This window comes from uncultured Campylobacter sp., from assembly GCF_938039245.1.
GTDB lineage: Bacteria > Campylobacterota > Campylobacteria > Campylobacterales > Campylobacteraceae > Campylobacter_A.
The window spans coordinates 1-43,503 of sequence record NZ_CALHVN010000003.1; the positions used below are offsets into that span (position 1 = coordinate 1).

General features: G+C 44.8%; 43 protein-coding genes and 1 pseudogene. 34 read left to right on the forward strand and 10 right to left on the reverse strand.

The window, feature by feature from the left end; translation table 11 throughout:
* Nucleotides 1–10: 10 nt before the first annotated feature.
* Complete coding sequence (locus Q0218_RS00910) at nucleotides 11–604, reverse strand: TonB-dependent receptor plug domain-containing protein (RefSeq protein ID WP_297965408.1); 594 nt, start codon at nucleotides 602–604, stop codon at nucleotides 11–13.
* Nucleotides 605–1,173: 569 nt separating this feature from the next.
* Here Q0218_RS00910 and napA point away from each other — a divergent pair.
* The 12 genes from napA (at nucleotide 1,174) to Q0218_RS00970 (ending at nucleotide 12,549) form a co-directional block, all read left to right on the forward strand.
* On the forward strand, nucleotides 1,174–3,960 hold the full coding sequence (gene napA, locus Q0218_RS00915; protein ID WP_297965409.1) for a nitrate reductase catalytic subunit NapA: 2,787 nt from the start codon (nucleotides 1,174–1,176) through the stop codon (nucleotides 3,958–3,960).
* Between the two features lie 2 nt (nucleotides 3,961–3,962).
* Nucleotides 3,963–4,727, forward strand: coding sequence for a ferredoxin-type protein NapG (gene napG / locus Q0218_RS00920; RefSeq protein ID WP_297965411.1), 765 nt, complete (start codon nucleotides 3,963–3,965; stop codon nucleotides 4,725–4,727).
* Entirely contained in the window at nucleotides 4,724–5,521 is a 798-nt protein-coding gene (gene napH, locus Q0218_RS00925; protein ID WP_297965412.1) for a quinol dehydrogenase ferredoxin subunit NapH, read from the forward strand. Before napG ends, napH begins: the two co-directional genes overlap by 4 nt.
* Complete coding sequence (locus Q0218_RS00930; RefSeq protein WP_297965414.1) at nucleotides 5,518–6,138, forward strand: nitrate reductase cytochrome c-type subunit; 621 nt, start codon at nucleotides 5,518–5,520, stop codon at nucleotides 6,136–6,138. The genes napH and Q0218_RS00930 overlap by 4 nt, the downstream gene beginning before the upstream one ends.
* A complete protein-coding gene (locus Q0218_RS00935; RefSeq protein ID WP_297965417.1) occupies nucleotides 6,138–6,614 on the forward strand; it encodes a 4Fe-4S ferredoxin in 477 nt (158 codons plus the stop codon). The genes Q0218_RS00930 and Q0218_RS00935 overlap by 1 nt, the downstream gene beginning before the upstream one ends.
* Nucleotides 6,611–7,579: a hypothetical protein gene (locus Q0218_RS00940; protein ID WP_297965419.1), complete on the forward strand. Its 969-nt coding sequence runs from the start codon at nucleotides 6,611–6,613 to the stop codon at nucleotides 7,577–7,579. Before Q0218_RS00935 ends, Q0218_RS00940 begins: the two co-directional genes overlap by 4 nt.
* The gene (locus Q0218_RS00945; RefSeq protein WP_297965421.1) at nucleotides 7,576–7,923 is read left to right on the forward strand and encodes a chaperone NapD; all 348 of its coding nucleotides are present in this window, start codon (nucleotides 7,576–7,578) and stop codon (nucleotides 7,921–7,923) included. Before Q0218_RS00940 ends, Q0218_RS00945 begins: the two co-directional genes overlap by 4 nt.
* A 68-nt stretch (nucleotides 7,924–7,991) precedes the next feature.
* Nucleotides 7,992–8,606: a hydrogenase-4 component G gene (locus tag Q0218_RS00950; protein ID WP_297965423.1), complete on the forward strand. Its 615-nt coding sequence runs from the start codon at nucleotides 7,992–7,994 to the stop codon at nucleotides 8,604–8,606.
* Nucleotides 8,593–9,051, forward strand: coding sequence for a hypothetical protein (locus Q0218_RS00955; protein ID WP_297965425.1), 459 nt, complete (start codon nucleotides 8,593–8,595; stop codon nucleotides 9,049–9,051). Before Q0218_RS00950 ends, Q0218_RS00955 begins: the two co-directional genes overlap by 14 nt.
* A gap of 292 nt (nucleotides 9,052–9,343) precedes the next feature.
* Nucleotides 9,344–10,531, forward strand: coding sequence for a major outer membrane protein (locus tag Q0218_RS00960; protein ID WP_297965427.1), 1,188 nt, complete (start codon nucleotides 9,344–9,346; stop codon nucleotides 10,529–10,531).
* Between the two features lie 83 nt (nucleotides 10,532–10,614).
* Nucleotides 10,615–11,175, forward strand: a complete 561-nt coding sequence (locus Q0218_RS00965; protein WP_297965429.1) for a cytochrome c — start codon at nucleotides 10,615–10,617, stop codon at nucleotides 11,173–11,175.
* A gap of 183 nt (nucleotides 11,176–11,358) precedes the next feature.
* On the forward strand, nucleotides 11,359–12,549 hold the full coding sequence (locus tag Q0218_RS00970) for a major outer membrane protein (protein ID WP_297965431.1): 1,191 nt from the start codon (nucleotides 11,359–11,361) through the stop codon (nucleotides 12,547–12,549).
* A gap of 1,674 nt (nucleotides 12,550–14,223) precedes the next feature.
* On the opposite strand, the gene Q0218_RS00975 is transcribed toward Q0218_RS00970, so the two are convergent.
* Nucleotides 14,224–14,661: a DNA starvation/stationary phase protection protein gene (locus Q0218_RS00975; RefSeq protein WP_297965433.1), complete on the reverse strand. Its 438-nt coding sequence runs from the start codon at nucleotides 14,659–14,661 to the stop codon at nucleotides 14,224–14,226.
* A gap of 495 nt (nucleotides 14,662–15,156) precedes the next feature.
* Between Q0218_RS00975 and Q0218_RS00980 the strand changes: the two genes are divergently transcribed.
* The 4 genes from Q0218_RS00980 (at nucleotide 15,157) to Q0218_RS00995 (ending at nucleotide 18,735) form a co-directional block, all read left to right on the forward strand.
* Nucleotides 15,157–15,747: a hypothetical protein gene (locus Q0218_RS00980; RefSeq protein WP_297965435.1), complete on the forward strand. Its 591-nt coding sequence runs from the start codon at nucleotides 15,157–15,159 to the stop codon at nucleotides 15,745–15,747.
* A complete protein-coding gene (locus Q0218_RS00985; protein ID WP_297965437.1) occupies nucleotides 15,744–16,433 on the forward strand; it encodes a tetratricopeptide repeat protein in 690 nt (229 codons plus the stop codon). Before Q0218_RS00980 ends, Q0218_RS00985 begins: the two co-directional genes overlap by 4 nt.
* A gap of 499 nt (nucleotides 16,434–16,932) precedes the next feature.
* On the forward strand, nucleotides 16,933–17,463 hold the full coding sequence (locus Q0218_RS00990) for a hypothetical protein (protein ID WP_297965438.1): 531 nt from the start codon (nucleotides 16,933–16,935) through the stop codon (nucleotides 17,461–17,463).
* A gap of 318 nt (nucleotides 17,464–17,781) precedes the next feature.
* Nucleotides 17,782–18,735 carry a DUF4299 family protein gene (locus tag Q0218_RS00995; RefSeq protein ID WP_297965440.1) on the forward strand — a complete coding sequence of 318 codons (954 nt, stop codon included), beginning with the start codon at nucleotides 17,782–17,784 and terminating at the stop codon, nucleotides 18,733–18,735.
* Between the two features lie 533 nt (nucleotides 18,736–19,268).
* Here Q0218_RS00995 and Q0218_RS01000 read toward each other — a convergent pair.
* The 4 genes from Q0218_RS01000 to Q0218_RS01015 form a co-directional block, all read right to left on the reverse strand.
* Nucleotides 19,269–20,000 carry a hypothetical protein gene (locus Q0218_RS01000; protein WP_297965442.1) on the reverse strand — a complete coding sequence of 244 codons (732 nt, stop codon included), beginning with the start codon at nucleotides 19,998–20,000 and terminating at the stop codon, nucleotides 19,269–19,271.
* 15 nt (nucleotides 20,001–20,015) lie between these two features.
* Nucleotides 20,016–20,885, reverse strand: a complete 870-nt coding sequence (gene sppA, locus Q0218_RS01005; RefSeq protein WP_297965444.1) for a signal peptide peptidase SppA — start codon at nucleotides 20,883–20,885, stop codon at nucleotides 20,016–20,018.
* A gap of 379 nt (nucleotides 20,886–21,264) precedes the next feature.
* A complete protein-coding gene (locus Q0218_RS01010) occupies nucleotides 21,265–22,725 on the reverse strand; it encodes a hypothetical protein (protein ID WP_297965445.1) in 1,461 nt (486 codons plus the stop codon).
* Nucleotides 22,726–22,786: 61 nt separating this feature from the next.
* Nucleotides 22,787–24,016, reverse strand: a complete 1,230-nt coding sequence (locus Q0218_RS01015; RefSeq protein WP_297965447.1) for a metal-dependent hydrolase — start codon at nucleotides 24,014–24,016, stop codon at nucleotides 22,787–22,789.
* Nucleotides 24,017–24,106: 90 nt separating this feature from the next.
* Here Q0218_RS01015 and aroQ point away from each other — a divergent pair, with 90 nt between their 5' ends.
* The 10 genes from aroQ to Q0218_RS01065 all read left to right on the forward strand — a co-directional run bounded on the left by aroQ (nucleotide 24,107) and on the right by Q0218_RS01065 (nucleotide 32,732).
* The gene (aroQ, locus tag Q0218_RS01020) at nucleotides 24,107–24,595 is read left to right on the forward strand and encodes a type II 3-dehydroquinate dehydratase (protein ID WP_295143131.1); all 489 of its coding nucleotides are present in this window, start codon (nucleotides 24,107–24,109) and stop codon (nucleotides 24,593–24,595) included.
* A gap of 13 nt (nucleotides 24,596–24,608) precedes the next feature.
* Nucleotides 24,609–25,634 (forward strand): M24 family metallopeptidase, encoded by a 1,026-nt coding sequence (locus Q0218_RS01025; RefSeq protein ID WP_297965449.1) that lies wholly within the window; start codon nucleotides 24,609–24,611, stop codon nucleotides 25,632–25,634.
* Entirely contained in the window at nucleotides 25,631–26,134 is a 504-nt protein-coding gene (gene folK, locus Q0218_RS01030) for a 2-amino-4-hydroxy-6-hydroxymethyldihydropteridine diphosphokinase (protein WP_297965451.1), read from the forward strand. The genes Q0218_RS01025 and folK overlap by 4 nt, the downstream gene beginning before the upstream one ends.
* Nucleotides 26,135–26,523: 389 nt before the next feature.
* Nucleotides 26,524–27,906: a flagellar biosynthesis protein FlhF gene (gene flhF / locus Q0218_RS01035; RefSeq protein ID WP_297965453.1), complete on the forward strand. Its 1,383-nt coding sequence runs from the start codon at nucleotides 26,524–26,526 to the stop codon at nucleotides 27,904–27,906.
* Nucleotides 27,903–28,769, forward strand: coding sequence for a P-loop NTPase (locus tag Q0218_RS01040; protein ID WP_297965455.1), 867 nt, complete (start codon nucleotides 27,903–27,905; stop codon nucleotides 28,767–28,769). The genes flhF and Q0218_RS01040 overlap by 4 nt, the downstream gene beginning before the upstream one ends.
* A gap of 16 nt (nucleotides 28,770–28,785) precedes the next feature.
* Entirely contained in the window at nucleotides 28,786–29,133 is a 348-nt protein-coding gene (locus tag Q0218_RS01045) for a hypothetical protein (RefSeq protein WP_295143146.1), read from the forward strand.
* A complete protein-coding gene (locus Q0218_RS01050; RefSeq protein ID WP_297965457.1) occupies nucleotides 29,117–29,812 on the forward strand; it encodes an RNA polymerase sigma factor FliA in 696 nt (231 codons plus the stop codon). The genes Q0218_RS01045 and Q0218_RS01050 overlap by 17 nt, the downstream gene beginning before the upstream one ends.
* Nucleotides 29,812–30,912 carry a flagellar motor switch protein FliM gene (gene fliM, locus Q0218_RS01055; RefSeq protein WP_295143153.1) on the forward strand — a complete coding sequence of 367 codons (1,101 nt, stop codon included), beginning with the start codon at nucleotides 29,812–29,814 and terminating at the stop codon, nucleotides 30,910–30,912. The genes Q0218_RS01050 and fliM overlap by 1 nt, the downstream gene beginning before the upstream one ends.
* Complete coding sequence (gene fliY / locus Q0218_RS01060) at nucleotides 30,905–31,744, forward strand: flagellar motor switch protein FliY (protein WP_297965459.1); 840 nt, start codon at nucleotides 30,905–30,907, stop codon at nucleotides 31,742–31,744. The genes fliM and fliY overlap by 8 nt, the downstream gene beginning before the upstream one ends.
* A 391-nt stretch (nucleotides 31,745–32,135) precedes the next feature.
* Nucleotides 32,136–32,732 carry a TIGR00730 family Rossman fold protein gene (locus tag Q0218_RS01065; RefSeq protein WP_297965461.1) on the forward strand — a complete coding sequence of 199 codons (597 nt, stop codon included), beginning with the start codon at nucleotides 32,136–32,138 and terminating at the stop codon, nucleotides 32,730–32,732.
* A 17-nt stretch (nucleotides 32,733–32,749) separates the two neighbouring features.
* Here Q0218_RS01065 and Q0218_RS01070 read toward each other — a convergent pair whose 3' ends face one another.
* On the reverse strand, nucleotides 32,750–32,893 hold the full coding sequence (locus Q0218_RS01070) for a hypothetical protein (protein ID WP_297965463.1): 144 nt from the start codon (nucleotides 32,891–32,893) through the stop codon (nucleotides 32,750–32,752).
* 125 nt (nucleotides 32,894–33,018) lie between these two features.
* The gene (locus tag Q0218_RS01075; RefSeq protein ID WP_297965465.1) at nucleotides 33,019–33,210 is read right to left on the reverse strand and encodes a hypothetical protein; all 192 of its coding nucleotides are present in this window, start codon (nucleotides 33,208–33,210) and stop codon (nucleotides 33,019–33,021) included.
* Nucleotides 33,211–33,483: 273 nt separating this feature from the next.
* Between Q0218_RS01075 and mnmA the strand changes: the two genes are divergently transcribed.
* Nucleotides 33,484–34,500: a tRNA 2-thiouridine(34) synthase MnmA gene (mnmA, locus tag Q0218_RS01080; RefSeq protein WP_297965467.1), complete on the forward strand. Its 1,017-nt coding sequence runs from the start codon at nucleotides 33,484–33,486 to the stop codon at nucleotides 34,498–34,500.
* 659 nt (nucleotides 34,501–35,159) lie between these two features.
* Nucleotides 35,160–36,227 (forward strand): YedE family putative selenium transporter, encoded by a 1,068-nt coding sequence (yedE, locus tag Q0218_RS01085; RefSeq protein ID WP_297965469.1) that lies wholly within the window; start codon nucleotides 35,160–35,162, stop codon nucleotides 36,225–36,227.
* A 370-nt stretch (nucleotides 36,228–36,597) separates the two neighbouring features.
* On the opposite strand, the gene Q0218_RS01090 is transcribed toward yedE, so the two are convergent.
* Together Q0218_RS01090 and Q0218_RS01095 are read right to left on the reverse strand one after the other, a co-directional pair.
* Entirely contained in the window at nucleotides 36,598–37,032 is a 435-nt protein-coding gene (locus Q0218_RS01090; RefSeq protein ID WP_297965471.1) for a molybdenum cofactor biosynthesis protein MoaE, read from the reverse strand.
* A 1-nt stretch (nucleotide 37,033) separates the two neighbouring features.
* Nucleotides 37,034–37,255 (reverse strand): MoaD/ThiS family protein, encoded by a 222-nt coding sequence (locus Q0218_RS01095; protein WP_297965473.1) that lies wholly within the window; start codon nucleotides 37,253–37,255, stop codon nucleotides 37,034–37,036.
* Between the two features lie 91 nt (nucleotides 37,256–37,346).
* Between Q0218_RS01095 and nspC the strand changes: the two genes are divergently transcribed.
* The 6 genes and pseudogenes from nspC to Q0218_RS01125 form a co-directional block, all read left to right on the forward strand.
* On the forward strand, nucleotides 37,347–38,486 hold the full coding sequence (gene nspC / locus Q0218_RS01100) for a carboxynorspermidine decarboxylase (protein WP_297965475.1): 1,140 nt from the start codon (nucleotides 37,347–37,349) through the stop codon (nucleotides 38,484–38,486).
* Nucleotides 38,487–38,934: 448 nt separating this feature from the next.
* Nucleotides 38,935–39,882, forward strand: a complete 948-nt coding sequence (locus tag Q0218_RS01105) for a formate dehydrogenase subunit gamma (RefSeq protein WP_297965477.1) — start codon at nucleotides 38,935–38,937, stop codon at nucleotides 39,880–39,882.
* Between the two features lie 140 nt (nucleotides 39,883–40,022).
* A complete protein-coding gene (gene yedF / locus Q0218_RS01110) occupies nucleotides 40,023–40,619 on the forward strand; it encodes a sulfurtransferase-like selenium metabolism protein YedF (protein WP_297965479.1) in 597 nt (198 codons plus the stop codon).
* Nucleotides 40,619–41,638 carry a selenide, water dikinase SelD gene (gene selD, locus Q0218_RS01115; protein ID WP_297965482.1) on the forward strand — a complete coding sequence of 340 codons (1,020 nt, stop codon included), beginning with the start codon at nucleotides 40,619–40,621 and terminating at the stop codon, nucleotides 41,636–41,638. Before yedF ends, selD begins: the two co-directional genes overlap by 1 nt.
* A gap of 457 nt (nucleotides 41,639–42,095) precedes the next feature.
* Entirely contained in the window at nucleotides 42,096–42,725 is a 630-nt protein-coding gene (locus Q0218_RS01120; protein WP_297965480.1) for an NAD(P)H-dependent oxidoreductase, read from the forward strand.
* A gap of 22 nt (nucleotides 42,726–42,747) precedes the next feature.
* Nucleotides 42,748–42,867, forward strand: a pseudogene (locus Q0218_RS01125) (DUF711 domain-containing protein); the annotation flags it as partial.
* Nucleotides 42,868–43,503 lie beyond the last annotated feature (636 nt).

The following is a 43,503-nucleotide window of genomic DNA, read 5'->3' on the forward strand; positions in this document are numbered from 1 at the left end:
GATCTGATAGCTAAACATGGCTGAACAGAGTCATAGTTACGTCCGCGCCAAGCCCCCATCTACTCCAGCTGCCGTATCTGCCAGAAACCTTATAAACAGGGGTAAAATTTGCTTTTTTGCTGACTAAATTTACGACCGCGCCGCCGTCGCTCCTGCCGTATAGGATAGAAGCTGGTCCTTTTAAAATCTCGACGCGCTCGACGTTTGCGGTGCTGCGCCTGATCTGACCCGAGTCTCTCACGCCGTCTCTATATATGTCTCCGCCGTCTACGCTAAAGCCTCTTATTTTTATACTCTCGCCGCGCATATCGTAGCCTGCGTCGATGCCCGCGTTTCCTTCTAGGATACTAGAGAGATCATTCGTGCCGTAGTTGCGATTTTTTTGGATATCGATAGTTTCGATGGTTTGAGGCGTTTGCTTGTTGCTAAGTCCGTTTCTGTTTACTTCCGCGCTATCGTATGCGACGTAGCCTTTTAGGTTATCTTGCTCGGAAATGCCTTCGACTTCTACGCTTGGAAGCATCACCGAGTAGCCGTCCGTCTTTGCATCTGCGGCAGCAAAAGTAGCCAAAATAGCGACTGAAGCAAAAATACTAAGTCTCATTATTCTCCCTTGATTTTAAAATAAAAATGAGATTATATATCGTATTTGCTTTATAAATCGTTAAAGGTAGATTTGATATATCGGTCGTGCTTAACGGTCATTAAATACGAAGCGGTGCTAAATTTATGAGATTTTCGTGCGACGTCGTCTTGAAAATTTATGATTTTCGTTTCTAACTTAAATTTATCTCAAGTAGGGCGTTTAATTATTTGCAAATTTATAAAACATCGCTTCGTGTCATAATTTTTTTCAAAAATCAAAATTTTTTATGATACTGTGTTACTATTTTACTCATTTTTTTTATATATTTGTCGGCACGACCTAAAAATTTATGCGTTCGGTTATCAAAACGTGTCTTTAAATTTAGTCGTATAGAAAAATATATTTTCGCGTTTGAATCAGTTCCTAGCCCTAAAAATAAGGATAATAAAGATATTTTTTGTCTCAATTTAAATAACAAATATTGCAAAAAAACTAATTAATTTTCATCAACCCAAATTCAGCTTTTAACAGCTAATATCGCCGTAATTTTTAAGAACTATCTTAAAAAATAACTAGGAGAAAACACAATGGATCGACGAGATTTTATAAAAAGCGCCGCCGCAACCGCTGCGTGCGCAAGCGCCGGTATAGCGCTTCCTTCAAGCCTTAGCGCTGCGGGTAACGAGGCGGAAAAGGGCTGGCGCTGGGATAAGGCGGCATGTAGGTTTTGCGGAACGGGTTGCGGTATAATGATCGCAACCAAAGAGGGCAAAATCGTAGCCGTCAAAGGCGACCCGGAAGCGCCGGTAAACCGCGGCTTAAACTGCATCAAGGGTTATTTTAACGCTAAAATCATGTACGGCTCAGACCGTATCACTCAGCCTCTTCTTCGCGTAAACGAAAAAGGCGAATTTGACAAAAAGGGTAAATTTAAACCGATCAGCTGGGAAAAAGCCTTTGATATCATGGCTGAAAAATATAAAGAAACCATGGCTAAAAACGGCGTGCATTCAGCCTGCGTTTTCGGCTCTGGTCAATACACTATTTTAGAGGGTTATGCGGCGGTTAAGCTATGGAAAGCCGGCATCAGAAGCAACTCCATAGACCCGAATGCTCGCCACTGCATGGCTAGCGCGGTTACGGGATTTATGCAGACGTTCGGTATAGACGAGCCTGCGGGCTGCTACGACGACATAGAGCTAACCGATACTATCGTACCGTGGGGCGCGAATATGGCGGAGATGCACCCGATACTTTGGGCGCGTATAAGCGATAGGAAGTTAAGCGATCCCGAACGCGTAAAAATCGTAAATATCTCTACTTATTCGACTAGAACCTCAAACATCGCCGATATGGAAATTTTATTCGCTCCTTCGTCAGACGTCGCTATCTGGAACTACATCGCTCACGAGATCGTTTATAATCATCCAGAAGCCATCGACTGGGACTACGTAAATAGCCACTGCGTATTTGCGACGGGACCTGCCGATATCGGTTACGGGCTTAGAAATAATCCAAATCATCCTAACTACTCAAACGAAAAAGACGTCGTAGAGACGGAGCTTCATAAGAAACTAAGCAAAAACGAAGGCGTAACTCTGGGCTATCTAGGCTATAAAGAGGGCGACGTGATGGAAAATAAAAATACGGCTACCGCGGGCAAGCATTGGCAAATCACGTTTGAGGAATTTAAAGAAGCGCTTAAACCTTATACGCTTGATTTCTCCGCTCCGCTAATAAAAGGCGATCCAAACGAGGATTTGGAAGAATTTAAGAAAAAACTAAAGCAACTAGTCGACTGGTATATCGAAAAGGGCAGAAAAGTAGTTAGCTTTTGGACGATGGGCTTTAACCAGCACCAACGCGGCACTTGGGTAAACGAGCAAGCCTATATGGTACATATGCTACTTGGCAAACACGCAAAACCGGGCGAGGGCGCTTTCTCGCTAACGGGACAACCAAGCGCATGCGGAACGGCACGCGAGGTCGGTACTTTCGTTCATCGCTTGCCTGCGGATATGGTCGTAGATAACGCCGAACACCGCGAAATAAGCGAGAAAATTTGGAAACTTCCTAAAAACACGCTAAATCCGAAAGTCGCCTCCCACTACGTAAAAATGATGCGCGATATGGAAGACGGAAAGATGAAATGGGCGTGGGTGCAGGTAAATAACCCGTGGCAAAATACCGCAAACGCAAACCACTGGATAAAAGCCGCTCGCGAGATGGATAACTTTATCATCGTTTCAGATCCGTATCCTGGCATCTCGGCTAAGGTTGCCGACCTGATCCTACCTACTGCGATGATTTACGAAAAATGGGGCGCGTACGGTAATGCTGAGCGCCGAACGCAGCACTGGAGACAACAAGTCCTTCCGGTAGGCGAAGCGATGAGCGACACGTGGCAAATGCTGGAATTTGCTAAGCGCTTTAAGCTAAAAGAGGTTTGGGGCGAACAAAAAGTGGACGATAAGCTAACGCTTCCAAGCGTGCTAGACGAGGCAAAAGCCATGGGTTATAGCGAAGAAGATACGCTATTTGACGTGCTTTTCGCAAACGAAGAGGCTAAGAGCTATCCTGCAAAAGACGCTATAATGGAAGATTTCGATAACTCCGAAGTTTTCGGCGATAGCAGAAAAGTAGTCGGCTCAGACGGAAAGGTATTTGAGGGATACGGATTTTTCATCCAAAAATACCTTTGGGAAGACTACCGCAAATTTGGCTCCGGTCACGGACACGATCTAGCCGACTTTGATACTTATCACAAAGTGCGCGGACTAAGGTGGCCCGTCGTAGACGGTAAAGAAACTCAGTGGAGATTTAACGCCAAATACGATCCGTATGCCAAAAAATATGCCGAAGACGGCAAGCAGTTTGCATTCTACGGAAATAAAAAAGCCAAGTTGCAAAAAGGCGATCTAGCAAAAGTAACTAGCGGCGACGAGAAATTTTCGATCGCCAATAAAGCCAAAATTTTCTTCCGTCCTTATATGGATCCGTGCGAGATGCCTGATACTACGTATCCTTTCTGGCTATGTACGGGCCGCGTCTTGGAGCACTGGCACACAGGCACTATGACTATGCGCGTTCCTGAGCTTTACCGTGCTGTTCCAGAGGCGCTTTGCTATATGCACGAGGGCGATGCGCAAAAGCTAAATTTACAACATAACGACGTAGTTTGGGTTGAGTCTCGCCGCGGCAAGGTAAAAGCAAGAATTGATCTTCGCGGACGAAACAAAACCCCTTCGGGCCTAGTGTACGTGCCGTTTTTCGATGAAAACGTATATATCAACAAAGTCTGCTTAGATGCGACTTGCCCGATCTCAAAAGAGACCGACTATAAAAAATGTGCGGTTAAAATTTACAAGGCTTAATAATGCAAAATAGAAGAGAGGCTTTAAAATTCGGGTTAAAAGCGATTAGTTTGGTTCTCGCGGGCGGTTTCATCTGGAGTACGCAAACGACGGCTAAAGCCCAAACTCTACTCATCAGACCGCCCGGCGCGCTAAAAGAGAAAAATTTTCTTAGCGAGTGCATACGTTGCGGGCTGTGCGTAGAAGCCTGTCCTTGGGATACGCTTATGCTTGCGGATTTAGACGACGGATTGCCTTACGGCACTCCGTTTTTTACGCCGCGTAAAATTCCGTGCTATATGTGTCCGGACATCCCGTGCACGGTCGCCTGTCCGACGGGTGCGTTAGACGTGAAGCTGGTAAGCGAAGATAACGGCAAGCTAAATATAAATAAGTCTAAAATGGGTATAGCGGTGCTAGATCCTAATTTTTGCATCGCTTACGAAGGACTTCGCTGCGACGCTTGCTACCGCGCTTGCCCTTTGATAGACAAGGCGTTAAAGCTTGAATACGTTCGCAACGAACGAACGCAAAAGCATGCGTTTTTTAAACCGGTCGTAGATGCCGATTACTGCACGGGCTGCGGTATGTGCGAGCAAGTTTGCGTGACGCCTAAGGCTTCTATTTTCGTGCTTCCACGCGAAATAGGGCTGGGATCTAGTAATGAACAATACGTCGAAGGCTGGATCGAAGGGCAAGACAAAAAGCTAAAAGACGTAACGCCGAAAGATTTTAAAGGCGATGATAAAAAGCTAAACGACTATCTAAACGGCGGAGATTTGCTATGAAATATTTGATTTTAAGAAGAATAAGTCAAATTTTGATTTTGGCTCTATTTTTTGCGAGTAACTATTATGGAGTTAAAATTTTACAAGGCAATCTCAGCTCGTCTTTGCTATTTGGAGTCGTTCCGCTTAGCGATCCGTTTGCGGTTTTGCAGCTGTTTTTAGCGGGTTTTTCTATCGGCTCTACCGCCGTTTTAGGAGCGGGGATAATACTAGCTTTTTATGCTTTTATCGCTCCTAGAGCCTTTTGTAGCTGGATTTGCCCCGTAAATATCATCACCGAAACTGCTCGCTGGTTTAGGGTAAAGCTAGGCTACGACAAAGATAAAAAATTCGTAAATTTTACGAGAGACGCTAGATATTATATCCTCGCGTTTACGCTTTTTTTATCGTTAGTTACGGGCGCGCCGGCATTTGAGGGCGTTAGTTACATAGGTATCGTGCAGCGCGGCATTATCTACGGCGGTACGCTTTGGCTATTCGTTGCTTTTGGGTTGTTTGCTATAGACGCATTTTTGGGCGATAGACTCGTTTGTTCAAAGCTCTGCCCTCTGGGCGCTTTTTACGCGGTCGTCGGCAAATTTTCGCTTTTACGCATAGAACATAACGCGAGCAATTGCACCAACTGCATGAAATGTAAGCTTATTTGCCCCGAAAATCAAGTGCTGGGCATTATCGGCAAGCAAAGCGGGTTTATAAAATCTAGCGAGTGCATTAGCTGCGGACGCTGTATCGACGTTTGCGGCGACGATGCTTTAAAATTTAACATTAGAAATTTAAAGGAGAAAAATCAATGAAGGCGAGAATTTTGGCGGGATTGGCATGCGCCGTCCTCATATTTTCGGGCTGTGCCGAAGCTAAAGAAGAGCAAAAATCATCTAGCTCCGCGCAAACTCAAAAAACGGAGCAGATAAAAACTAATTCCGATAAAAAAGAAAAAGTAAAGCTAAAAGACGGTAAAGACGCCAAAGACTTAAATATCTTGCGCGCCGCTAACGACGTTATCGACGAAGACGATATAAAACTAGCCGATATTAACTGGACCAAACCGGCCGCGGGCGAATCAAAAAGATACGACCGCTCTTTTGAAAACGCTCCGCCGCTAATCCCTCATGATTTAGAAGGACTCATTCCTATCACGGCGGATAATAATATGTGCGTTAGCTGCCATATGCCCGAAGTCGCAAAAGACGTCGGCGCGACTCCGATCCCTAAATCGCACCTTTATAGCATAAGGAATAAAAAAGACCTTGAGGGCAAGCTTAGCGACGACCGCTTTAACTGCACTACGTGCCACGTACCGCAGGCTAACGTAGAGGCTAAATTTAAAAATAACTTTAAGCCTGAGTATCGCGACGCAAACTCGACAAGTCGCTCAAACCTTCTTGACGTGCTAAACGAGGGCGTCAGATAATGACGGCGGACGCTTCGAGGCGTAAAATTTTTTCTAAAATTTTGGGCGGTAAACCCGCTCAAAATTTCATCGCACCGCCTTATTTTTGCGGCGAATTTGATTGTGCGGGCTGCGACGCGCCTTGCGTTAGCGCCTGCGAAAAAGAGCTTTTAAGCTTTGAAAACGAGAGAGTAAATTTTAAATTTAAATCCTTTGGCTGCGATTTTTGCGAAAAATGCGCGCTAGCTTGCGAGGATGCGGGACGAGAGGTTTTAAATTTAAAATTTTCTTCTAAAATCCAAGCTAAATTTTCCATCGACGTAAATGCCTGCCTTGCTTGGAACGGCACGATTTGCTGCAGTTGTCAAGATATTTGCAAATTTAGGGCGATTGACTTTTTCGGAGTTTTTCGTCCGAGTATAAATCAAAAATGCGCCGGCTGCGCGCAGTGTATGGAGGTTTGCTTCGTGAATTCTATCAAAATGGAGGCATTATGAAAAAAGTTATTTTATTTTTTACGGCTTTTTTTTGTTTAAATTTTACGAATTTATCGGCCATGCCGCTTGAAATCTCGCAGCCAGATAAATCGATAAAAGCGGGTGCAAACGTTATAAGCTCGAATTTGATAGATGAAATTTTATATCTAGGCACGGACGGCGGCGAGCTTGATATTTACGACATAAAAGCGGGCGAATTTTTAGAACCGATTAAATTTCGTACGGTAAAAACGCATTTTAGCGACGCGGAACCGGCTAAAATTTTTAGCATCGACCGCCTAGGCGACGCGCTTTTGGTTTTAGCCGAGATGGATTATAACGAGAGGTATTTGTACGTTTTTAAAAAAGAAGGCGCTGGCTGGAGTGAGGCTAGCAATATGCGTTTAGAAAATAAATCCGCCAAAAAAGCCTTTTTTATCGACGCGAAAACCGCCGTCGTATCGGATTTTGGCAACGAAATTTATCTCATCGACCTAGATAGCAAAAAGGCCGTCTTTAAACATAAATTTTCAATCGCTCTCTACGTGGATTTTGAAATAAACGAAACCCGCGATAAAATCGCCATCGGAGCCGAAAGCGGCGTGATTTATATCTATAATCTAAAAACGCGCCAGACGGAGCAGACGCTAAATTTCTTTAAAGACAATATGTACGACATCGACTATAAAAACGGCGTCGTTTCGGTCGGAAGTATCGACAAGCAAGCCGGCGTTTATAACGGCGAGACGAGTTATTTTAAGGCGGATTTTATTGTTTATGCGACCGCGCTTAGCCCCAGCGGCAAAAGTCTAGCGTTTATGAACGGCGAGCAAAGCGACGTGTCCGTTTACGACGTAGCGAGCAAGAAAAAACTCGCTATCGTAAAGACGGGGCAGCAAATTTTAAACGGACTTTATCTCTCAAACGGAGGCAGGCTAATTAGCGTCGCATACGAAAAAGAAGTTAAATTTTGGAGCGTAAAATGAATATATCAAGCCTAGTCGTCTATAAAAAAGACGGCGCAAGCGAGCAAGAAATAATCTCGCAAATAGAGCAAGTAAAGGGCTGCGAGGTCGTCGCCGCGCAGGAAGGCAAGATAGTGGTCGTGATGAGCGTGGAAAATTTAGACGAGGAGATAAACCGCTTTAAAACGCTTGAAAGACTTGAGGGCGTTAGTGGCGCGGCGATGATTTACAGCTATCAAGAAGACCTCGCCGCCGATATAGAAAGCGTTAAAAAAAGCGGCAAGATAAGCGATATACTACTCGATGAAAACATTGATGCGAAGGATATCGTCTACAACGGTCACGTCGGCGATAGGGTAAAATAAATTTTGCCCCTTAACTTTATTCTAATTTTGACGATATATAATGCATAGTAAAATTTAAAGGATAACATATGCAAACTAGTGTAAACGCCCTACGCCAAAATCCATATACTCCGCAAGTTCAAGGTAGCAAGGAAGCAGTAAATTCGGATCAAAAAAATATACGGGAAGCCTACGCAAATATCGACGTAAAGCAGCTGACAAATAGCTATTTGGCTCATTTTCAAGATATTGCAAGCTCAAATTCGAACTCAAATCTTTTATCTCAAGTTTGGACGTTTAGCGGCTCGGCAAATTTTAGCGATGTATCCGGCACTCAAAGTAAAAGCATAAATTCTCTCGAAGATATCTTATCGGCCGTTGATTTTAAGACGATCGGCTACGAGGGCAAACCTATATGGCAACTAAGCCAGAGCGAAGCTAGCGATTTAGTTAGCGAGAATGGATTTTTCGGTATCGCAAATACTGCGGATAGGATTTCAAATTTTATTATTAACGCCGCCGGAGACGATCTGGAAAAATTGCAAGCGGGAAAAGAAGGCATGCAAAGAGGCTTTAAAGAGGCAGAAAAAATTTGGGGCGGCAAGCTGCCTGAAATTTCGCAAAAAACTATAGAAAAGGCCACACAAAGTGTAAATAAAAGAATAGCCGAACTCGGCGGGAACGTCCTTAGTGTTCAAGCTTAAATTTATAACTCTAGCGGCAATTTCGCTCGCGGTAAGCGGATGTTCGTGGTCGTCTGGCAACGCGCCCGCGCCAAAAAAAATAAATCAAAAACCACCCGTTCAAAAGCCGGCTCTAAACGGTTCTTTGCGCGGCGTAATACTAGACGTAGCCTATCAAGACGGTAAATATTGCTACAATATCAGCTCTATAGACGCCTCAAACGGTAAACTGCCAAGCGGTAAATATTGCGGCGGTAGGTTGTATTTCTCAGCCGGCGATACGGTTTACGTCAGAGTATCAAATAACTATATCGCCGATATGATACTCATAAAAAACGGCGATAGTCGCAAAAGCGCGGTACGTAAATCTAAGCAAAAAGTAGCCACAAAAAACACGCAAAAGCAAGAACCGACTAAAAAAATTGTAATCGACGTGCCTAAAAGCGAAAATATCAGCTTTGATTAGCCGTTGATTTACCGAAATATTTTATAATTCCGGCAAGCAATCAAAGTTAGAACTCCTTTTAGAAAGGGGATGTGTATCCCCTTTTTTATTTTTAAAAATCCTTTTTTCATTTATCGTTTTTAAGTTTTATCCCTAATTTATATATATTAATAATATCTAGTATCAATAATATCGTACTAAATGCCCTATTTTCGCCTAAATTTACTCTAGGTATATAAAATTTTATTATTAAGCTTGTAATGCCAGGTTTTGTGCTAAAATTACGCTAATCAACTTTTACGAAGGAGATATTATGAAACTCGCTAAAATTTCTTTAGCTGCTTTGGTTGCGCTAGGCGCTTTTTCTACTTTAAATGCTACTCCGCTTGAGGAAGCTATTAAAAACGTAGATTTTTCAGGATTTGCAAGATACAGATATACTAGCGATAAGGTAAAGCTTAACGATGCTAAAACAACTAACGCTAATCATAGATTTAGATTTGTAGGTACTTTTAAAGCTGCTCTTGACGATAATTTCTTCGGCGTACTCGGCCTAAGATACGATTCAAAGGACGGTTCTGGATTTAACACCGACACCACTGATACTCAAAGCGCTCTAGCAGTTAGAGAATTTTACCTTGGCTATACTGTAGGCAACACTACTATTACGGCCGGTAAACAGTTTGTGGGAACATATTTTGACGATGACTTAGCCGGTACGGGCTTAAGAGTAGTTAATACTGATATATCGGGTCTTACTCTAGTAGGTATCGCATTTGATGCTCTTGAGACCAGCGGTATTCGCGATTACGACGGTAAGTTGTTGCCAAGCCTAAACGCGGGCGGTAAAACTAATAGCCTTAACCTTTATGGCTTAGGAGCTATGGGAAGTTATGATATCGTAAATTTCAAAGCTTGGTGGGCATATCTTGAAGATACTGCAAATCTTTTTGCGGCTGATGCTGCCTTGAAATTAGATTTTGATGCCGTAAAAGTAGGCGTTCAAGGTCAATACGTTCACAATGAATCTGACGATAACGACTTCGGCGATGCAAATTTCTTTGCTACTAAGGGTGACGTAGGATTTTTTGGAGTCGGTTTAAATGCAGGTTATATCTACTTTAAAGCCGACGATAATAAAAAATCGTTTGTAACTATCGAAGATAACGGTAAGCTAATCAACCCTGCTAAGATTATTAACTCTGTGATGACGGGTAGCGCTCAATACTACAACAATATCAAAGACAAGAATGATTATTGGTTTATCGGAGCTTCGTATAAATTTGACAAATTCGGCGTTTTTGCTAACTATATAGACGGCAAAGGATATAGCTGGCAATATGCAAAAAGAGTTGATAGAGATGAGTGGAACATCGGCGGTAACTACGCTTACAGCAAAAAACTTAACTTCTCTACATTCTATGCGGCAGCTAAAGAGAAAAACGGAGACTTTAGACACAAACAAGATCGTATAAGATTTGAAGCAAAATATAGCTTCTAATAAAAACAGATCTCTTTTATGCTATAATCCCAAGCAAAATTCCATTTGCTTGGGATTTTTAAATTTATCCACAAAGGTTTTTTATGAAATTTACTAAATTTTCGCTTTTGGCATGTCTTTGCATTTTTTCTTTTGCAGCCGACGAGCCTAGTTATATATTTGAGGCAAAGGGCGAATTTGCAAAAGAGTTAAAAAGTTTGGTAGAAAAATATTCTAAAGACGAAAACATAAGTATAAACGTTTATGAAAAAGCTCCCGAAACGGATAGCGGAGGTAAATTTTTAAATATCGGAGTAGATAGCAAAAGAAGATATAGCGTAGAAAAAGGTCGAGAACTATACGCTAAAAACTGCGCCTCTTGTCATGGTGAAGATGGTAGTAAAAGAGCTTACGGCTCATCGGAAAAGCTAACTAATATAAGCGCTGAGGCTATCGAAGCTGCTTTTTCAGGCTATCTAAACGACTCGGAATACGGCGGAAATATGAGAAATCTAATGAAAACCGTAGCAGCAAAGACGACCTATAATGATTTAGGTGCTATAATAGCTTTTTTAAAGGGTAAGGATGCACTACTATCTAGCGACTCTTCTACTGAAAATTCTGATGTTTCAACTACTCCAACCCAGGGAAGCTACCTAAAATAATTAAATTTGCCGAGTTTTGTAAACTCGGCTATCTCCAGTTTTTTCTTACTTTATGCCAGTTTCTATATTATATTTCGGTAAATGTTTGGTAATTTTTAATGAAAATATTTGGATTTTAAGCTTATTAAAGGTTATTTTATGCTAATATTCCAAAATATTTAATTTTATTTTAGGAGAATATAAATGAAGATTGCTAAAATTTCATTGGCAGCTTTGGTTGCACTAGGTGCTTTTTCAACTGTAGCAAGTGCTACGCCTCTTGAGGAAGCTATTAAAAACGTAGACCTTTCAGGATATGCTAGATATAGATATAACAATGTAGCAGTCAAAAACGCTAACGGCGTAAAAAATAATACGATTGCACATCATCAGTTTAAATCAGAATTTTCTTTTAAAGCTGCGCTTGATGATAATTTCTTTGGTGTTTTAACGCTTAGATACAATTCATCTGATAGTTCTGCTTTTGGTGCTGACAATAGAACTGACAACACTGATACTTCAAGCCCATTTAATGTTAAAGAATTTTACTTAGGATATAAAGTAGGTGCTACTACTATAACTGCAGGTAAACAAACTATAGGTTCATTCTTTACCGATGATGCAGTAGGTACCGGCGTAAGAGTAGAAAATCAAGATATTACCGGCTTGACTCTAACCGCATTTGCATTTGATGCTCTAGAGAACAACAACGAGAGCGACGGTGCTATTTACACTAATGCTCCTGGTATTTTCAATAATAACCTATATGCAGTAGCTGCTATCGGTTCTTATGATCCGGTAAGTTTTCAACTATGGTATGCATCTTTAGTTGATTCAGTTAATCTTATCATAGGTGACGTAAACTTAAGCCTTGATATTACCGATAGCGTTAATGTCGGAGCAAGAGCGCAATATGCTCACGCGGATATAGACAATGATGTAGGCGCAAATTTTAAAGATACTGATTTTTACGCTACTGAGCTTGGTACTAAACTATTTGGTGCTGATGTAGCTGCCGGTTATATCGGATATAAAGTTCATGATAAAGCTAACGGTTTTGTAAGTCTAGAGGATCAAGGTTCATTTATAGAGGTTGGCGAGATAAAATCAGCTCTTGATTATACTGCTCTTCAAGGTAGAGGTAACTTCTGGTTCTTAAAAGGCGGATATACTTTTGCTGATAAATTTAGACTAGGCGGCGAATACTCTAATGGTAAAGTTAGAGATGCTGCAAACGTAAAAGAGAAGTATCAAGAGTATGTAGCTAGACTATCTTATGATTACAGCGCTAAGCTTCAGTTCTCAAGCTTCTACGCTTATGAAATCAATAAACACCAAGATAGCTCGAAAGATAAGACTAAATTCTTAAGATTCCAAGCTAAATACTCATTCTAATTTAAGACCTCGGGCTTAGTTCCGAGGTTTATTTTTACTATTTTAATTTTCTTACCGATGGTTATATAAATTACTTAATTTTTCTATTTATCTTCAGTATCGCCAGTTTTACTCTATCTTATCTGTATTTATAGTTATATAAAGTCGACAAAATCATTGCTAACTTAAAAACAAGTGCGTCAGATCAAGCTACCGATTGGATTAAAGGGCTCAAATAGTCCAAATCAACCTTTTTAAAGTGTATATTGACGGCTAGTGCTGTGAATTTATTATGTCGTCGGTAAAGTAACTTTTGGACTTTAAAATATATCGTTATGCTGATAAAGGGCCTTTACCCTTGTAAGAAGAGGAAGTAAATTTAAAGAAGTAGGTTTAGAATAAGTTGTGAAGCCCTCTATTATTTTTTTATAAAAGTATTCCGTTCTATGCCACCCAAATTTTAGCTAATTATGACAGATGTGAAAATATTCGTAGTTACACCCCAAAAACCTGAAAGACAAAATTTAAAGCGCCTTTATAAAAAATAAAATTTCTAAAATGTCTTATTTGGCTAAATTTAAAATCAGCTACATGTAAAATTTTTACGTAAAGAATGTCTGAACATACATTTTGCAACATAGCTGGCATGGCGAATCAAATATGCGTATTTATTAGCAAGGCCTTAAGTAGCTTTTTTTAAAGAAAATGCTACTACTCACGCAATAAGGCATTATCCAAACTAAATCAAAGCCGGCTTATTTGTCTATTGATGTAACGATCTGTGTTATTTTATGATAGTTCGTATTATGCCCTGTCCATTTTGCGGAAATTTTATTCTACAAGCCGTTACATCTTTTTGGCGTTTGAAAGATCCTTGTTGCTAACTAAATCCAAAACGGTAGCGGTATCATTAATGGACGACGCATTAAAGCCTAGTAAAATTATTAACATAAGCCTGGTTTAGATGCTTATTTTTCGCTTACATAAATCCGCTAGAAACGCGAGCGTTTAAATTTATCGCACTACGGTTATTTTTGATTCAGGCTAATCTTAGCTTGGGTTGTCTTGCAAAAAACTACTTTGTATATAGTTTTTTACGTTTAATGCTTAATAGCCTACCTATGCGGCAAAATTTCGTTAAATTTGATTTTGCAATTTGGACTTAAATCATTTGCCTAAATTTACTCGTTTTATAAAGTTACAAAAAACAAGTTATCAGTGCAAATCATAAAAATTGTAGCCAAATTTACTATCGTGGCGGTAAAATATCCAAATTTATCTTCTTTGTCTTTATGGCGGTAGCAAAAGGTATCGACGGCGCGAGTGTCGTTACATAAATAAAATTTGAGCTGCGCCCCCCGCTTTACTACCGCTAGTACGCGTATAGCCGATGAAATATATCAAAGACATAAAGTAAGTCGGCGAAAATTTAAGGGGGGATAAAAATTACTACGGCATAAATATAAATCAAATCAATAAACTACTCGAGCAAACTCCATATTTCTTAATGCGGTAACGACGCGTTTTTATGAGTAAATTTAGTACCTCGTTCCAAGTCTAAATTTAACCTGCTTAAAAAGATACGGTTTGCTAAATTTAACTAAATCAAGGCGCGAATTACATTTGCGAGACAAAAAGGCGTAAAGAGAGAGGGGGGTATAACTGCGAGTAGGGAGGGGGCTTTCGCCCCGCAAATTATGCCAAAGTAGCTTTTAGCATCCAGATAGCTTTTTCGTATTTGGCGATTTGATCTTGCGCCATATTTACGGTCGTGCTGTCTTTTGCTTCCTCAGCGACTTCTTCTAGCTTTTTAAATTCGCCCAGCAAGTGCTCATACTCGGCCAAAACGCCTTTTAAAACCTCGGTTGGAGTGTAGCTATCTTTGTTATCTGTTTTTGGATGAGCTAGCTTGTTTAGCTCTTCTATTTTGGTGATAGCTCTACCGCCTAGTTGTATAGCGCGCTCAGCGACATCGTCGAATATCTCCGCCATATCTTCATAAGCTTTTTCGGTGTATTCGTGAACGCTAAAGAACTGAATGCCTTTTACATACCAGTGATAGTCGTGAAATTTAACGAATAACGCATGAGCGTCGGCCTGAATCTGATTTAATTGAGTAACAACTTTTGACATTTCGTCTCCTTTGATGTGATTTATGAGTGGAATTATAGCACAAAAATCTTAAAGAAAAATATATTAGCTAATAAAAATTATCATCTGATATTTTTTAAGATCATAGCTATATTTTAAAAGTGTTGATTTAAGGGTCCAAGCCTTAGCGTAGCAAACGATTTCCCGTAATATAAAATTTGATTTGCGTAATTTGGACAATATTGGGCGCAAAAGCCTGCGACGTGATACGATTTGCGTAGCCTCTTGCCTTAAAACGCCCTAAAGGCCGCAAGTCGGAACTAAAACGTAAATTTAAAATACGACTGAAATTTGCTTTTAGGGTTTGATTTTAGCTAAAGGCGCTTTTAGCGGGAAATTTATGCTTCGTAGTATTTTGTTTGCCGTAAAACTCGCTCGCATTTGCCGCAAATTTTATCCGTAGCGCCCAAATTGCTACGCCTTAAATTTCTAACGTTTTTCGCTATAATCACGCGTTAAAATTTAAAAAGGATACGAATGAAAAAGTTTTTATTTGCCGCCGTTATGCTTTTTAACGCGGCGTTTGCGACTGACTTGCAAAGCGAAAATTTAGCTAGCCTAAAAGCTCAGTGCCAAAGCGGCGATGCGGCAAAATGCGCGGTTTTGGGCGATGCGTATTATGAAGAATACATCGCTTCGGGCAACGAAGAGGCGCGCAAGCTATCAGCCGCAGCTTTTAAAGAGGCGTGCGATAAAGGAGACGGCGAAGGCTGCGCGGGACTAGGGCTTTCTTATATCGACGAGGGCGACGCGGCCGCGAGCGAAAAGCTACTCGAAAAAACCTGCGATGAGCTAAAAACCGCTACCGCGTGCTACAATCTCGGCTTTTTTAAAATCGACGGACACGGGGGCTTTAAACAAGACGTAAAAGGGGCGATGAAATACTACGAAAAGGCTTGCGACCTTGGCTACGCGGTCGGTTGCGAAGAGCTAGGCGGCATCTACAACGTAGGCGAAGCGGACGTAAAAGCGGATGAAAATCAGGCTCTAAAATACTACGAAAAATCATGCGCCTTAGGTGGTAAAGACGGTTGCGATGCGGTAAAACTGATAAAAGGCGGTAAATGAAAATCTTATTATTTGCGCTACTTGCGGCGATAAATTTATTCGCTAGCGAGCCTAGCCTTTCGCCATTGCTGGCCGCAGATACGCTAGAAAAGCTCAAAAAATGCAAAAATCCCGACCTAAACGCTACCAAAGAGTGCGTACAGGCGGGTATGGTAGCGGCGAACTTAAAGCAAGACTACGGCGCGGCGGAGGGGCTATTTAGCCTAGCCTGCGCCAAAGGAGACGGCGAGGGCTGCTTTTATCTGGGCGAACTTTATAAAAACAACCTAGTAAAAGCCGCGGATAAGAGCGAGCGCGAGACCAAGATTAGCGCGTATTACAAGGCTAGCTGCGTCCTTTACGAGTATTTGCCCGGTTGCTTGGCGCTAGCTAATTTCATGCAAGAAGAGCTAGGCGACGAGGTGCAGTCGTTTGCGATAAACAATACTCTATGCAACAAAAAATACGCTCCCGGATGCTACAACGTGGGCTGGATGATAGAGCGAACGGGAGGCGATATAGGCGAGATGATGGAGTATTACGAGCGCTCGTGTAAGCTAGGCTACACAGGCGGCTGCGAGAGGGCGGCGTGGCTGTATGAGGGAAATTTCAACGAAAACAGATACGAACAAGTAAAAAAAGACGCGAAAAAGGCAAAGCAAATGCGAAAAAAGGCGTGCGAGCTAGGCAATAAGCAAAGCTGCTAGGCGGCGCGTCTTGCCCCTTGCTTAGATTTTTTGCTTGCGGCTAAGAGTCTGCGACGCTAAATTTTGCCTTACCTTGCAAAATTTAGCAAAGCGATTTAGATTTCGCGTCGCCTTTGGTTTTATTTCGCCGCAGCAATAGAACTAGCCCACGACCGCAAGCTAATTTCTTAGTTCTTGCCGAAATACGGCTTTGCTACCGTAAGCGCGGCACGGCAAGCGCGCGGCGGAGTAAAAGCGGTTTTATACGGCGGCTTGCGTAGAGGGCGTATTTGAAAAAGCGCAAATTTTAACTCCGTAAGCAAAGGCCTTATTTGCGCCAAATTTACGTTGTTTGCACCGCGCATTGCAGCTTTTGATGAGAGGCGGCCGAAGCCCGGCGAGCAAACTTGCGTTGCGGAGTTTGATAAATTATGCTAGGCGGCAGTCTCTTGCCGCAAATTTTGTGCTAAAATTTATCCGAATTTAGCGCAAAAGTAACGAATAAATTTAAAGGAGAAAAATGAAAAAATTATGTTCCGCATTTGCAGCCTCGCTGATAGCAGGCGCGGTAGCCTCGGCGCAAGACGCCGCACCATACGAGCTAGATTTAACGACCACCACCACATCGACGGTCTACGGAGACTACTGGGACCGCCGTATAGGCTCGCACGATACGAGATTTTTGATATTTAGGGCGCTAGAAGACGGCGTGGAGCTTTGGGGTATGGAGATAAACAGGGGCAGATGCTCTGCGCGGTGGAACGATTTTATAGGCTTGGGATATGATGCGAAAGCGACGATCCGCGTGGGTAAAAGGGACGAAAATTTCGTGGATATAGAGCAGAAGACGCCAAACAAGGACGATCCCGAGGATTTTGACTGGAAGTCGGTTCAAAAAATACCTCTAAAAGACGTGCGAGCGCGGCTGGGTAAGGGTTTTGAGCTAAATTTTAGCGAAGAGATCAAATTTACTCTAGATGAGGAATGCGGCAAGATAATCGAGGTCAAAGTCGATACGAATCTGGGAAGCTGGGTCACTAGATTTAACTAAATTTAGGCGTTTTAACGCAAGCAAACGCCGCAAAACGCGCGCAAAAGCTTTGCCTAAATTTAGTCGTTTGCTTAAATCTTCACGCCAAATTTCCATCGCGCCCAAACGGGCGCTAAATTTACCCGCGTCGCAAACTTTACGCGCCTAAATTCCCGCCGTTTTTGCAAATTTGCCGTCTGATTTGGCTCCGCTTTTCATCCGCTTAATTTATCAAATCAAAACCCGCGCCTTGCTCTTAAATTTAACCCTAAATCGCGCCGAATTTTGCTTCCCCTTTTTTCCCGCATCTGCTATAATCGCGGTTTAAAAGGAGAAACGATGAGCGTAGAGTTTAGCGTCAAAAATAAAAAGCGGCCGCTATTTTTGGGATATTTTAGCGTAATGAGCGTAGGCAAGACTACGGAGCTGATACCTGATTTGGCGGTGTTTGGCATAGACGAGAATGCCGAAAATTTTGATAAAGAGGCGTTTTTAGGCTCGCTTTTAGGCGAATGCGAGGGCATAGTTTTAGGCATTTGGGGCAAGAGCGGGCGGGGATTTGAGCTTAGCTACGACGGCGAAGAGGAAAGCTACAAAGTGCGCGTAAATACGCCCGCGACGGTATTTGACTGGGTTTTGGCTATCTCGTATCTGCAAATTTTATCGCAAAGACTAGGAAGCGACATCAAGGGCGAGGACGGAAAAATTTATACGCGAGAAACGATAGAAAAATTTGACTACGAGCGCGATATAAACTCGGGTTTGCGGGCGATAAAAGGGCATTTAGAGGGCGGCGCGACCGTAAATCACTGCTACGGCGTCGTTAGGCCTTTTGCCCTAAATCGCGCGATCATAGACGAAATTTTAGCCGCGCAAAGCCCCGCAAAGGAGTTTAGCGAGCGCCTAACCGAGGTGCAATACCTTGACGCTTACGGCGCAAACCAGCGCTTTTACCGTGCAAACGGCGAAGGCGATATCATCGGCTCGTACGCGCTTACGCAGGGCGTGCCGACTATTTTGCCTTACGAGCCTTTCGTGGAGTGGCAAAATTTGGACTTGGTTAAGCCAAAAGACGTCGCGCGCTGGGAAATTACGCTAGTAGGCGGCGAAGGATGCGACGACGGCAACGAGAGCGATGAGGACGACGAGGCCTCCCGCTACCGCGTGCTAGCCGAGCTAGACTACTCAGAGTTTATCTCGCGTTTGCCGCGCGAGAGTTACCGCTTTATCGATGCTAGCTATATTTTTGTGGAGGGGCTGGGTTACGAGCGATTAAGGGCGCTGGCGGAGTAAATTTTAAAACTCGGCCTGCGCGCTGGAGGCTAGCGCCGCAAATTTAGTCGCCGATTTGTTGCAAGCGCTACGCTTTATTTGCCGTAATCTATCTCGCAAATAAGACCGAGCCGTTAGCTAGATTTACTAGCCGTGCGACTTTGCCGGTAGGCTGCGCCGCGTTTATTTTGATTGCCGCTTTGCGCCTTAGAAAACGATAAATTTTCATCGCCTTAAAGCGTCGATAAAATCAGGTCGCGTCGAAACGGATGCCTTAAATTTGCAGTTTAAAACCAGCGATAGCGCGATTTTATGTTTTAAATTTGCGGCAAATTTTATCGTTTCGCGGCTTTTGCGTTTGAAATCGGTATTTTAAATTTGCGTTTTTATCGGCGCAAAGGGCGCGGTTAAATTTATCAGCATTTAAAAAGTGCGGCGTAGTCGCTTAAATTTATTAACGTCCTAAAATCCAAAAACGAATCGTATTTTGCGCCGAGCTCATCTCTTAAAACGGCGCGCGGGAGGGAAGGATAAAAGCGATTTAGGCTAAGGCGTTATTTCATCTTCGGACGAAACGAACGCTTTACGTCAAAGCCTTTGCTAGCGATTTTTACCTCGTTTGGCACCGCGCCTACGGGAGCCTCTGCGTCTTTTTTCGCGGATAAAAACTCTACCAAGCTTTGCCAGACGAAATCGGCGTCCAGATAAAGCCCCATCGCGCTAATCTGCGGATTTATCGCTACGAAGTCGGTAGTTTGCGTCCTTTTAAAAAGCACGATTGGCGCGCTTAAATTTTCCTTCTCGCTAGCCCTATCGGCGCTGCTAAGAGCCGCCGGATCGCTTGCTCTAAGCGCGGCAAAGCGTAAAATATCGCTCTCAAACCGCGAGGCGATATAAGCGCAAAATCCGTCTTTAAACGCCAAAATATCGCCGTTAAAATACATCTCCTCTCGCTCGTTTTCTGCAAGGTCGAAATCGGTGTAAATTTTGCCCTCGGCGGCGAAAATATGAACCAAGTTTTTGCCGATAAAAATCACGGAGTGAAGCAGTCTAGGCAAACCCTCGCCCGCATAAAAATCAGTGCTAAGCTTGCCGTCCCTGCCTACGCGCACTTTGTAGCGCGAACCAGCGTTTTCTAAAAACGGCTTATCGGCCTCGCTAAGCCTCCATAGCTCATCTGCGCCGACTGGAGTCGAGTTTCTACGGTCATAGACTAGCGTCTCGTCAAGGCCGTATTTTGATACCATAAAGTCGTAGTTGTCTTTAAATTTCGAGATTATTTTCATGGCATGCCTTTAAATTTACCTCGCCTTAGCCTCAAAAAACGCCGAGATCAGCGAGTTTGCGCCTTGATTTATAAATTTTTGCATCGCTTTTTCGTAGACGGACGGCTTTGCCCAGACGGGCTCGGCTACGCCGCTTAGCTTTTCTAGCTCGGCGCGCGCGGAATAATAATCGCTCACCTCGTCGATGAGCCCTAGTTTTGCGGCATCGCCGGCGAGAAATACCCGCGCGTTGGCCCACTCTTTGCTTTTGTTTGCATCCAGATTTCTATCGGCCGCCACGTCGCTTACGAACATCTCGTAGCTGGCGTTTACGAGCTCTTGCAGCTGTTCGCGCTCGATCTTGCTCCACTGGCGCAGAAACGTCCCCGCCTCTTTATACTCGCCCGCTTTTACGACTTGCTGCGAGACGCCGATTTTAGCAGCTAGCTCGCTGGCGTCCGCGCCTTGCATTATCACGCCGATCGATCCGATAAATGCGCCAGGATTTGCCAAAATCTTGTTTGCGCCCGCACCCGCGTAGTAGCTACCGCTCGTCATCGACCCGCCCGCATACGCGACCACTGGCTTTGCGGCGCGTAGATTTTTGACCGCGAGGTGCAGCTCGACGCTAGGCGCCAGTGCGCCGCCGGGGCTATCGATATAAAGCAGCACGCCCTTGATGTCGCCGTTCTTGCGTGCGGCCTCGATCTTTTCTAGCGCCTCGCCCGCGTCCATGATCGCGCCTGAGAGATTGATCTGGGTTAGGTTGGGCGGATTTACGTTTTCGCCCTTGCCGCTAAAAAATATCAAAAAGACGATGAGTAAAAACAGCATCGCCTTAAAATAGGTGTTTATAAACCTAAAAATCGCCGCGATCGGCGAGAAAATAAACCTTAAAAATCCCATTTTTTTCCTTTAATACATTTAAAATCGGGGCGCATTTTACCATTTAAATTTATAAATTTAGCTAGCGCGCGTTTTACGGCAAATTTTTTGTCGGTTTTAGATGGCATTTGGGCGGAGATTTGAGGGCGCGAATTTGCAGATTAAAAGCGAGGAATTTTCGTGCCGAATTTGAAAAAAGGCGGTTAAATTCGGCGCTTTGGTTTTTGCGGACTTGAAATTTTTAATCAAATTTGGCGGCAAAATCTATCTTTAAAACCCAAATCCTAAAGCTTGAGTTTGCTAAATTTAAGGCCTAGGCATTAAGGTCGGTTTAACTAGTCGCTTAAATTTAGCTTGCAGCTTTAGCCTTTGCGGGCTTAGTTTTCAAAGCAAGCGAAAATCAAAACTCTGCGTTTGTTTCCCAGATTTTTTCTCGGTCTTTTTCGCTTACCGAGGCTAGCTCGCAAAGCTTGCAAAACGCCTCCCAGACCTCCTCGCGCTCCATGGTGTCGATGCCCCGCCCCGCGCCTACCGCGTTAAAAACGGTGATAAATTCTTTTAAAACTTTAGCCCGCGCCGCCGCGCTATCTGCGCTAGCTGTATCAAATTTACCCGTTCTCGCCGCCTTTTTGCTCGCCGTTTCCAGCTCTTTTTTAAGCGCGCTTAGCATTTTGTGCGCGCTTTCGTAGGCTTTCATCGCCTTTTTGGACGCCGCCGCGCTTACGCCATCTCTGCCGTCCCAGCCGCGTAGCGGATTGTTTAAATTCGCCTCTAGCCACTGATCGCTCCGAGGCTGTTTGATTTCAATGTCCTCTATGTCTTTAAACTGCCTTTTTGCCGCCTCGCAGACCGTTTTTGGAACCGACCGGAGCCAAAGGCGCTTTAGGTGTGGCAGCTGTGCCCTGGCCGGAAAGCTATCAAATCCGTAAACGTCTCTTAGCCGGACGGTTTGGAGTCGTTTTAGCTTAGCAAGCGCATCGATATTTTTTAGCATGCCGCCCTGCGCGTTTATGAAAATTTCGCGTAAATTCGGAAAACTCGCCGCAACATCCGCTAGATCTACATACTCGCCGCGCTGTGAAAATATCCGTAGTTCGCGCAGTTTTTCAAGCCCGCTAACGCAAAATCCGCCGCCCTTTAGCTCTAGCTGGATGCCTAAAAGTTCGCCTTCAAAGGGGCAGCGCACGCTTTTTAGCCGCGAGGCATCGCCCTTTAGCGTGAGCCTATACAGCGAGTCGTTTAGCAAAATTTCCTGCGTGCCGCTAGTATCTAGGGTTAGTTCTTGTAAGTACGTGCGCGAGATATCTAGGCTTTTTGCGGCGCAGCTTAGCTTTATATTCGTTATCATCGGCGTTGATTCTAAAAAATCTTTTAAATTTTCATCCCAAATTTCGCTTTTTATCTCGTAGCAAAACGGATTTTGCCGCGCAAACTCGGCATAAAATTCGCGGTCTTGCGGTTGCCTTATTTCAAGCTTTTGCTTGTGCGCGGACTTAAATTTATCCCTGATATCCTTCGGTAGCTCGTTCCACGCAAGCTGCATGCAAATTTGCTCCGTATTTTGCGGGCTTGCTTGCTGGGGCGGCTTGCAAATGGGCGCGGCGTTGCCGATAAAAACGGGCTCGGCGTCCGAAATTTCATCCGTACTTAGATAAAATTCCTCGCGCTCCCAAAAGTGATGATCGAAGTAAAACGGCTTTAGCTTTGCCGCTTCTTTTAGGCCGGGCGGCTCTTTCGTAAATGAGTCTAAAACGACCGCGAAACGTCCCGCCCCATCGTTGCCGCTAAGAATCTGCGCGACGAAATAAACGCCCTTTCTTTTTAATCTTACGGCAAAGATATCGCCGATTTTAGTTTCCATTTTTCTCCTTTAAATTTACTTTGCGGCGCGTCTTTAGCCTGGCGGCTAGTTTAAATCGCTACTAAATTTGCTTTAAATTTACCTCCGCACCGCCGACAAATAGCCGCTCGCAGCCTTTGGCGTGTAAAATGAGCATGAGCGGTAGCTGCGCCGCGCCAGCGTCTGCAAAACCGCCGTAGAGAGTTAGGTCGGCTAGCTTGCCCGTTTTTATCTCGCCTGCGCCTAAATTTAGCGCCTTTGCCGCGTTTTTTGTCGATGCTAGTAGTAAGATTTTAGCAAGATCTAGCGGATCAAAATCCGCGTGAATGAGCAAATTTGCCCGTAGCTCGTCAAGGAAATTTAGGCTCATATTTGAGCTAAGCCCGTCCGTGCCGATGTTTATGTTTGCTCCCGCGTCCAGAGCGGCACGTAAATTTAGCGTGCGTTTGCTAAGCAGCCTGTTTGAAACCGCGCAGTGCGTGAGGCTGTGAAGCTCCGGGTCAAAGCTCGAAAAATCATCCGTCCAAACGCAGTGCGTAAAGAGCGTGCGAATGCCAGCAAACATCGCTACAAACGAGCTTGGCGTATAAAGCGGGCGCGCGGCTGGGTTAAATTTGCCCAGCCACTCTTTAAAGCCGCCCGAGCCGCCTTCTAGCCAGTTTTTTTCGTGCCGGCTCTCCATAAAATGCGTCGAGACGACCAGCTCCCGCTCGCGGGCTAAATTTAGCGCCGCAGCGGCTAAATCAGGGTGCGTGGAGTAGGGCGAATGCACCGAAACCGCGGGCGTAAAAAGCGGGCTTTTGCGCTCTAGCGACGCTTCAAAGCGGGCGGTGAAATTTGCCAAATTTTGCTCCAGTGCGGCTTCATTCGTGCCTAAAATTTCGTTAAAAAACACGACTCTGCCGCCGCAGTTCGCGCACGCATCTAAATCTCCGCCGAAGCTCGACACCGCTCCGAAGCTCGCCACTCCGCTACGCTGCATGGTTTTTATCGCAGAGGCGATGAGGTCATCGTTTGCCGCCTGCGAGAGCGCGCCGCGAGAGGCGATAACGGAGTTAAGCCACTCTAAAAAATCGCCGTAAACGAGGCTGGTTTTGTTCGCGCTAAACTCCAGATGTATGTGTGGATTGATAAAAGCCGGCGCCAAAACGGCGTCAGGATACTCGAAAAACTGCGCGTTAGGGTATCTTTTGCGCAGCTCCTCGGCCTCGCCCACGGCCTTGATACGCTCATCAAAGGCGACCGCCGCGTCCTCTAAAAGTGTAAAATTTTCGTCGCACAGCATTGTAAATTTCGGTTTAACGATGATCATTTTAAGCTCCTATTTTTCGTGATTGTAGCGAAAATTTAGCTTAAAAAATGTATAATCAAGGCTAAATTTAAATCTTTTAAAAGGCTAAAAATGGAAACAAAATCTAAACTAATGGTCATCCAAGGCCCGAATATCAACATGCTAGGCACGCGCGAGACCGATGTCTACGGCTCGATGAAGATGGAGGATATCCACGGGCAGATGAAGCTTTTTGCCGAGCAAAACGATATAGAGATCGAGTTTTTTCAGAGCAATTTCGAGGGCGAGCTGGTGGATAAGATCCAAGAGTGCTTCGGCGAATTTGACGGCATCATCATAAATCCAGCCGCCTACACGCACACATCTATCGCGATCCGCGACGCTATCGCAGCCGTCGGACTTCCGGTCATCGAGGTGCATATCAGCAACATCCATCGCCGCGAAGAATTCCGCCAAAAAAGCCTCATAGCGCCGGTAACCGCGGGACAAATCGTTGGCTTTGGGCCTGTGGGCTACCACCTGGCCATGATCGCGATGCTGCAAATTTTCGAGCAGATAAAAGCCATGAAAGCCGCAAGAGCGGGCGAAAAAGCGGAGTAAAACGAGGCAAAATTTGAAAAATTTTATCCTAAAGGACGAAAACGCCGTATTTTACGAGTGCGGATACAGCTGCGACAACGCGATATTTTTGAGCCTTGCGGGGCGCAAATTTTTCCTCACCGATGCGCGTTATAGCATCGAGGCGCGCGAGCTTTGCAAAGATACCGAAGTGATCGAGGTCGAGCGAAATTTGATAAAAGACGCGCGGCTGTTTTTGCGAAAGGCGGGCGCTCGTGAGCTTAGCTACAACCCGTACGATTTTAGCGCGGGCGAGTGGGAAGCGCTAAGTAAGGGGCTTGGGATAAGATTTAAGGCGCGGGCGAATTTTTCGCAAATTTCGCGCATAGTAAAATCAGAAGACGAGATAAAAATTTTAAAGCAAGCGGCGCAGCTAGGTGCGGAAAGATTTGACGAATTTGCTGCGTTCGTGCGCGCTAACGGCGAAGGGATGAGCGAAGAGGAGCTGTTTTTTAACGCCGAGCTCATCTTTAAGAAAAAGGGCGAACTCGGGCTTAGCTTTTCGCCTATCGTCGCGATCAACGAAAACGCCGCCAAGGCGCACGCTCTGCCTAGTAAAAAGCGGCTGAGAGAGGGCGACTTGCTCCTGCTTGACGCGGGGGTTAAATTTAATCGCTATTGCTCCGATAGGACACGCACGGCGTGCTTTGACGAAAATTTTAACTTTGGCAAAGAGCAAAATTTTAAAAATGCCAAACGGCAAGAAATTTACGAGATCGTAAAAGAGGCGCAAGCTCTGGCGATCGCGGCGGTTATGCCTGGCAAAAAAGCGCGCGAGATCGATGCGGCGGCTAGGGATTTTATCGCTGCTCAGGGCCTTGGCGAAGCGTTTTTTCACAGCACCGGACACGGTGTGGGAGTCGATATCCACGAGCTTCCCTTTATCTCAAAGCGCGGAGATACCGTGCTAAAAGAGGGCATGGTCTTTAGCGTGGAGCCTGGGATTTACTTACCCGGCGAGTTTGGCGTGCGCATCGAGGACGTCGTGGTCGTGCGCGAAAACGGGGCTGAAATTTTATGAGAGTAGCGGGGGCAAGGCGCTTTAGCAAACGCCTCTTTTTCCCGAAGGTTTTTGATTTTAAACCGGGCTTTAAAAATAGCGTTATTTTGGGGCTCGGCGGCAATATCGGCGACGTGAAAAAGCGTTTTAATCGGCTGCATTTTAAACTCAGCCGAGATAGCAGGTTTCACGTCGTCGAAAACTCGGCGCTCCTCATAAACGAGGCGTTTGGGTTTAAGGAGCAGGCTGATTTCACAAACGCCGTAACGCTTGTGCAAACGAGCCTTGCCGCGAGGCAAATTTTAAAAATAACGGCAAATTTGGAGAGGCGTTTGGGGCGCGTGCGAAGCTTTAAAAACGCGCCTAGAACGCTTGATATAGATATTTTGTATTTTAGCGGACGAAACAGAAACGACGCGCGGCTTAGATTGCCCCATACCGGCGCGCAAAGCAGAGCTAGCGTGATTTTGCCGCTTGGGACGATGAAGCGCGTTTATGCTTGCGGAATTAGAATTTGCTAAATTCGGGATTTTAATCTTTACGTTTGCGGGCCCTGTTTTGAGCGAATTTATAAACTAAGCGAGATTTGGCCGCCCTTTTTAGCGATAAAAATAAATCGGCGAATTTTCGTTTAAATTTTTATCGGCAAAATAGCGGCGACGTCAAATACGAGCTAAGTTAAGTTTAGCTGCAAAGCATGAAAACAGGCGAAACCTCGGAACGAAAACTGCTTGTGCGTAGGCGTTAAAATTTAGGGTTTTGAGGTTTAGCGAATTATAAGTTAGGTTTGGCTTTGCGGATAAATTTAAAAAAGCTAATAAGTGTAAAGTAAAGCCGCGAAAGCTAAGATGAAATTAGTCCGAAAAAGGCGGCTCGGACGATAAAACGTAACTGGGACGAAGGAGAGAAATTGGCGACTAAATTTTACACGTTTACCGGCGAGAGCAGTATGGAGGCTCTCAAAAAGGCGCAAGACGAGTGCGGCGAAAGAGCGATTTTGGTAACCACAAAGCAAATTCAGCCAAAGACGATAAACAAAAAGCCGCTTTACGAAATTTTAGTAAGCGTCGAAGAAGACCCTGCGGCAGAACCTAAAAAACGCCAGTCTCAAAAACAAAATTTAAAGGCCTACGAGGAGTTTTTGGATGCGCAAAAACCGCCCAAAAAAGCGCAAAAAGTAGCCTCCGGCGAAGAGTTTTTTTTGTCGCAAACTCCGCCTGCGGCTAAACCGGTTAGTATCCAGCCCGCTAAGATAGAGCCTAGCGACACTCCTCAAAGCGGCGAAGATATACTACTAAATATATCAAGAGCGGCCAAAGAAATAAGCCAAATCGCAAACCTAGACTCGCCGCCCGCGCGCCAGGAGCAAAACTACGACAAAAAAATAGACGAAGTCTCTAAGCAAGTAAGCGCGCTAAGCGAAAAGATAAATTTGATCGCAAATATGTTTTGGGAGGAGAAAACCGCAGCTAGAAACCATATCGCCATACCGCCTGAGTTTGCCGAGATTTATAAAGAAGCTAAAAATAGCGGGATGAAGGACGAGCATCTAGAGCAGATAATGAAAATAACCGTAGAAAACGTCCCGCCTCAGATGAAGGCCAGTCCGACTGCGGTAAAAAGGTATTTTAGCTCGCTGCTACGAAAGATGCTGCCTTGCAGGAGCGACGAATTTGACGGTAAACAAAAGATAATGATGCTAGTAGGCCCGACCGGAGTGGGTAAAACTACGACGCTAGCAAAGCTTGCCGCGCGTTTTGCCTACGGCGAGGGCAAGAGGGCAAAAACCGGCATAATAACGCTTGATACGTATCGTATCGGGGCGGTCGAGCAGCTGTTTCAATACGCTAAAATGATGAAGCTGCCGATACTTGACGTTATAGAGGCCGATGATTTTAAAAATGCGCTAAAGCAGCTAAATCACTGCGACGTGATCTTGATAGACACCACCGGCAGCTCGCAATACGATAAGGAAAAGCTGGCTAGACTAGAGACTTTTTTAAAGCGTAGCGACGCGGAAATAGACGTAAATTTAGTGCTTTCGGCCGGATCTAAGGTCGAGGATTTGCTAGAGGTTTATAATAGCTTTAGCTTCCTTGACGTGGATACTTTTATTTTTACCAAATTTGACGAAACGAAGATTTTCGGTAACGTATTTTCGCTAGTTTACGAAACGGGTAAGCCCGTTAGCTTTTTGTGCCTAGGTCAAGAGGTGCCCGACGATATAATGGCCGCTAGGAGTGAATTTTTGGTCGATTGCGTATTGCAGGGCTTTAATAAGGACAAAAAATGAATAACCAAGCCCAAAAGCTACAAGATATGGTGAGCGCCCGAACTAGGGCTAAAAATACTAAATTTATAGCCGTAACGAGCGGAAAGGGCGGGGTGGGTAAAAGCACGATAAGCGCAAATTTAGGCAACGTCCTAGCTAAAAGCGGCTACAAGGTCGCGCTTTTTGACGCAGATATCGGCCTGGCTAACCTTGACGTTATCTTAAACGTGCGCGCGGGTAAAAATTTGTTGCACGTATTAAAAGGCGAGTGTTACCTAAAAGATATTTTGATCGAGATAAAGCCGAATTTAACGCTTATTCCTGGCGAAAACGGCGCAGATATACTTAAATTTAACAATCAATTTTTATACGAACGGTTTTTTGACGAGTCGCGCAGTCTGGACGAGCTTGACTTCGTAATCATAGATACGGGAGCCGGTATCGGCAAAAATAACGACTTTTTCCTAGAAGCCGCCGATGAGATAATAGTAGTTACGATGCCAGATCCCGCAGCTATAACCGATGCTTACGCCGTGATTAAAATGACGGCTAAGCAAAAAGACGATTTTTTAATGGTTTTTAATATGGTAAGAAACGAAAAAGAGGCTGCTAGAATTTTCGAGCATATAAGAAAGGTAGCGCAAGCAAATATCAAAGATGCTCCGAGGCTCGAATTTTTAGGCTACATCAGCGAGGATAAGGACGTATCTAGGAGTATAAAATACCGCACGCTTTTTACCGACGATAACGAGACGGGTCCTGCTAGCGAGCAGATGAAACAGATAGCATCAAGGCTTCTTAAAAAATTGGAACAAAAAGTGCTTGATACGGGTACGATAAGCAGTTTTAGCGCGTTTTCTAGGCGTTTGCTGGAACAAATTTAAATTTTAGGATTTGATTTTGAGAGCTGAAAATTTTATAGCGTTTTTTACGGTTTGCGGATTTTTTGCCGGCGTGGTTTTCTCGGCGCTAAAGCTTAACGAGCCTTTGGAGATGATTATGTATACTTTCGCTATCACGCTTTTTTTTCATCTTTTGATCCATATCATTATCATAAACTATGTCGATATCACGCTTAAAAAGCCTTTTGATAAGGACGAATACGAAAAGCGCTCCGATTATCTAGTCTCGGAGCTCGGGCTTAGAGAAAAGCGTATGGATACTATTTTGGGTCAGCTTGGCAGCGAACGCGTCCTAATAAAGCAGACCTTGGGTAGGGGCGACGAAAGCAATGCAAAAGCAGCCTAATCCCTACGCTCAAACGATAAAAAAAGAACAAGACGATATCGTACTAGCTTATACGCCGGCGCTTAGAGCTATGGCGTTTAGATTAAAGGAGCGACTGCCGGCTCATATCGACGTTAGCGATCTAATGGGAGCCGGGCTTGAGGAGATGGTTAGGCTATCTCGTAAATACGACAAAGAGCGAAACGACTCGTTTTGGGGATATGCGCAAAAACGAGTTTACGGCGCTATGCTTGATTTTTTACGCGGGCTTGACGTGGTTAGTCGCGCAGATCGTACTTTGGTTAAAAATATCGACGCATTGGTAAACGAATACTTTAATAAATTCGAGCGCGAGCCCGAGGACGAGTATCTAGCCGCTATGCTTGAAGAAAGCGTGGAAAAGATAAGAGAGGCTAGGAACGTAAGCGCCGTCGTCGGCGTGCTTAGCATCGACGATCAGATGGAGCTTATGAGCGAGGAAAATACGTTTGAGAGAGTTGAGAGAGAAGATCTGATAGAAAAGATAACTCAAATTTTAAACGAGTTCGAGGAGCGCGACCAGCTCATCGTTCAGCTTTATTATTATGAGGAGCTGAGTCTAAAAGAGATCGGCGAGATCTTGCAGATATCAGAGGGGCGCATCTCTCAGATACATAAGCGTTTAATGGAAAAAATAAGAAAGAAACTCGAAGGTAAATAATGGCGGATATTTTAAGTCAAGAAGAGATCGACGCACTACTCGAAGTCGTAGACGACGAGGAGGCGAGCGAGTCTATAGGCGAAGGCGGCAAAGAAGAACAGCGTCAAGTAATAATCTATGATTTCAAGCGCCCAAATCGCGTCAGTAAAGAGCAACTACGCGCGATAAAGGGCATTCACGACAAGCTAGCGCGAAATTTAGCCTCTCAAATCTCAAGCGTTATGCGTAGCATCGTAGAAATTCGTCTGCACAGCGTAGATCAGATGACTTACGGCGAGTTTTTGATGAGTTTGCCAAGTCCTACTAGCTTTAACGTTTTTTCTATCAAGCCGCTTGACGGCAACTGCGTTTTGGAAATAAACCCAAGCATCGCATTTCCTATGATAGATCGCTTGCTAGGCGGCAACGGCGAGGGCTTTGAGACTAGCAGGGAGCTAACCGATATAGAGATAAATTTACTCGATGCGATCCTAAGGATGATAATGCAACGCCTAAAGGAAAGCTGGGCTACGGTGACTGATATGTATCCAAATGTAGAGGCGAAAGAAAGCAGTCCAAACGTCGTGCAAATCGTCAGCCAAAACGAGATCGTGATAATGGTCGTGATGGAGATCATAGTCGGTAACTCAAGCGGTATGATAAATATCTGCTATCCGGTTATCTACCTAGAGCCGATTTTAAGCCGCCTAGCCAACCGCGATATAATGCTAGGCGAAACGAGTGCGAAAAAGAGCAGAAACAAAGAGCTAAAAACACTAATCGGACGCGCAGAGGTGTTATACGAGGCTATACTAGGCGAAAGCATCGTGAGCGTGAATGAATTTTTAAATTTAAAAGAGGGCGATATATTGCGCCTTGACCGCTCCGCAAACGATAAAGCTATCGTCACGATAGATAAAAAAGAGGTATTTTTAGCCGAGGTCGGACTGCATAGATTTAGAAAATCTATCCGCATAGAAGAGCTCATCAGAAGCGATAAAGATGAGATCAAAAATATCTTGGAAAAATACGAAGAAGAGCGTAAGGCTAAGCTCATGAGCTACGACCAAGACGACGAAAACGAAGAAAATATACTAGACGAGGACGAACGAGATGAATGAATTTTTTAAAATTTTCGCAAACGAGATAAAAGCTACGATCGAAGGACTGACCGGCAAGACGCCCGGAGTGGGCGAGAGAAACGAATACGACGCCCCGGGGCAAGAGGGTATCAAGCCTCCTCTAGCCGTGGCTAACGTTAGCGTAAGCGGCGACATAAACGCAAAGATAATGTTAGCGGTTACGCCCGTGCTAGTAAGCGCGGTAAGCGAGTGGATGCTCGGCGAGGAGGAGATATCTCGCAACGAAAATTTAAGCGAAGATGAGCTAGATGCGGCAAAAGAGGTGTTCTCAAATATCCTGGGCGCGTTTTCTACGAGTCTTGGCGCGCAAAAAGGCATGCCAAAGCTCAGTTTTGAAATCGCAAAAGTAAATTTTCTCGACGAAAATGCGATTTTAGACCTTAGCGCGTATGAAAAGGTATATATCTATCCGGTTAAAATCGCCGATTTAGACGAGCAAATCGCGATGATAGCGGACTTTTCGTTCGTTAAATTTTTTAGCAAAGACCAAAAAGAAGCGGCCGCCGCCTCTCCTTCTCACACGCCAAAAAGCGAGCTAAGTGCGGACGAGATGCGAAATATCGGTCTGATTATGGACGTTCGTTTGCCTATTCGCGTGCGTATCGGCTCAAAAAAGATGTTGCTAAAAGACGTATTAACGATGGATATAGGCTCGGTCATCGAGCTAAATCAGCTAGCAAACGACCCGCTTGAAATTTTAATCAGCGACAAAGTCATAGCTCTTGGGGAAGTGGTCATCGTAGACGGCAACTTCGGTATCCAGATCACTCAAATCGGTACTAAAAAAGAGCGCTTAGAGCAGCTGCGTTAGGGTTAAATTTGAGCAGTTTTTCTAAAGGCGTTTAAAATCAAGCCGCGGCCTAGCCGAATTTAGAGCAAAATCGCGGCATAGGCTGAATTTACAAGCGAGCCTATTTTTAGAAACCTGAGAATAAATTTACGCGCTAAAAACCAAGGCGGCGGTTTTGCGGGTTTTGGCGGATTTTGCGCCGTTTGATACCAAAACCTTTGGTAAATTCGGCTAAATTTAAACCGTCTTAGTGATTTTACAAATTTAAAATGTACTTAAATTTATCTCAAATTTAATCGCGCGTCATCTATTTTTAAATCCGTTTTAGCTATCATCGCTTTTATGCTTGCGCGGTAAATTCGGTAGCGGTTTACGGCTTTAGCGCGTAAATTTAAACTAAAAAAGAGAGACGATGGATGAAATCTTAAACGATCTGGCTAAATTTAGGGATTTTATGACATACAAAAACCCGAGCGTTACGTTTTTCGGCTCGGCTAGATTTGACGAAAATAGCAAATACTGCAAAATGGCTTTTAGCCTCGCAAAAGAGCTTGCTGACGGCGGTTTTGCCGTGATTAGCGGCGGAGGACCCGGCGTGATGGAGGCGGTGAACAAGGGCGCGTACGAGAGCGGCAAAAGTCCGTCCGTGGGGCTAAATATCGTGCTTCCGTTTGAGCAAGTGACGAACAAATACGCCACGACGAGCTTTATTTTTTCCAACCTATCCGCGCGCAAATTCGCTCTTATCGAGCGCTCGAGCGCGTTTTTGGTGTTTCCGGGCGGTTTTGGGACGCTTGACGAGCTATTTGAGATCCTGGTACTCGCGCAAATCGGCGCTAAAAAAGCTAAAATTTTTCTCATCGGTAGAGAGTTTTGGAGCAAGCTTGACGATTTCATCAAAACCACGCTTATACGCGAAAAAGCCGTCAGCAAGGAGGATTTGTCGCTTTATACGATCAGCGACGATTTGGACGCCGTAAGGGATGAAATTTTGGGGATATTAAACTAAATTAGCGTGCTAAAATTTTACGAAATTTGAGGATTTGGCGATGCCTGACGGGATGCGAGAAGGGCTGCTATTGCGCTTTTTGTCTCGTTTTTACCTTGATTTGCGGCTATGTCGCTCCCAAATTTGACGCCGCGCGTGTCCATGACGATTTTAACTGCCACTATTTTTGCCGCAACGACGGCGCGTGCGGTACGCGAAAATTTAAAACTCTAAAATACCGCAAGGCTTGAGGGTTAGTTAAATTCGGTCAGTGAATCTGCCGGTTGCATTTATCTAGCGCGCGGCGTTAAATTTTGATTTTTGTAAATTTGTTCGCGCGGTTTGGTTTGTGTTTTTGAGCGGATTTGTTGGTATGCTTGTCTTTTGCGTCAAATTCTGTAAATTTGACCGCGTCACTGTCTTTTGCAAATTCTGCATTAACGCCTAGGCGGATAAAATCTAGAGCCGAGCAAGACGCGAAAGCCAAATGCCCTGCCATCCTTGGCTCGCAAATTTATAGCGTATTAAGCTATTTTTTATATAATCGCGTCAAATTTATACGAAATTGTCTTATTGTGGGGCTAAGGCGAGATTTGTAAATTTAAAAGCTAAATTTAAAATACAAAACTTTAGGGTGCGGTATTTTTAGATGATTTTTGCGGTTGTGCGGTAAATTTTCGGCGTAGATAGAACATATAGTTCATCGAGCCGAAAATTTACAAACTCCGTAAAAAGCACTAAAAAGACAAGCCCTCGCAATAGGAAAGAAAAAATGAAAATTTTAATGGCCATGAGCGGCGGCGTCGACTCCACCATGAGCGCCAAAATGCTGCTAGAAGCGGGTCACGAGGTCGTGGGCTGCTATATGAAACTACACAAAAAGCCCGGATATCATGAAAAAAATATCGATAAAGTCGCCCGCGCGTGCGGGTATCTGGGCATCCCTTATCACGTGCTTGATTTGCAAGAGCAGTTTGACAGATACGTCTATACGCCGTTTGTTAGCTCCTACAAAGAGGGCAAGACACCAAATCCCTGCGCGCTTTGCAACCACTTTATAAAATTCGGCGAGCTGCTAAAATTTGCCAAAAGTATCGGCTGCGAAAAGCTCGCTACCGGCCACTATATCCGCGTGCAAGACGGCTTTATCAGAGTTGCCGCCGATCCTAGCAAAGACCAGAGCTACTTCGTAGCGCAGGTGCCAAAAGAGATAATCGCCGATATGATTTTCCCGCTCGGGGATAAATTTAAAAAAGATATAAAAGAACTGGCAAAATCTCTGCCGAACTTTCGCGAATACGGCGAGCAGGCCGAGAGCAGCGAGATTTGCTTCGTCGAGGACACATATATTGAGGTGCTAAACAAGCACTACGAGACGGATCTGCCCGGCGACGTGGTCGATAGCTCTGGGCGCGTGATCGGGCGACACAACGGCTACATGCGCTACACGATCGGCAAGAGGCGCGGATTTGAGGTATTTGGGGCGCACGAGCCGCATTTCGTGCTCGCTATCGACGCGGCAAATAACCGCATCGTCGTGGGCAGCAAAGAGGAGCTTGAGCGCGGTAAGATAGCGGTAAATAGCCTAAATTTATTCATAGACGAGAGCGAGTTTGACTGCGACGTGAAGGTTCGCTACCGCAGCATCGGGCTAAATGCGCACGTAAAAGTGCTGGGTGGCGGCACGGCCGAGGTCGAGCTAAAACAGAGCGCGTTTGGCGTGGCTAGCGGTCAGCTCGCGGTATTTTATAGAGGCGAGCTAGTTATCGGCAGCGGATTTATCCTATAAACGATACGTAAACCGACTAGTTTATGCAAGAGCGGGTATAAATTTGGTTTTTGCGCGCTTTTGCAAATTTGGCCGCTAAATTTAATCAGACCCCATTTGCTTATAAAATATCCGCGAGTCAGGGTAAATTTTGCGTCCTTAAAAAACCGTCGTCGCAATTTGGGTAACGTAAGTCGTAAAAATAAAAAGGCAGGCATCTTTGCTTTGCCTATTTGCGGCTTTTGCGAGATTGTCAGATTGTAAATGTCCGCGGCAGCAGAGGTACGTGGCTACGCAGACATTAAAACAAGCTCATTTTGCTACAAAAAGCTAGAAAAATAAATCGTCGTCGGCAAATCGTTTTTAATCCTAACGGCAAATTTCTTTGTTAAATCTGATATTTAAAATTTAGTTATAATTATTTATCAAGGTAATCTTGCGGCTATAAATTTAGCGGTTTATTATCTTAAAAGCTTCCTTGGATATAAATTTGGCAGCGCTGCCTTTTGATTAATTTTTATCAAATTTAAATCTATATGCGTGCATCTTATGATCTAGGATTTTAAAAATTTCGCCAAATTTGATTAAATCCTTGCTAAGTTTTATTAATTCTTTATTTTAAGATAAGTAAAATACGACTTAAGAAATCGGGTCGATTTTACCTTTTTAAAGGATACTTCATGAATTTTTCAAATTCAAAATGGTTTATCGTTTCAGGTGCGGCGCTCGGCGCTTTAGGCGCGCTACTTGTGTATTTTGGCAACCCCGGCAACATGGGCGTTTGCGCGGCTTGCTTTTTACGCGATACGGCGGGAGCTCTGGGCTTTCATCGCGCAGGAGTCGTGCAGTACGTGCGCCCGGAGATCATCGGGCTTATTTTGGGCGGCTTTTTGTCTAGCGTGCTTTGGACGAAGGAGTTTAGCGCGACCACGGGCTCATCACCTTTTGTGCGCTTTTTTCTCGGATTTTTCGCGATGATCGGCTGCCTCGTGTTTTTGGGCTGCCCGTGGAGGGCGTTTTTGCGTTTGGGCGGCGGCGATATGACGGCGATTGCGGGAGTCGTCGGTATTTTTGCGGGCGTGTGCGCGGGCGTATTTTTCAAAAAGCTCGGCTACGGCCTCACGCACGAGACTAAAACTCAGGCCGCGATAGGCGTTTTGCCGACGGTTATGGGTATTTTGCTGCTTGCCGCGCTTGCGTTTGGACTAAAGCTCGGCGAAAACGGCGCGCTTTTTAGCTCCGCAAAAGGCCCGGGCTCCATGCACGCTCCGATCCTGATCTCGCTTGGTTTTAGCGTCGCCCTGGGCGCGCTAATGCACAAAAGCAAATTTTGCAGCGTCGGGGCGTTTGGCAGGCTTTTCAAAAAGGATTTTTCAATGTTTACGGGGATCATCAGCATCGTGGTCTTTGCCAGCATCGTAAATTTAGCTCTCGGGCAGTATAAATTCGGCTTTGAAGGCCAGCCTATCGCGCACAACGACGTGCTTTGGAACTTCCTTAGCATGACGCTAGCAGGGCTTTGCTTTAGCCTCGGCGAAGGCTGCCCGGGCAAGCATCTCGTGCAAATGGGCACTGGCAATCTAAGCTCGGTAATCTTCGTCATCGGTATGGCAGCAGGCGCGGCCGTAGCGCATAACTTCTTGCTCGCCAGCTCGCCAAGCGGCATAACGGCGGCGGCTCCGTGGGCGGTGGCGATAGGGTTTGTTTTTGCGGTTTATGTGGGATTTTTTCACAAAAAATCCGCTTGATTCCCCATAAACGACGGATTTTAGAGTAATTTTTTCTATACCCGCTTTGGTTACGGACGACGAGTCCGCGCCCTTGCGGGTAAGAAAAAATTATTTAAACTACGCCTATCGCGTCTTGAATATTTGCCTTGCATCTTGCTAAATTTGTAAATTTGACATTTTCGCGGTGCGGGTCTGGGCGAGCAAATGACGAAATGCCGAATTTTCAAATTTGATTTATATAAAAAGCGAGCCGGAATTTGCAAAATTTGATAGCAATCGGGAGTAAAAGCGGGCTAAACATCATGGTCTAGCCCGCAAGAAATAAAGCTTTTATCTAAAAAGCCGTCAAATTTGCTCGGCGCGTATATCAAAGCCGAGCCGAGTAAATTTAGCCTAAAAGTCCGGCGCCTTTGATCGCTTGACTGCGCTCTTTTGCGTAGATGCGCTCGCCTCCTATGACGTCGTATTTCCAGATCGGCGCGTTAGCCTTAAAGTCCTCGACGAACTCGTTTATCAGGCGCAAGGCGACCTTTCTTTGCGGACTCACGACGCCTGCGACGTAGGAGCTCTCGTGCACCGGCACGTCGCCTCGCGAATGCGCAAAAAGCACGTATGCGCCCAGATCCTTCGCCTTTTGCTCCCAGTCAGTTAGCCATTTGCGCAGGATCGGCTCGTAGATATCAAAGCTAAGAGCGCTTATGCCGCCTTCCTTGCGCACGATGCCCGTAAACGTGATGAGCGCGCCGCAGTTTTTGTCTTTAAACTCGTCGTACCAGGCGTTTGTGATCGCCTTGGCGTCTAGGCTTCCTTCAAAAATCTGCATATCAGCCTCCGCAAACCGGCGGTAAAATGGAAATTTTATCACCGTCTTTTAGCGGCGCGTCAAGAGAGCTTGCAATCTCGTCGTTTACGGCGACGGCGCAGATTTTTAGCCACTCTTTAAGCTGCGCGTATTCGCCTAGTTTTTCTTTTACTTCGCTTAAATTTGCCGCTTCTAGCTTTAAATTTTCCATTTTGATTGGGCCCAAAAACTCGATTTCTACCATAAATTCGCCTTTGAAATTAAATTTTTTTCTTGATTTTACTTAAAAAAATATTTAGATATACTTACGCGAAAATTTAAACGAAAGAGTCGTAATGAACGAAATATTAAGCAAAATAAAAACGCCCGCCTACGTCTGCGAAGAGGCCAAGGTGCGCAAAAATCTAGAAATTTTAAAACGCGTCAAGGATGAAAGCGGCGCGAAGGTGCTAGTCGCCCTAAAAGGCTTTGCATTTAGCGGAGTGATGGGGCTTGTCGGCGAATACCTAGACGGCGCGACTTGCAGCGGCCTGCACGAGGCTAAATTTGCCGCAAAATACGCTCGCGGCGAGATTCATACGTATTCGCCCGCATTTAAAGACGAGGACATAGATGAGGTGCTAGCGCTCTCAAAGCACGTGGTTTTTAACTCCTTTGCGCAGTGGGCTAAATTTAAGCAAAAAGCCCTAGCCGCGGGCGTTACCTGCGGCCTTCGCGTAAATCCCGAGCTCTCCGTCGCGCCGACTGACGCTTATAACCCGTGCGGTCGCTATAGCCGCCTGGGCATCACTCGCGCAAATTTTGACGCAGACGCGCTTGAGGGTATCACGGGACTGCATTTTCACGCGCTTTGCGAGGAGAGCGCGCAGAGTCTGGAGACCGTGCTGATGGCGTTTGAGGAGAAATTCGGCGAGTTTATCCCGCACATGAAGTGGGTAAATTTTGGCGGCGGACATCACGCAACCAAAGAAGGCTACGACGTCGATCTGCTCATAAATTTGATCAAAAATTTCCGCGCAAAATACGGCGTCGAGGTCTACATAGAGCCCGGCGAAGCGGTGGGTTGGCAGACGGGATTTTTAGCCGCTTCGGTGCTTGATTTCGTACAAAACGAAAAAACCATAGCCATCCTAGACGTCTCGGCCGAGGCGCATATGCCAGATACCGTGCTGATGCCGTACCGACCGGCGGTGCGAGGCGAGAGCAAGGGCGGTAAATTTAGCTACCGTTTCGGCGGAAATACCTGTCTAGCGGGCGATATCGTGGGGCTTGACGCGGGCGAGCCGGAGTATAAATTCGACGCGCCGCTAAGCGTAGGCGATAAGGTGGTATTTGAGGATCAGATCCACTATACGATCGTGAAAAACACGACCTTTAACGGCATAAAGCTACCCGATTTGCTGCTTTTAAAAGAAAACGGCGAGCTTGTAACCGTGCGGGAATTCGGCTTTGAAGAGTACGAGAGGCGAAACTAAATTTGACGCCTAAAACTGCGCCCTTTGGGGTGTAAATTTGATATTTTGAGGCGCCGTTTGGGCTGTAAATTTATTAAATTTTGCGGCGACCTTTTATTTGGCTTGCGCCCGGCGTGCGTGCCTCATAAATCTGCGCCTTTTTAACGCTAAATTTAAAATTTAGCTTATTAGCCGCCGAATTTGCCGCAATTTTAATCGCAAATGAAGTTAAATTTAATATAAATAAAATCTAGCTTATATGAATGAATTAATATAGCTGATTATAAATTTGACCCCGATTTTGATAAAAAAGCGCCGCAACCGCCTAAAAATGCGTTGTTTTGACGCTAAGCTTGCATTACGCTATTTTTTGATATAATTTCACGAAAATCCGCAAAATTTTAGCTTTTGGCTGGATGCCGAACTACGTGCGGCTTTGAGCGGACGAACAAAAAACAAGGGAGATAGCATGACGAGAATTTTGAGTTTGCTTTCGGTTGTCGCCTGTTGGGCCTTCGCTATCGAGGCGAGTCCTAGCACCAACCAGTATCAGAGCAATGTCTGGGCTGCCGGTAGAATCGAAAACATCAAGCCTTACGAAGACGGTTTGGGACCGATTTTTACGTTTATTCAGGGTAACGACTACTTCGCTATAGCCGTTTTGTCGCTGATTTTAGCCGTGATTGGGGCATTTGCTTTGCATTTTTTGATTATCGGGCCAAAGCATTTTAGCCACGACGGGAACAAAGTCTATGCGTTTAGCGTAATAGAGCGCGTAGCTCACGGGCTAGCCGCAATCTCGTGGATAGTGCTGGTGCCGACCGGTATCATCATGATGTGGGGCGCTGAGCTTGGCGGCGGGGCTTTCGTTAGATTTTGTAAAAACATCCACGGGTTAGCTACTATTATATTTGCGGTATCCGTATTACCGATGCTGATAGCTTGGACTAAAAGAATGCTACCGACGATCTACGACATCAGATGGATGCTGATCGTAGGCGGGTATCTTTCAAAAGTTAAGCGACCGGTGCCTGCAGGTAAATTTAACGCCGGTCAAAAAGCATGGTACTGGGTCGCTATTCCAGGCGGTATCGTGATGATACTAACCGGTGCCGCGATGTTCTTCTTAGATTTTAAAACGCCTGACGTCGCTACTTGGCTAGGCGTACCGCAAATCGAAGTTTTAAGAGCTTCTGCGCTAGTTCACAATGTACTTGGCATAGTTTGCGCCGTATTTTTCCTAGTACACATATATATGGCGGCTATCGCGATACACGGCGCTATCTGGTCGATGGTAACGGGATATAAAGAAGAGGAAGAAGTTTACGTGCTTCACCACTACTGGTATCAGGAACTCATCTCTAAAAATAAAATCCCCGTATCTGAATACGAAAAAACTTACGCGAAATTAAAATAATAAAAAAGGAGAAGTTTTTCTCCTTTTTTATTTTAAAGCCTGGGCTGAAATTCGCCTTTTTATACAAAATTTAAAATCTTTTAGATAAAATCTCTCCTTAGACTTCAGGTTGAAGAGTAATAAATTTTAAGGAAAAATCAATGCAAATCGATTGTAGAAATTTGGCTTGTCCAGAACCCGTCATCAGGACTAAAAATGCGCTTGAGAGCCTAAAAATCGGCGAAAAGCTTGAGATTTTAGTAAATTCTATAGCTCCAAAAGAAAACATTAGCCGTTTTTTAAGAAATCAAAACATCGAATTTAGCGTAGAACAAAACGGCGCCGAGACGAAAATCACTGCCGTTAAGGGCGAATCTAAGTTGGAGCTAGCTAATTTTGACGAATTCGTCTGCGAAATTACGCCAAAAGCCAAAAAAACGGTCGTTTATCTAAATGAAGAATACGCCGGAAGCGGCGATGTGGGCGTTAGCTTACTATCTAAATTTTTAGGCGCGCTTTTGCAGGTGGAAAAACCGGAGTACGTCATTTGCGTAAATAACGCCGTTAAAATGACTACGAACCGCGCGCATGCGGGCTTTAAACCGCTTAAGGATTTAGAGGCTGCGGGCGTTAAAATTTTAAGCTGCGGCAGCTGCTTGGAGGCGTATAAACTCGTCGGCGATTTAAGCGTCGGAGAGATATCAAATGCCTACGAAATCATGCAAATTTTAACTTCTCACGAGCAAATCAAACTATGATTTACAACGACAAACGTCTAACCAAATTCGTCAAAGCGGCGGGTTGAGCGGCCAAGCTTGACCCGTCGGGTCTACACAAAACTATCGGCGATTTAAATTTAGCTCACCCAAATTTGCTCTCAAACATCGGCACGAACGAAGACGCGAGCGTCTTTAAGATTACGGACGACATCGCGCTCGTTCAGACGCTGGACTTTATCACGCCGGTGGTAGACGATCCGTTTATATTCGGCCAGATCGCGGCCGCAAACAGCCTAAGCGACGTGTTTGCGATGGGTGGGCGCGTGCTAAACGCGCTAAATATCGTCGGCTTTGACAGCTGCAACCTAAGCGGCGAAATTTTGGGCGAAATTTTACGCGGCGGACAGGATAAAGTAGCCGAGTGCGGTGGCGTGATCGTGGGCGGACACACGATAGAGACGCAGCAGATGTATTACGGACTTAGCGTCACGGGCGTCGTTTCGCCAAGCCGCTTTTGGTCTAACAACTCCGCGCGCGAGGGTGATGCGCTTATACTTACAAAGCCGCTAGGAACGGGCATTTTAAGCACGGCGATAAAGGCCGATCTACTAAATTCGGCGCAGATAAAGCAGGCGGTAGAGACGATGAGGCAGCTAAATTTTTATGCCGTGGACGCACTAAAAGGTATCAACGTAACGGCGGCGACCGACGTCACGGGATTTGGATTTTTAGGACATCTAAGCGAAATGCTAAACGATAAAATCAGCTTTGAAATTTACGCGGGTAACGTGCCCGCGATAGCGGTCGCGCGCGAGTTTGCCGATATGGGCATCATCCCTGAGGGTAGCTACAAAAACCGCGAATTTGCGTGCAAATTCGTTAGCGGCGACGCTGATATCTTGCTTTACGATGCGCAGACTTCGGGCGGATTACTGCTAGCGGTACCGCAAAGTGAGGCAAATTTGGCTCTATCTCGTCTAAAGGACGCCGGTTACGAAAATAGCGCCGTAGTGGGTGCAGCTACGGCAAAGACGGAGTTTGGGATAAATTTGATTTAGCGTTTACGACAAATTTTGTAGGCTTATCCGGTAAGCCTTTAGTTTAAAAATTTAGTTTATTAAACTATGTTTAAATTATCGTCAAGTATACTCGGCTATCTAGCGCGTAAATCGTAAAAACGGCGCTAAACCGAGCAATAGTTGCTTTTATCATTTACTTAAAATTTGCCGCCCTATATGCCGGTTTTACATATTTGACCTAAAAGCCGTCCCAAGATCCCCATCGTTTTAAAATTTAATTTAAAAATCGCAAATGTCCTTGGCGCAAATAGCCCAATAAATGCAAAATAGCCGCCGCGCCTAAATAGGCTCAAACCACCTGTAGCAAGGCGCGGGATGGTCTTGCTTGCCGCATCAAATTTAACTAGAGCTTCAAGTTAAGGCGTAAAAACTCTCGGTTAAGTTAAATTTCTGGCTAAAATCGTATAATTACCCGACTTTAATAAAAGGAGAAAATATGAATTTTTTAGAAGCGATGAAATTTCGCCACGCATGCAAGATTTTTGACGAAAATAAAAAAATTAGCGCAGGCGAGTTTGATTTTATCTTGGAAGCGGGCAGACTAAGCCCGAGTTCTACGGGGCTAGAGCAGTGGGATTTCCTCGTCGTGCAAAATCCGCAGCTAAGGCAAAAGATCCGCGCCGTCTCGTGGGATCAGCCTCAGATCACGACTTGCTCGCATTTGGTAGTTATCCTGGCTAAGATAGCAGAGGTCAAAGGCGTCGGTAAATACGTGGAGAAAATGATCGAGCGTCGCGAAGACAAGGCTCCTGATATAATCGGCGACAGGAAGAAATTTTACGGAGATTTTCTAACCGGACGTTTCGGCGGCGATGACGAGCTAATCTATCATTGGTCGAGCAAGCAGTGCTACATAGCTGCTGCAAATATGATGACGGCCGCAGCTAGCCTAGGCATCGATAGCTGCCCGATCGAGGGCTTTGACGAGGCGGCGCTAAACAGCATCTTGGGCCTTGATACAAGCAAGCAGCGCGTAGCCATCGTAGTGCCGTTTGGCTACCGCCTAAAGCCTCAACCTAAAAAATATCGCCGCGAGATAAACGACGTCGTAAGGTGGATTTACTGATTGCGGCTTTTGGCCGTTAGCGATTTAGTTCGGCGGCCTGCTCGGCAGCGCGCCCGTGATGAGCGTAAATAAAAACTCCTCGGCGGACTTCATCGCCCGCGGCGGCCAGATCCCGGCTCCTATCCATAGTTTTAAAAACTAAATTCGCAAAGTCCGCTAGAAAAGCTTTAAGAAACACTTTGAAAGCTAAATTTACAAAGCCTGCCGTAAAAAACGGCGGGCTTACTTCTATTTTTCGCTTAGATCCTAAATTTAACCTTTGCTTCTTTTACGTTAATTTAGCCTTTATATAGCCTTTTATTTTTACAGCCTTATATCTAAATTTACCCAGCTAAACTCCGCTTTTTGTCGCAACCTAAACCTACCGCTTAAATTTACCCCTTTTTATTTTTTGCGCATACCCTCTAAATTTACTATAGCGTTAAATTTAAGCCCGGTTTTTAAATTTATCCCGGTTTAGCCGGTCCTAAATTTATCTTCAAATTCGCTTTTAAATTTTACCTAGGATTTTTTTGGCTAGATAAAAATTTATCTATGTTTTTGCCCCTTGTTTTAGGCTATTTCCGTGGACCCTTTATCCGCTTACTTAAAAATTATCAATAATTACGCTATAATCCCAAACGCAATCCTAACGGATTAATCTTGGCTTATTTAGGGACGGCTGCGGTTGCCTTGGGATTGTTTAAATCCAAAATTTACATCAATCACTTAAAAGGAGTCCACATGGCAGTAACTCAAGCGCAAGTAGCTCAGCTCTACGTAGCGTTGTTTAATAGAG

Bases quoted from the DNA above. Each gene is read 5' to 3' on its own strand.
- Q0218_RS00910 (WP_297965408.1), bottom strand. From the start codon at position 604: ATGAGACTTAGTATTTTTGCTTCAGTCGCTATTTTGGCTACTTTTGCT.
- napA (WP_297965409.1), top strand. From the start codon at position 1,174: ATGGATCGACGAGATTTTATAAAAAGCGCCGCCGCAACCGCTGCGTGC.
- napG (WP_297965411.1), top strand. From the start codon at position 3,963: ATGCAAAATAGAAGAGAGGCTTTAAAATTCGGGTTAAAAGCGATTAGT.
- napH (WP_297965412.1), top strand. From the start codon at position 4,724: ATGAAATATTTGATTTTAAGAAGAATAAGTCAAATTTTGATTTTGGCT.
- Q0218_RS00930 (WP_297965414.1), top strand. From the start codon at position 5,518: ATGAAGGCGAGAATTTTGGCGGGATTGGCATGCGCCGTCCTCATATTT.
- Q0218_RS00935 (WP_297965417.1), top strand. From the start codon at position 6,138: ATGACGGCGGACGCTTCGAGGCGTAAAATTTTTTCTAAAATTTTGGGC.
- Q0218_RS00940 (WP_297965419.1), top strand. From the start codon at position 6,611: ATGAAAAAAGTTATTTTATTTTTTACGGCTTTTTTTTGTTTAAATTTT.
- Q0218_RS00945 (WP_297965421.1), top strand. From the start codon at position 7,576: ATGAATATATCAAGCCTAGTCGTCTATAAAAAAGACGGCGCAAGCGAG.
- Q0218_RS00950 (WP_297965423.1), top strand. From the start codon at position 7,992: ATGCAAACTAGTGTAAACGCCCTACGCCAAAATCCATATACTCCGCAA.
- Q0218_RS00960 (WP_297965427.1), top strand. From the start codon at position 9,344: ATGAAACTCGCTAAAATTTCTTTAGCTGCTTTGGTTGCGCTAGGCGCT.
- Q0218_RS00965 (WP_297965429.1), top strand. From the start codon at position 10,615: ATGAAATTTACTAAATTTTCGCTTTTGGCATGTCTTTGCATTTTTTCT.
- Q0218_RS00970 (WP_297965431.1), top strand. From the start codon at position 11,359: ATGAAGATTGCTAAAATTTCATTGGCAGCTTTGGTTGCACTAGGTGCT.
- Q0218_RS00975 (WP_297965433.1), bottom strand. From the start codon at position 14,661: ATGTCAAAAGTTGTTACTCAATTAAATCAGATTCAGGCCGACGCTCAT.
- Q0218_RS00980 (WP_297965435.1), top strand. From the start codon at position 15,157: ATGAAAAAGTTTTTATTTGCCGCCGTTATGCTTTTTAACGCGGCGTTT.
- Q0218_RS00985 (WP_297965437.1), top strand. From the start codon at position 15,744: ATGAAAATCTTATTATTTGCGCTACTTGCGGCGATAAATTTATTCGCT.
- Q0218_RS00990 (WP_297965438.1), top strand. From the start codon at position 16,933: ATGAAAAAATTATGTTCCGCATTTGCAGCCTCGCTGATAGCAGGCGCG.
- Q0218_RS00995 (WP_297965440.1), top strand. From the start codon at position 17,782: ATGAGCGTAGAGTTTAGCGTCAAAAATAAAAAGCGGCCGCTATTTTTG.
- Q0218_RS01000 (WP_297965442.1), bottom strand. From the start codon at position 20,000: ATGAAAATAATCTCGAAATTTAAAGACAACTACGACTTTATGGTATCA.
- sppA (WP_297965444.1), bottom strand. From the start codon at position 20,885: ATGGGATTTTTAAGGTTTATTTTCTCGCCGATCGCGGCGATTTTTAGG.
- Q0218_RS01010 (WP_297965445.1), bottom strand. From the start codon at position 22,725: ATGGAAACTAAAATCGGCGATATCTTTGCCGTAAGATTAAAAAGAAAG.
- Q0218_RS01015 (WP_297965447.1), bottom strand. From the start codon at position 24,016: ATGATCATCGTTAAACCGAAATTTACAATGCTGTGCGACGAAAATTTT.
- aroQ (WP_295143131.1), top strand. From the start codon at position 24,107: ATGGAAACAAAATCTAAACTAATGGTCATCCAAGGCCCGAATATCAAC.
- folK (WP_297965451.1), top strand. From the start codon at position 25,631: ATGAGAGTAGCGGGGGCAAGGCGCTTTAGCAAACGCCTCTTTTTCCCG.
- Q0218_RS01040 (WP_297965455.1), top strand. From the start codon at position 27,903: ATGAATAACCAAGCCCAAAAGCTACAAGATATGGTGAGCGCCCGAACT.
- Q0218_RS01050 (WP_297965457.1), top strand. From the start codon at position 29,117: ATGCAAAAGCAGCCTAATCCCTACGCTCAAACGATAAAAAAAGAACAA.
- fliM (WP_295143153.1), top strand. From the start codon at position 29,812: ATGGCGGATATTTTAAGTCAAGAAGAGATCGACGCACTACTCGAAGTC.
- fliY (WP_297965459.1), top strand. From the start codon at position 30,905: ATGAATGAATTTTTTAAAATTTTCGCAAACGAGATAAAAGCTACGATC.
- Q0218_RS01065 (WP_297965461.1), top strand. From the start codon at position 32,136: ATGGATGAAATCTTAAACGATCTGGCTAAATTTAGGGATTTTATGACA.
- Q0218_RS01075 (WP_297965465.1), bottom strand. From the start codon at position 33,210: ATGGCAGGGCATTTGGCTTTCGCGTCTTGCTCGGCTCTAGATTTTATC.
- mnmA (WP_297965467.1), top strand. From the start codon at position 33,484: ATGAAAATTTTAATGGCCATGAGCGGCGGCGTCGACTCCACCATGAGC.
- yedE (WP_297965469.1), top strand. From the start codon at position 35,160: ATGAATTTTTCAAATTCAAAATGGTTTATCGTTTCAGGTGCGGCGCTC.
- Q0218_RS01090 (WP_297965471.1), bottom strand. From the start codon at position 37,032: ATGCAGATTTTTGAAGGAAGCCTAGACGCCAAGGCGATCACAAACGCC.
- Q0218_RS01095 (WP_297965473.1), bottom strand. From the start codon at position 37,255: ATGGTAGAAATCGAGTTTTTGGGCCCAATCAAAATGGAAAATTTAAAG.
- nspC (WP_297965475.1), top strand. From the start codon at position 37,347: ATGAACGAAATATTAAGCAAAATAAAAACGCCCGCCTACGTCTGCGAA.
- Q0218_RS01105 (WP_297965477.1), top strand. From the start codon at position 38,935: ATGACGAGAATTTTGAGTTTGCTTTCGGTTGTCGCCTGTTGGGCCTTC.
- yedF (WP_297965479.1), top strand. From the start codon at position 40,023: ATGCAAATCGATTGTAGAAATTTGGCTTGTCCAGAACCCGTCATCAGG.
- Q0218_RS01120 (WP_297965480.1), top strand. From the start codon at position 42,096: ATGAATTTTTTAGAAGCGATGAAATTTCGCCACGCATGCAAGATTTTT.